Annotated in this window: 54 protein-coding genes and 2 riboswitches (2 of these 56 running past the window's edge); of the genes, 26 read left to right on the top strand and 28 right to left on the bottom strand. The window is 74.7% G+C overall.

What is annotated here, in order from left to right; all coding sequences use genetic code 11:
* From NP075_RS15655 to NP075_RS15645, 3 genes are all read right to left on the bottom strand, one after another.
* Positions 1-600 carry the 5' portion of a sugar kinase gene (locus tag NP075_RS15655; RefSeq protein ID WP_227566124.1) on the bottom strand. It extends 504 nt beyond the left edge of the window, so the window shows 600 of its 1,104 coding nt (coding positions 1-600); the start codon lies at positions 598-600; its stop codon lies off the left edge, out of view.
* A 26-nt stretch (positions 601-626) separates the two neighbouring features.
* Complete coding sequence (eda, locus tag NP075_RS15650) at positions 627-1,247, bottom strand: bifunctional 4-hydroxy-2-oxoglutarate aldolase/2-dehydro-3-deoxy-phosphogluconate aldolase (protein WP_227566125.1); 621 nt, start codon at positions 1,245-1,247, stop codon at positions 627-629.
* Between the two features lie 85 nt (positions 1,248-1,332).
* A complete protein-coding gene (locus NP075_RS15645; RefSeq protein ID WP_227566126.1) occupies positions 1,333-2,355 on the bottom strand; it encodes a 2-hydroxyacid dehydrogenase in 1,023 nt (340 codons plus the stop codon).
* Positions 2,356-2,498: 143 nt separating this feature from the next.
* Here NP075_RS15645 and NP075_RS15640 point away from each other — a divergent pair, with 143 nt between their 5' ends.
* A complete protein-coding gene (locus tag NP075_RS15640) occupies positions 2,499-3,821 on the top strand; it encodes an L-fuconate dehydratase (RefSeq protein ID WP_227566128.1) in 1,323 nt (440 codons plus the stop codon).
* Between the two features lie 65 nt (positions 3,822-3,886).
* A complete protein-coding gene (locus tag NP075_RS15635) occupies positions 3,887-4,591 on the top strand; it encodes a FadR/GntR family transcriptional regulator (protein ID WP_227566130.1) in 705 nt (234 codons plus the stop codon).
* Positions 4,592-4,610: 19 nt separating this feature from the next.
* Here NP075_RS15635 and NP075_RS15630 read toward each other — a convergent pair whose 3' ends face one another.
* The 9 genes from NP075_RS15630 to NP075_RS15590 form a co-directional block, all read right to left on the bottom strand.
* Positions 4,611-5,366: a glucose 1-dehydrogenase gene (locus NP075_RS15630; protein ID WP_227566132.1), complete on the bottom strand. Its 756-nt coding sequence runs from the start codon at positions 5,364-5,366 to the stop codon at positions 4,611-4,613.
* On the bottom strand, positions 5,363-6,397 hold the full coding sequence (locus NP075_RS15625) for a zinc-dependent alcohol dehydrogenase (RefSeq protein ID WP_227566134.1): 1,035 nt from the start codon (positions 6,395-6,397) through the stop codon (positions 5,363-5,365). Before NP075_RS15625 ends, NP075_RS15630 begins: the two co-directional genes overlap by 4 nt.
* A 3-nt stretch (positions 6,398-6,400) precedes the next feature.
* On the bottom strand, positions 6,401-7,420 hold the full coding sequence (locus NP075_RS15620; RefSeq protein ID WP_227566136.1) for a C-terminal binding protein: 1,020 nt from the start codon (positions 7,418-7,420) through the stop codon (positions 6,401-6,403).
* Complete coding sequence (locus tag NP075_RS15615) at positions 7,417-8,199, bottom strand: SDR family oxidoreductase (RefSeq protein WP_227566138.1); 783 nt, start codon at positions 8,197-8,199, stop codon at positions 7,417-7,419. Before NP075_RS15615 ends, NP075_RS15620 begins: the two co-directional genes overlap by 4 nt.
* A gap of 27 nt (positions 8,200-8,226) precedes the next feature.
* Positions 8,227-9,015 carry an IclR family transcriptional regulator gene (locus NP075_RS15610; protein WP_227566139.1) on the bottom strand — a complete coding sequence of 263 codons (789 nt, stop codon included), beginning with the start codon at positions 9,013-9,015 and terminating at the stop codon, positions 8,227-8,229.
* A gap of 31 nt (positions 9,016-9,046) precedes the next feature.
* Positions 9,047-9,877, bottom strand: coding sequence for a 5-dehydro-4-deoxy-D-glucuronate isomerase (kduI, locus tag NP075_RS15605; RefSeq protein WP_227566140.1), 831 nt, complete (start codon positions 9,875-9,877; stop codon positions 9,047-9,049).
* A gap of 85 nt (positions 9,878-9,962) precedes the next feature.
* Complete coding sequence (locus tag NP075_RS15600) at positions 9,963-11,273, bottom strand: TRAP transporter large permease (RefSeq protein ID WP_227566143.1); 1,311 nt, start codon at positions 11,271-11,273, stop codon at positions 9,963-9,965.
* A gap of 14 nt (positions 11,274-11,287) precedes the next feature.
* Complete coding sequence (locus NP075_RS15595; protein ID WP_227566145.1) at positions 11,288-11,791, bottom strand: TRAP transporter small permease; 504 nt, start codon at positions 11,789-11,791, stop codon at positions 11,288-11,290.
* 29 nt (positions 11,792-11,820) lie between these two features.
* A complete protein-coding gene (locus tag NP075_RS15590) occupies positions 11,821-12,879 on the bottom strand; it encodes a TRAP transporter substrate-binding protein (RefSeq protein WP_227566146.1) in 1,059 nt (352 codons plus the stop codon).
* 249 nt (positions 12,880-13,128) lie between these two features.
* On the opposite strand from NP075_RS15590, the gene NP075_RS15585 reads away from it, so the two are divergent.
* The 3 genes from NP075_RS15585 (at position 13,129) to nhaA (ending at position 16,424) form a co-directional block, all read left to right on the top strand.
* Positions 13,129-14,082: a DUF4862 family protein gene (locus NP075_RS15585; RefSeq protein ID WP_227566148.1), complete on the top strand. Its 954-nt coding sequence runs from the start codon at positions 13,129-13,131 to the stop codon at positions 14,080-14,082.
* Complete coding sequence (locus NP075_RS15580) at positions 14,079-14,969, top strand: NAD(P)-dependent oxidoreductase (protein ID WP_227566150.1); 891 nt, start codon at positions 14,079-14,081, stop codon at positions 14,967-14,969. Before NP075_RS15585 ends, NP075_RS15580 begins: the two co-directional genes overlap by 4 nt.
* A gap of 192 nt (positions 14,970-15,161) precedes the next feature.
* Positions 15,162-16,424, top strand: coding sequence for a Na+/H+ antiporter NhaA (nhaA, locus tag NP075_RS15575; protein ID WP_227566152.1), 1,263 nt, complete (start codon positions 15,162-15,164; stop codon positions 16,422-16,424).
* A gap of 21 nt (positions 16,425-16,445) precedes the next feature.
* Here the strand turns inward: nhaA and NP075_RS15570 are convergent, their stop codons facing one another.
* The gene (locus NP075_RS15570) at positions 16,446-17,237 is read right to left on the bottom strand and encodes an IclR family transcriptional regulator (protein WP_227566154.1); all 792 of its coding nucleotides are present in this window, start codon (positions 17,235-17,237) and stop codon (positions 16,446-16,448) included.
* Positions 17,238-17,348: 111 nt separating this feature from the next.
* Here NP075_RS15570 and NP075_RS15565 point away from each other — a divergent pair, with 111 nt between their 5' ends.
* Positions 17,349-18,041 carry a TrmH family RNA methyltransferase gene (locus tag NP075_RS15565; protein WP_227566156.1) on the top strand — a complete coding sequence of 231 codons (693 nt, stop codon included), beginning with the start codon at positions 17,349-17,351 and terminating at the stop codon, positions 18,039-18,041.
* Positions 18,042-18,126: 85 nt separating this feature from the next.
* Positions 18,127-19,149 carry a class II fructose-bisphosphate aldolase gene (fbaA, locus tag NP075_RS15560; RefSeq protein ID WP_227566157.1) on the top strand — a complete coding sequence of 341 codons (1,023 nt, stop codon included), beginning with the start codon at positions 18,127-18,129 and terminating at the stop codon, positions 19,147-19,149.
* Positions 19,150-19,254: 105 nt separating this feature from the next.
* On the opposite strand, the gene NP075_RS15555 is transcribed toward fbaA, so the two are convergent.
* Positions 19,255-19,668, bottom strand: coding sequence for an STAS domain-containing protein (locus tag NP075_RS15555; RefSeq protein WP_227566163.1), 414 nt, complete (start codon positions 19,666-19,668; stop codon positions 19,255-19,257).
* Between the two features lie 138 nt (positions 19,669-19,806).
* Between NP075_RS15555 and NP075_RS15550 the strand changes: the two genes are divergently transcribed.
* Positions 19,807-21,900: a SpoIIE family protein phosphatase gene (locus NP075_RS15550; RefSeq protein ID WP_227566165.1), complete on the top strand. Its 2,094-nt coding sequence runs from the start codon at positions 19,807-19,809 to the stop codon at positions 21,898-21,900.
* Between the two features lie 18 nt (positions 21,901-21,918).
* On the opposite strand, the gene NP075_RS15545 is transcribed toward NP075_RS15550, so the two are convergent.
* On the bottom strand, positions 21,919-22,284 hold the full coding sequence (locus NP075_RS15545; RefSeq protein WP_227566167.1) for an STAS domain-containing protein: 366 nt from the start codon (positions 22,282-22,284) through the stop codon (positions 21,919-21,921).
* 131 nt (positions 22,285-22,415) lie between these two features.
* Between NP075_RS15545 and NP075_RS15540 the strand changes: the two genes are divergently transcribed.
* Complete coding sequence (locus NP075_RS15540; RefSeq protein WP_227566169.1) at positions 22,416-22,832, top strand: DUF3151 domain-containing protein; 417 nt, start codon at positions 22,416-22,418, stop codon at positions 22,830-22,832.
* Positions 22,833-23,003: 171 nt separating this feature from the next.
* Entirely contained in the window at positions 23,004-24,290 is a 1,287-nt protein-coding gene (locus tag NP075_RS15535; RefSeq protein WP_227566222.1) for an adenylosuccinate synthase, read from the top strand.
* A 52-nt stretch (positions 24,291-24,342) separates the two neighbouring features.
* Here the strand turns inward: NP075_RS15535 and NP075_RS15530 are convergent, their stop codons facing one another.
* Complete coding sequence (locus NP075_RS15530) at positions 24,343-25,701, bottom strand: MFS transporter (RefSeq protein ID WP_227566171.1); 1,359 nt, start codon at positions 25,699-25,701, stop codon at positions 24,343-24,345.
* A gap of 77 nt (positions 25,702-25,778) precedes the next feature.
* Between NP075_RS15530 and NP075_RS15525 the strand changes: the two genes are divergently transcribed.
* On the top strand, positions 25,779-26,357 hold the full coding sequence (locus NP075_RS15525) for a winged helix-turn-helix domain-containing protein (protein WP_227566172.1): 579 nt from the start codon (positions 25,779-25,781) through the stop codon (positions 26,355-26,357).
* Between the two features lie 97 nt (positions 26,358-26,454).
* On the top strand, positions 26,455-27,756 hold the full coding sequence (gene purD / locus NP075_RS15520) for a phosphoribosylamine--glycine ligase (protein WP_227566180.1): 1,302 nt from the start codon (positions 26,455-26,457) through the stop codon (positions 27,754-27,756).
* A 32-nt stretch (positions 27,757-27,788) separates the two neighbouring features.
* Here purD and NP075_RS15515 read toward each other — a convergent pair whose 3' ends face one another.
* A complete protein-coding gene (locus tag NP075_RS15515; protein WP_227566182.1) occupies positions 27,789-29,192 on the bottom strand; it encodes an AAA family ATPase in 1,404 nt (467 codons plus the stop codon).
* Positions 29,193-29,248: 56 nt separating this feature from the next.
* Between NP075_RS15515 and NP075_RS15510 the strand changes: the two genes are divergently transcribed.
* The gene (locus NP075_RS15510; RefSeq protein ID WP_227566184.1) at positions 29,249-30,184 is read left to right on the top strand and encodes a phosphoribosylaminoimidazolesuccinocarboxamide synthase; all 936 of its coding nucleotides are present in this window, start codon (positions 29,249-29,251) and stop codon (positions 30,182-30,184) included.
* Positions 30,185-30,199: 15 nt separating this feature from the next.
* Here the strand turns inward: NP075_RS15510 and NP075_RS15505 are convergent, their stop codons facing one another.
* Positions 30,200-31,018 carry a DNA/RNA non-specific endonuclease gene (locus NP075_RS15505; protein ID WP_227566185.1) on the bottom strand — a complete coding sequence of 273 codons (819 nt, stop codon included), beginning with the start codon at positions 31,016-31,018 and terminating at the stop codon, positions 30,200-30,202.
* Between the two features lie 245 nt (positions 31,019-31,263).
* Here NP075_RS15505 and NP075_RS15500 point away from each other — a divergent pair, with 245 nt between their 5' ends.
* The 3 genes from NP075_RS15500 to purQ all read left to right on the top strand — a co-directional run bounded on the left by NP075_RS15500 (position 31,264) and on the right by purQ (position 33,996).
* Positions 31,264-32,745 (top strand): amidohydrolase, encoded by a 1,482-nt coding sequence (locus tag NP075_RS15500; RefSeq protein ID WP_227566186.1) that lies wholly within the window; start codon positions 31,264-31,266, stop codon positions 32,743-32,745.
* Between the two features lie 268 nt (positions 32,746-33,013).
* Positions 33,014-33,301, top strand: coding sequence for a phosphoribosylformylglycinamidine synthase subunit PurS (gene purS / locus NP075_RS15495; protein ID WP_227566189.1), 288 nt, complete (start codon positions 33,014-33,016; stop codon positions 33,299-33,301).
* Entirely contained in the window at positions 33,301-33,996 is a 696-nt protein-coding gene (gene purQ / locus NP075_RS15490) for a phosphoribosylformylglycinamidine synthase subunit PurQ (RefSeq protein ID WP_227566191.1), read from the top strand. Before purS ends, purQ begins: the two co-directional genes overlap by 1 nt.
* 78 nt (positions 33,997-34,074) lie before the next feature.
* On the opposite strand, the gene NP075_RS15485 is transcribed toward purQ, so the two are convergent.
* Entirely contained in the window at positions 34,075-34,629 is a 555-nt protein-coding gene (locus tag NP075_RS15485; RefSeq protein WP_227566193.1) for an META domain-containing protein, read from the bottom strand.
* A 111-nt stretch (positions 34,630-34,740) separates the two neighbouring features.
* Here NP075_RS15485 and NP075_RS15480 point away from each other — a divergent pair, with 111 nt between their 5' ends.
* A complete protein-coding gene (locus NP075_RS15480) occupies positions 34,741-35,469 on the top strand; it encodes a DUF72 domain-containing protein (RefSeq protein WP_227566195.1) in 729 nt (242 codons plus the stop codon).
* Between the two features lie 2 nt (positions 35,470-35,471).
* On the opposite strand, the gene NP075_RS15475 is transcribed toward NP075_RS15480, so the two are convergent.
* The gene (locus NP075_RS15475; RefSeq protein WP_227566196.1) at positions 35,472-36,116 is read right to left on the bottom strand and encodes a DUF1345 domain-containing protein; all 645 of its coding nucleotides are present in this window, start codon (positions 36,114-36,116) and stop codon (positions 35,472-35,474) included.
* Between the two features lie 221 nt (positions 36,117-36,337).
* On the opposite strand from NP075_RS15475, the gene NP075_RS15470 reads away from it, so the two are divergent.
* Together NP075_RS15470 and NP075_RS15465 are read left to right on the top strand one after the other, a co-directional pair.
* Entirely contained in the window at positions 36,338-36,889 is a 552-nt protein-coding gene (locus NP075_RS15470) for a hypothetical protein (RefSeq protein ID WP_227566198.1), read from the top strand.
* A 90-nt stretch (positions 36,890-36,979) separates the two neighbouring features.
* Entirely contained in the window at positions 36,980-37,492 is a 513-nt protein-coding gene (locus tag NP075_RS15465) for a pyridoxamine 5'-phosphate oxidase family protein (RefSeq protein ID WP_227566200.1), read from the top strand.
* 92 nt (positions 37,493-37,584) lie between these two features.
* Here the strand turns inward: NP075_RS15465 and NP075_RS15460 are convergent, their stop codons facing one another.
* Positions 37,585-38,595 carry an aldo/keto reductase family protein gene (locus tag NP075_RS15460; protein ID WP_227566202.1) on the bottom strand — a complete coding sequence of 337 codons (1,011 nt, stop codon included), beginning with the start codon at positions 38,593-38,595 and terminating at the stop codon, positions 37,585-37,587.
* A gap of 128 nt (positions 38,596-38,723) precedes the next feature.
* On the opposite strand from NP075_RS15460, the gene NP075_RS15455 reads away from it, so the two are divergent.
* Positions 38,724-39,221, top strand: coding sequence for a hypothetical protein (locus tag NP075_RS15455; RefSeq protein WP_227566204.1), 498 nt, complete (start codon positions 38,724-38,726; stop codon positions 39,219-39,221).
* 6 nt (positions 39,222-39,227) lie between these two features.
* On the opposite strand, the gene NP075_RS15450 is transcribed toward NP075_RS15455, so the two are convergent.
* Complete coding sequence (locus tag NP075_RS15450; RefSeq protein ID WP_227566206.1) at positions 39,228-40,490, bottom strand: O-succinylhomoserine sulfhydrylase; 1,263 nt, start codon at positions 40,488-40,490, stop codon at positions 39,228-39,230.
* Positions 40,487-40,930 (bottom strand): rhodanese-like domain-containing protein, encoded by a 444-nt coding sequence (locus NP075_RS15445; protein WP_227566208.1) that lies wholly within the window; start codon positions 40,928-40,930, stop codon positions 40,487-40,489. Before NP075_RS15445 ends, NP075_RS15450 begins: the two co-directional genes overlap by 4 nt.
* A gap of 4 nt (positions 40,931-40,934) precedes the next feature.
* Positions 40,935-41,032, bottom strand: a riboswitch (SAM riboswitch).
* A gap of 97 nt (positions 41,033-41,129) precedes the next feature.
* Here NP075_RS15445 and NP075_RS15440 point away from each other — a divergent pair.
* Positions 41,130-41,669 carry a GNAT family N-acetyltransferase gene (locus tag NP075_RS15440; protein ID WP_227566209.1) on the top strand — a complete coding sequence of 180 codons (540 nt, stop codon included), beginning with the start codon at positions 41,130-41,132 and terminating at the stop codon, positions 41,667-41,669.
* A 27-nt stretch (positions 41,670-41,696) separates the two neighbouring features.
* Here the strand turns inward: NP075_RS15440 and NP075_RS15435 are convergent, their stop codons facing one another.
* Positions 41,697-41,885: a PIN domain-containing protein gene (locus tag NP075_RS15435; RefSeq protein ID WP_227566211.1), complete on the bottom strand. Its 189-nt coding sequence runs from the start codon at positions 41,883-41,885 to the stop codon at positions 41,697-41,699.
* A gap of 248 nt (positions 41,886-42,133) precedes the next feature.
* Positions 42,134-42,247: riboswitch (SAM riboswitch) on the top strand.
* A gap of 33 nt (positions 42,248-42,280) precedes the next feature.
* Between NP075_RS15435 and NP075_RS15430 the strand changes: the two genes are divergently transcribed.
* Entirely contained in the window at positions 42,281-43,717 is a 1,437-nt protein-coding gene (locus tag NP075_RS15430) for an aminotransferase class V-fold PLP-dependent enzyme (RefSeq protein WP_227566214.1), read from the top strand.
* A 133-nt stretch (positions 43,718-43,850) separates the two neighbouring features.
* Positions 43,851-44,933, top strand: a complete 1,083-nt coding sequence (locus NP075_RS19105) for a GNAT family N-acetyltransferase (protein ID WP_308054151.1) — start codon at positions 43,851-43,853, stop codon at positions 44,931-44,933.
* 6 nt (positions 44,934-44,939) lie between these two features.
* Here NP075_RS19105 and NP075_RS15415 read toward each other — a convergent pair whose 3' ends face one another.
* The 4 genes from NP075_RS15415 to NP075_RS15400 form a co-directional block, all read right to left on the bottom strand.
* Complete coding sequence (locus tag NP075_RS15415; protein ID WP_227566216.1) at positions 44,940-45,545, bottom strand: pentapeptide repeat-containing protein; 606 nt, start codon at positions 45,543-45,545, stop codon at positions 44,940-44,942.
* Positions 45,546-45,731: 186 nt separating this feature from the next.
* The gene (locus tag NP075_RS15410; RefSeq protein WP_227566218.1) at positions 45,732-46,631 is read right to left on the bottom strand and encodes a MaoC/PaaZ C-terminal domain-containing protein; all 900 of its coding nucleotides are present in this window, start codon (positions 46,629-46,631) and stop codon (positions 45,732-45,734) included.
* Complete coding sequence (locus tag NP075_RS15405; RefSeq protein WP_227566220.1) at positions 46,628-48,019, bottom strand: 3-oxoacyl-ACP reductase; 1,392 nt, start codon at positions 48,017-48,019, stop codon at positions 46,628-46,630. Before NP075_RS15405 ends, NP075_RS15410 begins: the two co-directional genes overlap by 4 nt.
* Before the next feature lie 150 nt (positions 48,020-48,169).
* A complete protein-coding gene (locus tag NP075_RS15400) occupies positions 48,170-49,528 on the bottom strand; it encodes an acetyl-CoA C-acetyltransferase (protein WP_227566552.1) in 1,359 nt (452 codons plus the stop codon).
* Positions 49,529-49,733: 205 nt separating this feature from the next.
* Here NP075_RS15400 and NP075_RS15395 point away from each other — a divergent pair, with 205 nt between their 5' ends.
* The 3 genes from NP075_RS15395 to NP075_RS15385 form a co-directional block, all read left to right on the top strand.
* Positions 49,734-50,531 (top strand): TetR/AcrR family transcriptional regulator, encoded by a 798-nt coding sequence (locus tag NP075_RS15395; protein WP_255630776.1) that lies wholly within the window; start codon positions 49,734-49,736, stop codon positions 50,529-50,531.
* Entirely contained in the window at positions 50,528-52,597 is a 2,070-nt protein-coding gene (locus NP075_RS15390) for an acyl-CoA dehydrogenase family protein (protein ID WP_227566554.1), read from the top strand. The genes NP075_RS15395 and NP075_RS15390 overlap by 4 nt, the downstream gene beginning before the upstream one ends.
* 457 nt (positions 52,598-53,054) lie before the next feature.
* A protein-coding gene (locus tag NP075_RS15385) for a toxin C-terminal domain-containing protein (protein WP_227566555.1) crosses the window boundary here: on the top strand, positions 53,055-56,055 show its 5' portion. It continues 3,140 nt past the right edge of the window; only the first 3,001 of its 6,141 coding nucleotides appear in the window; its start codon is at positions 53,055-53,057; its stop codon lies beyond the right edge, outside the window.

Here is a 56,055-nt window from a genome sequence, read left to right as displayed (position 1 = left end):
CTGCCCGCCGATCGACTTCCACAGCGACGGCCGGTAGTTGAGGTCGTAGGACACGACGGTGCCGTGGCGCTTGGCGGCGGTCACGGCCTCGACGACGAGCTCCGCGGTGGTCTCGCTGAGCGCGGCGTAGATGCCGCCGGTGTGCAGCCAGCGCACCCCGAGGTCGCCGAACAGGTGGTCCCAGTCGACGTCGCCGGGCTTCATCTGCGACGCCGCCGTCAGGCCCCGGTCGGAGACCCCGACGGCACCGCGCACGCCGAAGCCGCGCTCGGTGAAGTTCAGCCCGTTGCGCACGCCGCGGCCGATGCCGTCGTACGGCACCCACCGGATCAGGGAGGTGTCGACGCCGCCGGTGAGGATGAAGTCCTCGACGAGCCGGCCGACCTCGTTGTCCGCCAGCGCGGTCACGACCCCCGCGCGCAGGCCGAACGCGCGGCGCAGGCCCCGGGCGACGTTGTACTCGCCGCCGCCCTCCCACGCGCGGAAGGAGCGGGCGGTGCGGATGCGGCCCTCGCCCGGGTCGAGGCGCAGCATGACCTCGCCGAGGGAGACGACGTCGTAGGCGCACTCGTCGGCGGGGCGGATGGTCAGGGCGGTCATGGTCGTCCTTCGTCTCGTGGGGGTGGTCAGCGGGTGAGGGCGACGGCCTCGGCGGTGAGGCGGGTGACCTCGGCGAAGTCCCCTGCCCGGACGAGCTCCTTGCTCACCATCCACGAGCCGCCGACGGCGACGACGGCCGGCACGGCGAGGTACTCGTGGAGGTTGGCGGCGCTGACGCCACCGGTGGGGACGAACCGCAGGCCGCCGAAGGGCGCGGCGAGCGCGGCGATGGCCTTCGGGCCGCCCGACGTGCCGGCGGGGAAGAACTTCACGGTGGTCAGTCCGAGCTCGAGGGCCGCCTGGATCTCGGTGGCGGTCACGGCGCCCGGCAGCGCGAGGACGCCGTGCTCCTGGCACCGCTCGACGACGGCCCGGCTGAGGCCGGGGGACACGACGTACGACGCACCCGCCGCGACGGCCTGGTCGACCTGGGCGGGCGTGAGGACGGTGCCGGCGCCGACGAGCATGTCGCCGCGCTCGCTCATCGCGCGGATCGATTCGGCCGCCGCGGCGGTCCGGAACGTCACCTCGGCGACGGGGAGCCCGCCCGCCACGAGCGCGGCGGCCAGCGGGGCGGCGTCGGCGGCGTCGTCGAGCACGACGACGGGGACGAGCCGTGCGTCGGCGAGCCGGTCCAGGGTGTCCATCGTGGGGTCTCCTCGGTGTGCGTTGCGCTGGGCGGAACGGGTGTCCCGGTGTGAGGAACACACTCTCACGACGGGACCCCGGGCGTCACGGGACCAGGCGGGCGTGGCGCGCGTGCCGCAGCGCGGACGCGTCGAGCGCGTGCACGGGCCGGCGGCCCTGCGCGACGTCGACGATCGCCTCGACCGCGCTCGTCGCGACCGCCTGCGTGAAGTCCTCGGTCCAGCACAGCGCGTGCGGCGTGACGACGACGTCCTCGCGCGTGAGCAGCGGGTCGTCGGGAGCCGGGGGCTCGGGGTCGAGCACGTCGAGCCCCGCGCCGGCGATCCGCCCCGCGGCCAGGGCGGCGCGCAGGGCGTCGTGGTCCACGAGCCCGCCGCGGCCGACGTTGACCAGGTGCGCGGTGGGTCGCATGGCGGCCAGGAAGCCGGCGTCGACGAGGTGGTGGGAGGACGGCGTCAGGGCGGCGGTCAGGACGACGTAGTCCGACTCGGCGGCCAGCCGGTCGAGCGTCACGAGCTCGGCGCCCACGCGCTCGGCGCGGGCGACGTCGCCGCGGCGGTCGGTCGCCAGCACGCGCATCCCCAGCGGGCGGACGAGGTCGGCGACCTCGCAGCCGACGCTGCCCAGGCCGACGATCCCGACCGTGCGGCCGACGACGCCGGGCCCGCGGTAGCGGCCGCGGTCGGCCCAGCGACCCTCGGCGGCCGCCCGGTGGTTCTCGGGGAGCCGGTGGGCCAGCGCGAGCAGCAGCGTGAGCGCCGCGAGCGCGAGCGGGCGGCGGACGGCGTCGGGCGTGTTCGTCACGACGACGCCCTCGGCCGCGAGCCCGGGGACGTCGATGCCGTCGTACCCCGCGCCGTACCGCGCGAGGTGGCGCAGCCGGGGGGCCGCGGCCGCGGCGTCGCGCGTGAGCCCGAGGTGGCCGAGCGACAGGATGGCGTCGTAGGGCGCGAGGGCGTCGGCGGTGAGCTCGTGCGCGAGCGGCGGCAGGTACTCCCACTCGAGCCCGGCGACCGTGAGGCGCTCGAGGCCGAGGTCGCCGAAGCGGGACGTGCCGTCGGGCAGGAAGCCGTCGGCGGTGACGCCGACGCGGTACGTGGGGTTCATCGTGCGCTCCAAGTCATCTGATGTTTCGTGCGACCAACGTACGCCTGGCCGCGAGCCCGTGGCGACAGTCGCGTCCGGCCGAGGTGCAAAGGTCTGATGAATTGCGGCTAGGGTGGGGTGACCCCCACCGAGAGGACTGGTCCGTGAAGATCACCGCCGTCGACGTCGAGGACGTCCGGTTCCCCACCTCGCTCACCGCTGACGGCTCGGACGCCATGAACAAGGACGGCGACTACTCCGCCGCCTACGTCGTCCTGCGCACCGACGGCACCGACGCCGCCGGCGCGCCGCTCGCGGGCTACGGCCTGACGTTCACGACCGGTCGCGGCAACGACATCGTCGCGATGGCCGCGCGCCAGCAGGCCGCCCTGCTCGTCGGGCGCGACGTCGAGGAGATGGCGGCCGACATGGGCGGCGTCTACCGCGACCTCACCGCCGACGCGCAGATGCGCTGGCTCGGGCCCGAGAAGGGCGTCGTCCACCTGTCGCTGTCGGCCGTCATGAACGCCGCGTGGGACATGGCCGGCCGGTTGGCCGGCAAGCCCGTGTGGCGGCTGCTGGCCGACATGACCCCCGAGCAGCTCGTCGACGTCGCCGACCTGCGCTACCTGTCCGACGCCCTGACGCGCGACGAGGCGATCGCGATCCTGCGCGCGCAGGAGGCCGGCAAGGCCGGGCGCATCGCCGAGCTCGAGGCCACCGGCTACCCCTGCTACACGACGTCCGCCGGCTGGCTCGGCTACAGCGACGACAAGCTGCGCCGGCTGTGCCAGGAGGCCGTCGACGAGGGCTACCAGCACGTCAAGCTCAAGGTCGGTGCCGACCTCGCCGAGGACGTGCGCCGCTGCGCCATCGCGCGCGAGGTCATCGGCCCGGACCGCACGCTCATGATCGACGCCAACCAGGTGTGGGACGTCGACCAGGCGATCGAGTGGACCAACGCCCTCGCGCAGTTCGACCTGCTGTGGATCGAGGAGCCCACGAGCCCCGACGACGTGCTGGGCCACGCCGCGATCCGCGCGGGTGTGGGAGCGGTCGGCGTCGCGACGGGCGAGCACTGCCACAACCGCGTGATGTTCAAGCAGTTCATGCAGGCCGGGGCCATGGACTTCTGCCAGCTCGACGCCGGGCGCCTGGCGAGCCTCAACGAGATCGTCGCGGTGCTGCTGCTCGCGGCGAAGTTCGACGTCAAGGTCTGCCCGCACGGCGGCGGCGTCGGGCTGTGCGAGATGGTCCAGCACATCTCGATGCTCGACTTCGTCGCGGTCTCGGGGTCGCGCGAGGGCCGTGTCACCGAGTACGTCGACCACCTGCACGAGCACTTCACCGACCCCTGCGTCGTGCGTGACGCGGCGTACGTGCTGCCGAGCCTGCCGGGCTACTCGACGCAGATGCACGACGCGTCGGTCGCCGAGTTCCGCTTCCCCGACGGGGCGTACTGGGCCGGGCGGCTCGCGTCCGCGTGACGGACCCGACCGCCGGGACGGCGGGGGCGGCCGGTGCCGCCCCCGCCGTTCGGCATACTCCTGGCATGTCACGCACGGACCGGGTCGTCGACGGCGTCACCGCGATGATCCTCGACGGCCGCCTCGGCCCGGGGCAGCGCCTGCCGGTGGAGAAGGACCTCGCGGACGCGCTCGGCGTCTCGCGCGGGTCGCTGCGCGAGGGGATGCGCGCGCTCGCGGTGCTCGGCGTCGTCGAGACGCGCCAGGGCGACGGCACGTACGTCACGGCGCTCGACCCGGGCAGCCTCGTCAGCCCGCTCGGGCTGGTCGTCGAGCTGCAGGCCGCCGGGCACGCGCTGCACGTGCACACCGTGCGCCGCCTGCTCGAGACCGAGGTCGCGGGCCTCGCCGCGGCCGGCGCCCGGGCACCGGACGCCGACCTGACGGCCGCCCGCGACGCGCTCGCGCAGGGCGCGGACGTGCTGGCCCGTGCGGGGACGGACGACGAGGTCGACCACGAGGCGCTGCTGGCGGCCGACCTCGCGTTCCACCGCGCGCTCGCGGCGCTCGCCGGCAACCCCGTGCTCGCGGCGCTCACCGACGCCATGGGCGGGCGCACCGCCCGGCACCGGCTGTCCCGCGGCCTCGCCGAGCAGGGCGCCGAGGCCCGCACGCAGCGGGAGCACGAGGCCATCCTCGACGCGGTCGTGGCGGGCGACGTCGACCGCGCGCGCGTCCGTATGGCGGCCCACCTGCTCGCGGTCGAGGACTTCCTGCGCACCGAGGACTGAGGCGGGCCGCCGGCGGGGCTCAGCGGGCGAGCCACCCGCCGTCCACCGCGAGGACCTGGCCGTGCACGTACGCGGCCGCGGGGGAGGCGAGGAACACGACGACGTTGCCGATGTCCTCCGGGCGGCCCCAGCGGCCGGCCGGGATGCGGACCGAGAGCTGCTCGAGGCGCACCGGGTCCGCCAGCAGCGCGGCGTTCATGTCGGTGGCCATGTAGCCCGGTGCGACCGCGTTGACGTTGACGCCCCGCGGCGACCACTCGTTGCACAGCGCCTTGGTGAGCTGGGCGACGGCGCCCTTGCTCGCGGCGTACGCCGGGACCGTCAGGCCGCCCTGGAACGACAGCAGCGAGGCGAGGTTGACGATCTTGCCGTCACCGCGCTCGAGCATCGGGCGCCCGAAGAGCTGGCAGAGCTGGAACACCGAGCGCAGGTTGACGTCGATCACGCGGTCCCACGCCTCGAGCGGGAACTCCGCGGCGGGGTGGCGGTCCTGCGTGCCGGCGTTGTTGACGAGGATGTCGACGCGGTGCTCCGCGAGCACGCGCTCGGCGGTCGCGGCGATCGCGTCGCCGTCGCCGAGGTCCAGCGGCTCGAAGGTCACGCTGCGGCCCAGCGCCGCCGCGTGCTCCTCGAGGTCGGCCGGCAGCGGGCTGCGGGCGAGCACGACGACGTCCGCGCCGGCCGCGAGCAGGGCGTCGGTGATGCCGCGGCCCAGGCCGCGGCCGCCGCCGGTGACGACGGCCGTGCGGCCCGTGAGGTCGAACGGGGTGCTCATGCGTCTGCCTTCCCGTGCAGGGGGGTGAGGAGGACCTTGAGGCAGTCCTGCCCCGACGCGGCGGCCGCGAACGCGGCGTCGACGTCGGCCAGGTCGAAGGCCCGGGTCGGGAACGCCGCGAGACCGAGGACGTCGGACGCGAGCAGCTCGATCGCGCGCCGCACGTCGGCGGACGTGTACACCCGCACCCCGACCAGCGACTGCTCCTTGAAGCACACGGCCTGCAGGTCCAACGGCGTGGGCTGCTTGTAGACGCCCACGACGACGATCCGGCCGAGCACGCGGGTGGCCGCGGTGACGTCGGCCGCGACCGCGGGGTGCGCGGCGGAGTCGAACGTCGTGTCGGCGCCCTCGCCGTCGGTCAGCGGCGCGAGCACCTCGGCCATCGTCGCGCCCTCGGGCACCACGGTCAGGCCCAGGTCGGCCGCCACCTGGCGACGCCACGGGCTGGGCTCGGTGACGACGACCGCGCCGGCCCCGGCGTGCCGCGCGACCAGCGCGGTGAGCACGCCGATCGGCCCGGCGCCGTACACCGCGACCGTGTCGCCGGCCTGCATGCCCGACAGGTCGACCGCGTGCACCGCGACGGCCAGCGGCTCGACGAGCGCGGCGAGGCGCGGGTCGACGCCCGCGGGCACCTCGTGCAGCACGTGCGGCGGCAGCGCGACGTACTCGGCCATGCCGCCGGGCGCGTCGATGCCGTACAGCCCGAGGCGGCGGCACACGTGCCCGTGCCCGTCACGGCAGGCCTTGCACTCCCCGCACGAGATGAGGGGCTCGGCGATGACGAGCGCGCCCTCGCGCGGACCCGTCGCACCGGCACGCTCGACCCAGCCGGACAGCTCGTGGCCGGGCACGAGCGGCGCGGTCGCCCGCGGGTGCTTCCCGTGGTGGATCGACAGGTCGGTGCCGCAGATCCCGTTGTACGCGACGCGCACGAGGGCCCAGCCCTCGGGCACGTCGGGCAGGGGGACCTGCTCGACCGCGATCTCGTCCGCGCCGGTCCACACCGCCGCGCGCATGGTGCTCATCGCTCAGGCTCCTGTCCGGGCCGTCGCGCCCGCGGGCGCGCAGTCCTCGTTGCGGCCGGGGGCGCCCAGCACCTCGGGGTTGACGATGTTGCGCGGTGCGCGGCCGGCGCAGACCTCGACGACGTTGGCCGCCGTGCGGTGCTTGAGCTCGTCGTACGACTCCTCGGTGTACCAGGCGAGGTGCGGGGTGAGGACGACGTTGTCGAGGTCCATGAGCGGGTGGTCCACCGGCAGCGGCTCCGCGTCGTGCACGTCGATCGCGGCGGCGCGGATGCTGCCGGTGCGCAGCGCCTCGACCAGCGCGGCGGTGTCGACGACGCCGCCCCGGCTGGTGTTGACGAGGATCGCGTCGGTGCGCATGCGGCTCAGCTCGGCCGCACCGATGAGGCCCCGCGTCGTCGCGTCGAGCGGCGTGTGCAGCGAGACGACCTGCGCGCGCTCGAGCAGCTCGTCCAGGCTCACCGAGGCGACGCCGTGGTACGTCGACGCGCCCGGGTCGGCGGCGATGTCGTACCCGATCACCTCGTAGCCCAGACCGGCGGCCTTGCGCGCGGTCGCGGTGCCGATGAGGCCCATGCCGACGACGCCGAACACCCGGCCCCGCGTCTGGTACGCGGGGCGGATCGCGGCGAGGTCGAACGACCCGGCGCGCATCCCGCGGTCCAGGCGCGGGATGCCGCGGGCCGCGGCGAGGGCCATGGCGATCGCGTGGTCGGAGACGGCCTCGGTGCCGTAGTCCGGCACGTTGCACACCGCGATGCCGCGCGCCGTGGCGGCGGCGACGTCGACCGAGTCGATGCCGACGCCGTACCGGCCGATCGCGCGCAGGCTCGGCAGGGCGTCCATGACCTCGGCCGTGATGGCCGCGTACTGCACGAGGACCGCGTCGGCGCCGGCGGCGTTGGCGACCAGGTCCTCGGGCGTGAAGGACTGCGTGACGACGAGCTCGGCGCCCGCGGCACGCGTGACCTCGAGCTCGGCGTCGAACGAGTCGTGGTCGCACTCGGTGACGACGATCCTCATCGCGCGAGCCACCCGCCGTCGACGGGGAGCACGGCACCGTGGACGTAGTCCGCGGCGGACGAGCAGAGGAACAGGACGGCGCCGGCGATGTCCTCCGGCGTGGCCCAGCGCCCGGCCGGGATGCGGTCGAGGATCGCCTGGCTGCGCGCGGCGTCCTGGCGCAGGTCGTGTGTGTTGGCGGTGGCGACGTACCCGGGGGCGACGGCGTTGACGTTGACGCCCGAGCCGGCCCACTCGTTGGCGAGCGCCTTCGTCAGCCCCGCGACGGCCGACTTGGACGACGTGTAGCCGGGCACGTTGATGCCGCCCTGGAAGCTCAGCATCGACGCGGTGTTGACGATCTTGCCGTGGCCGCGCTCGAGCATGCGGCGGCCGACCTCGCGCGAGAGCACGAACGTCGTGCGCAGGTTGACGTCGAGCACGTGGTCGAAGTCCTCGTCGGGGTGCTGCGCGGCGGGGACGCGGCGGATCGTCCCGCCGTTGTTGACGAGGATGTCGACGTCGCGTGCGCCGAGGTCGGCGGCCAGCGCCGTGACCTGGTCGCGGTCCGAGAAGTCCGCGCGCAGCGGCGTGAACGTGCGCCCGGTGGCCTCGATCGCGCGCCGCGCGTCGCTGTCCCCCTCGGGCATGTCGTAGCTGACACCGATGACGTCGGCTCCGGCCGACGCGAGGGCGACGGCGATCGCCAGGCCGATGCCCTGGCTGGCGCCGGTGACCACCGCCTGGCGGCCCTCGAGGGTGAACAGGCCCGCCGCGTACTCGGTCGGGGTCGTCGTCATCGCGTGCTCTCTTCCGTAGGTGGTGCCTCAGGGCGTGTAGCCCAGGGCCGCCGATATCTGGCCGGCGGTCTCGACGACCGCCGGGGCGTGGGCCTCGAGCTGCTCGGGGGAGCACTCGACGGCCAGGGTGGAGATGCTGACGCCGTACTTGACGGTGCCGGTGTGGTCGCGCACGGGGGCGGCGACGCAGACGATCCCGGGGACGTTCTCCTCGAGGTCGAAGGCGTACCCGCGCTCGCGGACCCGCGCCAGCTCCTCACGCAGCGCGCTGAGCTGCGTGATCGTGCGCTCGGTCCGCTGCGGCAGGCCGGAGCGGGCGACGAAGCGCTCGATCTCGTCGTCGCCGCGCGCGGCGAGCACGACCTTGCCGATCCCCGAGGAGTGCATGGGGATCGCGTGACCGACCCGCGACGGCATCTGGTACGGCTTGTCGGAGTCCGTGCGGACGAGGTAGACGATCTCGTCGCCGTTCGCGACCCCGACGTGGGCCGTGCAGTGGACCCGGTCGACCAGCTCGCTGACGAGGGGCTCGGCGATCGCCGAGATGTCGAGCCGCTGCAGCGCCTGCCCCGCGAGGGACAGGATCTGCGGGCCGGGCTGGTACAGCCCGTCCGGCGTCACGACGACGAAGCTCCGCTCGACCAGCGTGCTCAGGATCCGGTGCGTCGTGGCCTTCGCCAGGCCCGTCGCCTCGACGACGTCCGTGAACCGGGGATGGCGCAGCGCCGCCTCGAGCACGAGCAGCGTCTTCTCGCTCGCGTTCGTCTTCGCGCCCGCCGCGTCCTGCTCCGGGGGCGTGGGCTGGGTCCGTGCCATGGGGCTCACCTCTCGTCGCGGGTCGGAACCGTCAACGCATGTCGGTGATGGGGAAGCCGTCCATGTCGTCGAACGACTGATTCTCGCCCGCCATGGCCCACACGAAGCTGTAGCTCGCGGTACCGACACCCGAGTGGACGGACCAGCTCGGGGAGATGACCGCCTCCTCGTTCCCGACGACCAGGTGCCGGGTCTCGTCGGGGCGTCCGAGCAGGTGCACGATCCGCGCGTCCTCGGGGACGTCGAAGTAGAGGTAGGCCTCCGTGCGGCGGTCGTGCGTGTGCGCCGGCATGGTGTTCCACATGCTGCCCGGGTGCAGCGTCGTCACGCCCATGACGACCTGGCAGGAGCGCACGCCGTTCTCGTGGATGTACTGGTTGAGCGTGCGGCGGTTCGACGTCAGCGGGTCGCCCAGCTCGCGGACGTTGCCCTGGCCGGCCGCGACGAGCGTCGTCGGGTAGGCGGTGTGGGCGGGCGCGGACACGAGGTAGAAGCGCGCGGGGCTCGCGGCGTCGGCCGACGTGAACGTCACGTCACGGGCACCGCGCCCGACGTACAGGCACGAGCCGTGGGTGAGCTCGTAGGAGGTGCCGTCGACCGCGACGGTGCCGGTGCCGCCGACGTTGACGATGCCGCCCTCGCGGTGCTCGAAGAAGTACTCGGAGCGGATCTCGGGGAACGTCGGCAGCGCGACCGGTCCCGTGACGGGCTTGGCGCCGAGCAGGACGACACGGTCGTGGTGCGTGTAGACCGCGTTCGCCTCGTCGTCGACGAACAGTCCGGGCACGAGGTAGCGGTGGCGGAGCTCGGCGGTGTCCATGCCCGGGATCTGCTCGGGGCTGGTCGCGTAGCGCTGTTCCATGGGGAACCTTCCGTGGGGGCGTCCGGGCGGCGCGGGGCCGCCCGCCCGGGACGCCGCGCAGGTGCGCGGCGTCCCGGCGGGTCGGTCAGGGGGTGATGAGGCCGAGCTGCGTGGGCAGCCACAGGGACAGCGCCGGGGTGAAGATCACCATGATCAGGACGAGCACCAGCGCGCCGAAGAAGGGCAGCAGGCGCCGGATCACCGCCTCGATCGAGATGTCCGCGACCTTGGCTCCCACGAAGAGGATCGGCCCGACCGGTGGCGTGATGGTCCCGATGGAGAGGTTGAAGACCATCATGATGCCGAAGTGGACGGGGTCGATCCCCATGGCCGTGACGATCGGCAGGAAGATCGGCGCGAAGATCAGCACCGCCGGCGTCGGGTCCATGAAGCACCCGAGGATCAGCAGGATGACCGCGATGAGCAGCAGGATGACCACCGGGTTGGTGCTGACGGAGAAGATCGCCTCCGACGCCATCTGCGGGATCCGGGCGAACGCCATGACGAAGCCCATGATCGAGCTGACCCCGACGAGGAACATGACCACGGCGGTCGTGCGAGCCGCGTCCATGAGCATGGTCGGCAGCTGCCCGACCCTGATCGTCTTGTAGATGAACGACAGCACGAGCGAGTAGACGACCGCGATGACCGAGCCCTCGGTCGGCGTGAAGTACCCGGCGAGGATGCCGCCGATCACCACGACGATGAGCAGCAGGGCCGGCACGGCGGCGAGGATCGTCCTGGCGCCGTCGCGGAAGCTGATCCGCTCGGTCACCTTGAGCTCGGGCCGCTTGCGGGCGTACAGGTACACGATGATCATGCAGGCCGCGGCCCACATGGCACCGGGGATGTAGCCCGCGACGAACAGCGCGGCGACCGAGGCGCTCGAGACGAGCGAGTACACGATCATGAGGTTGCTCGGCGGGATGATCATGCCCGAGGGCGCCGAGGCGATGTTGACCGCCGCCGCGAAGGACTTGTCGTAGCCCTCGCGCTTCTGGATCGGGCCGATGGTCGAGCCGATCGCGGCGGCTGCCGCGACACCCGAGCCGGACACCGCGCCGAACAGCGCGTTGGCGGCGACGTTCGTCTGGGCCAGCGAGCCGGGCATGCGCCCGACCATCACCTTGGCGGCGTTGACGAGCCGGAGCGCGATCCCGCCTTGGTTCATGATCACGCCGGCCAGCACGAAGAACGGGATCGCGAGCAGGGGGAAGGAGTTGATCCCCCGGAAGACCTGCTGGGCGGCCGTGAGCACACCGTTCTCGAGACCGAGCGCGGTGACGATCGCGGCGAGCGACGACAGGCCGACCGCGATGCTGATGGGTGCTCCGAGGAGCAGGAAGACGACGATGCCGGCGAGCAGGATGACTGCTGCGAGCGCTGCGGGGTCCATGGGTCAGGCCTCCTTCACAGGACGTCAGGCTCGGCGTCCTCGACGGCGCGCTCGGCGCCGGTGAGGATCCTGACCAGGTGGTAGACGGTGTACAGGGCGATGAGCACCCCGGAGATCGGCAGCGCCAGGTACAGCGGGCCGACGTTCACCGGCAGGCCGGTGAGGTTCTGGTCCCACGCCAGGTCGACGACCCGCAGCCCGCCCCAGATCAGGACGAGGGCGGTGAAGACGAGGATCGAGAGCTGGACGAGCACCGCCACGGCGACCTGGGCCTTGCCGGGGAGCTTCTTCACGGCGAAGTCGACCGCGATGTGGCCGCGCTCGCCGAAGACGAGCGCCGACGCGAAGAGGCCCAGCCAGATGAACAGGTACTTGGCGAGCTCCTCGGACCACGTGCTGGGCTGGTCGAGGACCTGTCGGGCGAAGACCTGCCACGTGACGTCGAGGACGAGCACGGCGAACAGCACCACGCACACCCACGTCAGCAGCCGGTCGAGCAGGGACTTTGCTCTGGTCATTGGTCGGGCCTCTCCGCGTCGCCTCGTCGTCACTCGGCCGCGGCGCGGACCTGGTCGAAGATCGTCCTGGTGACGTCGTTCGTCAGCTTCTTCTGCGTCAGCGGGGCGATGGCCTCGGTGAACGCGTCCGTGTCGACCTCGTTGAACGTCGCACCGGCGGCCTCGGCGGCCTTGATGCCCTCGGCGACCTGCTCCTTCCAGAGCTTCGCCTCCTCGACGCGGGCCTCGGCGAGCAGGTCGGTGAAGATCTCCTGGTGCTCGGGCGTCATGGCGTCGTAGACGGCCGGGCTGATGATCAGGTAGTCGGGGAACATGAGGTGGCGCGTGTAGCTGTAGAACGGCGCGACCTCGGCGTGCTTGAGGTTCGAGTAGATGAGCTCGTTGTTCTCGCCGCCCTCGAGGACGCCGGACTGGATGGCGGTGTAGACCTCGCCCTGGCCCATCGGGGTGCCCGTGCCGCCCATCAGCGCCATCATCTCGATGTTCGTGTCGGACTCGATGACGCGGATCTTCATGCCCGCGAGGTCGGCCGGCGTGTTGATCGGCTTGTCGGCGTTGTAGACGGACCGGACGCCGCCGTGGAACGCGCTGACGACCTTGATGCCCTCGTCCTCGAGGGACGAGTACAGGTCGCCGACGATCTCGGGGTCGTTCGTCGTCGCGGACTGGTGCTCGGGCGAGTCGAAGACGAACGGCAGGTTGAAGACCACGAAGTCGGGGTTGAAGTTCTCGAGCAGCGGGCCGCCGACGTAGGCCATCTCGATCGTGCCGGCCTGGACGAGCTCGATGGTCTCGCGCTGCGCGCCGAGGGTCTCGTTGGGGAAGACCTCGATGTCGTACGCGCCGTCGGTGGCCTCGAACAGCTTGTCGCCCAGCTCGTCGAGCACGATGTACTGCGGGTGGGTCTCGGGCTGGTTGAACGCGGCCTTCATGACGAGCGTGTCCGCGTTCGGCTTCGCCGCGGTGTCGTCGGACGACGCGCTGGGGGAGTCCTGCGTGACCGGGCTGGTGCCCGCGCTGCACGCCGTCAGCGCGAGCACGGAAGCGCCGATGAGGGCCGTGATCGTGGCGGCCTTGGATCGCCTCATGGGGACTACTCCTCTGTCGGCTCACCCGGGGGAGGTGAGCGGGTGGTGTCGGTGAGCACCGCCCGGGGGGGGCTGTGCCGGACATCGCTGTCCGGCGTTGCTGACCTCGCTGTCAGTGCCACGAGTATGGAACCATGTTCCGAGGCACGGAACAAACCCTGCCGGATGTCCGGGGCCGCGCAGCACAACCTTGGTCCCGGGTGGGCCGCCGTCCGGCGTGTACCACCCACCCTGTGAGACGGAGCAACGATGCACCTCACCCCCTCGTCGGACCTGCCCCTGCTCGGGGCGTACGCGATGGCCCCGGCCGACGGCGCCGCACGCGCGCAGTTCTGGGCCGCCGTCGCCGACCTCCCGATCGGCGGCCTCGAGCTGCCGCTGCCCGCGCCCGGCACCCCCGCCGAACCGGCCCTGCTCGCCGCGCGTGACGACCTGAACCTGCTCGTGACCTGCATCCCGACCGTCATGGGCCGCCTCGCGGACGACCCGGTGTACGGCCTGGCCTCGGGGGATCCCGACGGCCGTCGGCGGGCGCTCGACGACGTCCGGCGCGCCGCCGACCTCGCCGCGACGCAGGCCGCCGCCGGGGCCGCGCGGGTCGCCGCGATCCAGGTCCACAGCGCACCCGGCCCCCGCGGCGGGAGCCGCGACGCGCTCCTGCGGTCGCTCGAGGAGATCGCCACGTGGGACCTGGCCGGTGCCCGGCTGCTCGTCGAGCACTGCGACGCCCTCGTCACCGGGCAGGTGCCGGCCAAGGGGTTCCTCACGCTCGACGACGAGCTCACGGTGCTCGCCGACCTCGCCCGCACCGACGGCTCCGGGCCCGCCCTGGCGGTCAACTGGGGCCGCTCGGCCATCGAGGGTCGCAGCCTGCACACCCCGCTCGAGCACCTGCGGGCCGCACGCGACGCCGGCCTGCTCGGGGCGCTCGTGCTCTCGGGCGCCACCGACGTGACGACGGAGTGGGGCGCGCCGTGGGCCGACGCGCACATCCCGCCGCGCGGCGACGCGCCGGCGCTCGCGGCCTCGGCCGACTCGCTGCTCGGGCCCGACGAGATCGCGGCCGCGCTCGCGCTCACCGACCCCGGCTGCCTCGTGGCGGTCAAGGTCGCCGTCCGCCCGGCCGACGCGGACGTCGCCACCCGGATCGAGGTCGCCCGCGCCGCACTCGCGCAGGTGACGGCGGCCGGCGCCGCCCGATGAGCGCGACCCGCGTCGGCGTCGTCGGCCTCGGCACGATGGGCGCACCGATGGCCGGGCACGTTCTGGCCGCCGGGTACCCCCTGCACGTCACGGCCCGGCGGCCCGAGGCGACCACCGGCCTCGTCGCCGCCGGCGCCACCGCGCACGCCACCGCCCGCGCCCTGGCCGCGCACAGCGACGTCGTCCTGTCCGTGCTGCCCGACCTGCCCGAGCTCGTCGACGTGCTCGAGGGCCCCGACGGGCTGCTCGCCGGCGTCACCGGCCCGCTCGTGCTCGTCGTGTGCTCGACGAGCGCCCCGGCCGGGGTGCGGGCGCTCGCCACCACGCTCGACGCCCGCACCGACGGCCGGGTGCGGGTGGTCGACGCGCCCGTCAGCGGCGGGCAGGAGGGCGCCGCGGCGGGGACGCTCGCGGTCATGGTCGGCGGCGCGGACGACGACGTCGCCCGCGTGCTGCCCGTCCTGGGTGCCACCGGGACGCCCGTCCACCTCGGCCCGCTGGGGTCGGGGCAGGTCGCCAAGGCGTGCAACCAGGTCGTCGTCGCCGCGACCGTCACCGCCCTGGCCGAGGCCGCGGTCGTCGCCGAGCGCTCCGGGCTCGACGTCGGCCGGATGCTCGACCTGCTCGGCGGCGGCTACGCGGCCAGCCGCCTGCTCGAGGTCAAGAAGCACCGGTTCGTGGCGCACGACCACAGCCCGTCGGGCCCGGCGCGCTACATGGTCAAGGACCTGCGCGCCGCGCTCGACGAGGCCCGCGCCACCGGCACCGCGACGGTGCTGACGGACGTGCTGCTCGAGGTGTTCACCGACGTCACCGCGGCCGGCCTCGGCGACCTCGACACGTCCGTCGTGCAGGACTGGCTCGCCGCGCGGACCCCCCGTGGCTGAGCCCGGTGCGCCCTGCACGTCGCGCGGCGCACTCATCTCCGTGCGCGACACGGGCAGGCGCGGGTACCACCGCGGGCCCGTGCCCCCGGGGGACGTCCTGCCACGGGGGTGCCACCGACGCTCGACTACGTTTCCACCGCCACGCCCCGGGCACCGGCGCCCGGCGTGCCCTGACCTGACGCGAGGACTGTCATGACCGACCCCACCCCCGAGCGCCGTACCCGCGTGATCGGGCCGCTCACCCCCGGATCGCTGCGCAACCTGGCCGACACGCTGCGTGCCGAGAACGCCGGGGCGATCCTGCTGCTGCTCGGCGCGGTCGTCGCCCTGGTCTGGGCGAACTCCCCGTGGGCGGGCGGCTACGCCGCGCTGAGCGACACGGTCGTCGGGCCGGCGGCGCTGCACCTCGACCTCACGGTCGCGCAGTGGGCCACCGACGGTCTGCTCGCGATCTTCTTCTTCGTGGTCGGCCTCGAGCTCAAGCGCGAGATGGTCGACGGCCAGCTCCGGCGCCCGTCGACCGCGATCGTCCCGATCCTCGCGGCCGTCGGCGGCATGGCCGTGCCCGCGCTGGTGTACACGGTGGTCAACCTGCAGGCCGGCGGCAGCTCCGAGGGCTGGGCCATCCCCGTGGCGACCGACATCGCGTTCGCGGTGGCCGTGCTCACCGTCTTCGGCAAGCGGCTGCCCACGGCGCTGCGCGCGTTCCTGCTGACGCTCGCCGTGGTCGACGACCTGCTCGGCATCGTCGTCATCGCGGTCTTCTACGCCGTCGGCCTGCAGATCGTGTGGCTCGGCGTCTCGCTCCTGACCATCGCCGTGTTCGCGGTGCTCGTGCGGCGCCGCACCACCGCCTGGCTGCTCGTCCCGCTCGCCGTGCTGGCGTGGACCTTCATGCACATGTCCGGCGTGCACGCGACGATCGCGGGCGTCATCCTCGGGTTCACGGTGCCCGCGCTGGCCCGCAGCGGCGAGACGGTCAGCCGCGCCGAGCGCCTCGAGCACGTGTGGCGCCCGGTGTCCGCGGGCCTCGCGGTGCCGGTGTTCGCGCTGTTCGCCGCGGGCGTGAGCATGAGCCCGAGCGCGCTGGCCGACGCGGTGTCGGACCCGGCCGCGCAGGGCGTCGCCCTCGGGCTCGTGCTCGGCAAGCCCGTCGGGATCCTGCTGGCGACGTTCCTGCTGGTGCGGCTGACCAAGGCCACGCTCGACCCGAGCGTGCGGTGGCCCGACCTGGCGGCCGTCAGCGTCGTCGCCGGCGTCGGGTTCACGGTCTCGCTGCTCATCGGCGAGCTGTCGTTCGACGCGGGCTCGCCGCACGGCGAGAACGTCAAGGCCGCCATCCTGCTCGGCTCGCTCGCCGCGGCCGCGCTCGGCGGTGCCCTCCTGACCTGGCGGACCCGGGTCCAGGCCCGCCGGGACGTCACCGGCGGGCAGCCCTCCGCGTCCGTGAGGTGACCCGCCGTCCCCCGGCCCGCCTCAGGGCCGGGGGAGGGTGAGCCCCGCGGGCAGCAGGGGAGGCAGCGTGCGCGCGACGGCCGCGTGCAGCCCGGCGACGCGCGACGGCGTCATGCGCTCGACGGGTGCCGTGACCGAGACCGCCGCGACGGCCGCGCCCGCGCGCAGCAGGGGGACCGCGACGCAGCTGATTCCGGCCTCGTTCTCCTCGACCTCGGTCGCGTACCCGTCACGGCGCGCGCGCTCGAGCGCCTCCCAGACGTGCTCGGCGTCGACGCCGGCGGTGTCGAGGTAGCCGGCGAGCGCCGCCCGGTCGGTCCCGCGGTAGGCCAGCAGCGCCCGCCCGAGCGCGGTGGTCACCGCAGGGCTGCGTCGGCCGATCGCCGACCACACCCGCACGGGACGCTCGGGCTCGACCTTGTCGAGGTAGACGACCTCGCGCCCGCCGAGCACGCCGAGGTGCACGAGCTCGTCGACCTCACGGCTCAGCGCCACGAGCGCCGGGTGCAGCAGCACCGGCAGGTTCTCGTCGCCGAAGTAGTCCTCGGCCAGGCGCGTCGCGGCGGGTCCCAGCGCGTACCGGCCGGACGGCTCCTGCGACGCGAAGCCGCGGTGGCGCAGCGCCGCCAGCGTGCGGTGCACGGTCGTCTTGTTGAGGTCCAGCCCGGCCGCGAGGTCCGCGAGTCCGGCGCCGTGCGGGCCGGCCGCCGCGAGCGCCTCGAGGACACGCAGCGCGCGGTCGACGGCCTCGACGGGGGACGCCGTCCGGTCCGCACCGGGCCGGGGTGCGGCGACGTCGTCCGGGTGTGCCATGGCCCCAGCGTAGGAGGGCCCGCCGGCGCCCGGTGCCGCGCCCGCCCGCGGCTACGCTCGGAGCATGCCGTGCACGGGTGAGGTCGCAGGTCAGCGCGATGGGACGGCGAGGTGACGCCGACCGGCGGGACGTCCGACGACGTGCCCGGCGACCGGCCCGACGAGCCCGTGGGCGTGGGCCCGTGGCCCGGTGGGCCCGCCGCGTGGCCCCGGCTGCCCGGCGGCGGGCTCGACCCCCGGTACGACCCCGAGCTGCTCGCGCACGGCGACCGCCGCAACGTCGTCGACGCCTACCGGTACTGGACCGTCGAGGCGGTGGTCGCCGACCTCGACACCCGCCGCCACCCGTTCCACGTCGCCATCGAGAACTGGCAGCACGACCTCAACATCGGCTCGGTCGTGCGCACCGCCAACGCCTTCAACACCGCCGGCGTGCACGTCGTGGGGCGACGGCGGTGGAACCGGCGGGGCGCGATGGTCACCGACCGGTACCTGCACGTGCACCACCACCCCGACGCGGCCGCGCTCGCGACGTGGGCGGCAGGGGCCGGCCCGGGCGGGGGACGGCTGCCGGTCGTCGGCGTGGACAACGTCCCGGGCTCGGTGCCGATCGAGACGACGCCGCTGCCGCGCGCGTGCGTCCTGCTGCTCGGCCAGGAGTCGACGGGCCTCACCCCGCAGGCGCAGGCGGTGTGCGACGTCGTCGTCCACATCACGCAGCACGGCAGCACGCGGTCCCTCAACGCGGGGGCCGCCGGTGCCATCGCGATGCACACGTGGATGACGACGCACGCACGCTCCTGACGGTCCCGGTGGACGTCCCGGAACGCCGACGGCCGGGTGGTGGCAGACTCGTGTCGTACCGCACCCGAACATCAGGAGAGCCGCGATGCCCATCGCCACCCCCGAGGTCTACGCCGAGATGATCGACCGGGCGAAGGCCGGCAAGTTCGCCTACCCCGCCGTCAACATCACGTCGTCCCAGACCGTCACCGCCGCCATCCAGGGCTTCGCGGAGGCAGAGTCGGACGGCATCATCCAGGTCTCGGTCGGCGGCGCTGAGTACGCCTCCGGCTCGACGATCAAGAACCGCGTCAGCGGCACGCTCGCGCTCGCGGCGTACGCGACCGAGGTCGCCAAGAACTACGGCGTCACCATCGCGCTGCACACCGACCACTGCGTCAAGAAGAACCTCGACTCGTGGGTCCGCCCGCTCCTCGCCCTCGAGGCCGAGCAGGTCAAGCGCGGCGAGAACCCGACGTTCCAGTCGCACATGTTCGACGGCTCGGACATCCCGCTGGACGAGAACCTCGTCATCGCGGCCGAGCTCCTCGAGCTGTCGCAGGCGGCCCGCACGATCCTCGAGATCGAGGTCGGCGTCGTCGGTGGCGAGGAGGACGGCCACGAGGCCGAGATCAACGAGAAGCTGTACACGACGGCCGAGGACGGCCTGAAGACCGTCGAGGCCCTCGGTGCCGGCGAGAAGGGCCGCTACCTGACGGCCCTGACGTTCGGGAACGTGCACGGCGTGTACAAGCCGGGTGCGGTCAAGCTGCGCCCGTCGATCCTCGCGGACATCCAGCGTGAGGTCGGCGCGAAGATCGGCAAGGAGTCGCCGTTCGACCTCGTCTTCCACGGCGGGTCCGGCTCGACGGCCGCGGAGATCGCCGAGGCGGTCGACAACGGCGTCATCAAGATGAACATCGACACCGACACGCAGTACGCGTTCACGCGTCCGGTCGTCGGCCACATGTTCACCAACTACGACGGCGTCCTGAAGATCGACGGCGAGGTCGGCAACAAGAAGGCGTACGACCCGCGCGCCTGGGGCAAGCTCGCCGAGGCGGGCATGGCCGCGCGCATCGTCGAGGCGTGCCAGCAGCTGCGCTCGGCGGGCACCCGGATCGGCTGATCCGCCGGCCTGATGACGCACGACGGCCCCGGCCCCCGCGAGGGGGACCGGGGCCGTCGGCGTTCCGGCGGGCCGTGCGCCCGGGCGTGCCCGGTGCGCCGGCCGTCAGGCCGTCGGCTCGACGGGCTCGAACGGTGCCTCGTCGTCGTCGACGACGTCGAGGAGCTCGCCGATGCGCGTGACCTCGAGGAGGAAGCGCACGGTCGGCGGCACGCGCAGCAGGCGGACGCGGTGCTCGCTGCGGATCGACAGCCGGGCGAGGAAGGCCACGCCCGACGAGTCCATGAACGTCACGTGGTGCGCGTCGACCTCGATGGGCAGCCCGCGCTGCTCCGCCTCGGCCGTCGCCTCCTGCAGCTCCGGGCCGAGGTCCGCGTCGACCTCGCCGGACAGGACGATCCGTGTCCGGTCGGCGCCCACGATCACCTGAACGGCGCCGGGCTCCCCGGCGGTCACCGCCGCCGACGCGTCGGCCGTGGTGGCCTCATCCTCGGCGGAAGGGCTGTTACCGTCTCGCACGATGCTCCTTCCGGGCGCTGGAGGGGCTGACCGGGGTGGTCGAGCCTTCCGTCCGTTCGGCACGCTAGACGATCGGAGGTGGTGGTGGTCAACTCCCCTGCCACCGAACAGCGTGCCGAGCCTACGCCGCACAGCGACGTGCGAGGTCCGTCCGCCGCTCTCGGGCCGGGCTCGTCGGCCCTCGCGGCGGCCCTCGGGGCGACCCAGATCCCCCTCGCGGTGCTGCGTGCGGAGCGGTCGCGGCTGCACGTCACCTGGGTCAACGACGCGCTCGCCCGGGCCGTCGGGTACGCCGCGGACGACGTCGTGGGCGTGGACGTGCTGACCGACCCCCGCGTGCGCCCGTCGGACCCGCAGGCGGCGCTGACGGCCCTCGCGGAGTCGTCCTCGCACCCGGTGGTGCTGCGCCGGGCCGACGGTGCGCACGTGTGCTGCGTCGCCCACCTGTCCGCGGTGCCGGCCGGCCCGGACGTCCCGCCGGGCACGCTGGTGGCCGCGGTGCAGGACCTGACGACCGAGCTGACGGCGTCCGCGGAGCAGGCGGCGCTGGTCGCCGAGGAGCGCCGGGAGCGCCGCAGCCTGTCGCTCATCGCCCGCGTGTCGGACCTGCTGGTGGACGTCGACGAGCCCGACGGGCTGCGCGAGATCGCGGCGCTGCTGGAGTCGCAGGTCGTCGAGCGCGCGCGGTTCTTCCTGTTCGACAACGGGCTGTGGGCGGCCGACGGGCTCGGCCCGTACCGCAGCACGGCACGGCACCACGGACCGTCGGGACGCATGCTGTCGCGCTGCACCGACGACCCGGTGGGCCGGCTCCTGGCGGGTGCGCGCGACGACGTGCTCGAGCTGGACCTGGCCGCGGACCACCCGCAGGGCACCTACGCCCACTGGCTCGCCGAGCGGCTGCGGCCCGACGTCCCCGGCGACGACGCCCGGGTCGTCGTCCAGCCCGTCCCCGGGCGGCGGCGCACGGTCGGACTGCTCGTGGTGCGTCCCCACGGCGGCGGCGGGGTCGAGGCCCTCGGCTCGCACGACCGCACGGTGGTCGAGCTCGTCGCCCGCCGCGTCGGGCTGTCGATCGACAACGTGCGCCTGTACGACCGTGAGCACCGCCTGTGCGAGACGCTGCAGCGCGCGATGCTCCCCGAGCAGGCCGAGGTCGACGGCCTCGACGTCTGGACGTACTACTCCCCGAACGCGGACGACGCGCAGGTCGGCGGCGACTGGTACGACGTCCTGCAGATCGACGCCCGGACGATCGGTGTGGTCATCGGTGACGTCGTGGGCCACGACGTCGAGGCGGCCGCGACCATGGGCCAGCTGCGCTCGGTCGTGCGGTCGTACGCGTTCGACATCACGACGCCCGGTCCGGTCCTCGACCGCGTCGACCAGCTGTTCGGCGGCATGCGCATCGCCCGGGCGGCGAGCCTGGTCTACTCGGCGCTGCACCGGGACGACGCGGGCCGGTGGGTGCTGCGGTACTCGCGCGCGGGGCACCTGCCGCTGCTGCACGTCCGCGACGGGCAGGCGCGGCAGCTGACCGGCAGGGGCGGTCTGCTCATCGGCTTCGGAGCGGGCGGGCGCGCGACCGACGAGGTCGTGCTCGCGCCCGGCGACGTCGTCGTCTACTACACCGACGGCCTGGTCGAGCGGCGCGACCGCAGCCTGCGCGACGGGCTGGCGGTGCTGGAGACCGTCGCGGCGGGCGTCACGGCCCGCGACGCCGCCGGCATCGGGGAGGACCTGCTCTCGCGGCTCGCGGACCAGCCCGAGGACGACGTCGCGGTCGTCGTGCTGCGCGTCCCGGGCCCCGACGACCAGCTCGCCGGGGCCGTCAGCCCGCGCCGGCGCCGCTGGGCGCTGCCGAGCGAACCGGCGTCGATCGGCAGGGCCAGGCACGCGGTCCTGCGCACGTGTGAGACGTGGGAGATCGCCGACGCGGCGAACGCCGAGCTCGTCGTCTCCGAGCTCGTCGCCAACGCCGTGCTGCACGGCTGGGGGCACGTCGCGCTGCAGCTGCACGACACGGGGGACGGGCTGCGCATCGAGGTCGAGGACGCCAACCCGACGCCCCCGATCACGACCGACGGGCACCCGGGCCGGGTCGGCGGGTTCGGCATGCAGATCGTCGAGCGGCTCGCCGACTGGGGCTGGCGGCAGTCGCGCGCCGGCAAGGTGGTGTGGGCGAAGGTCCGCCCGGGGGAGATGCCCGGCGCAGCGCGCCCGGTGACGTGACGCCCGGACGCCCGCCGGTCAGGCAGGCGCGGGCGCGTCCCGGCTCGTCGGGAGCGCCCCGGCGCCCAGCTCGCACCGGTGGTCCGTGTCGATGCGGAACAGCTCGAGCGCGCCGCAGATCTCCAGCACGAACAGCTCCCGGTCGGCTGCGCCGCGCAGCACGGTCGCACCGCCGCGGCGCCGGCCGGCGTCGGCCAGCGAGATGAGGAACGCCGCGCCCGTGGAGTCCATGAACGTGACGCGGCACATGTCGATCACCAGCAGCTGGCGACGCAGGCCGACGATGCGTGCCGTCACCTCGGGGAACTGGTCGCGCTCGGCCAGGTCGAGGTCACCGGTGATGACCAGCGTCGTCGTCGTGGACGACGTCGAGATCTCGATCATGAGAGGTCCTGGGGTCCGTGCCGACCGGCGAGGGGGTCCCGCGGGGGCGGGGTACTGGTCGGATGTTCGACTGTAACCGTGAGCGCAGGACCCCGCGACCCCTCCGTCCGGCGCGGTGCGAGACTGGCGCCATGACCCACGAGAACCTCCTCGACGGCCCTGCGCCGACGCTGCTGCCCGCCGCCGGTCCCGACGCGGTGGCCCGTGACGCCCTCGCGGCCGGCACGGACCCGCGCGACGTGGTGCCGGCGGCCCCGGCGGCCTCCCTGGTGTGGGCGCTGCTCGCGGAGCGGGCCGACGACCCCGTCGCGGCGTACGCGTACGCCAGGACCGGCTACCACCGGGGCCTGGACGCGCTGCGCGGCGCGGGCTGGCGGGGACGCGGCCCGGTGCCGGTGGCGCACGTCCCGAACCAGGGGTTCCTGCGGGCGGTGCTCGCCCTGGCGGTCGCGGCGGACGCGATCGGCGAGGTCGCGGAGGGCGAGAGGTGCCGTCGGCTGCTCGAGGACAGCGGCACGTCGGCCGACGAGGTCGCTGCGCTGCGCTGAGCCGCGACGGGGGTCGTCCGCGGACGTCCCCGGGGCGTCCGGCGGCGCTCCGGTACCCTGCCGGTGGTACGCGTGACTGCCGCGCGTCCTCGGCACCCCCGCGTCGCGAGCCCGCTCGCGCCCGTCTGCGGGCGGAGCCGCACCGCAGGCAGCCTGGGAGTGGTGATCGTCATGCCGGCCGTCGTGGTGCTCGGTGCGCAGTGGGGCGACGAGGGCAAGGGGAAGGCGACCGACCAGCTCGGTGACCGCACCGACGTCGTCGTGAAGTTCAACGGCGGCAACAACGCTGGTCACACGGTCGTGATCGAGGGCGAGAAGTACGCCCTGCACCTGCTGCCGTCGGGCATCCTCACGCCGGGCGTGGTCCCCGTCATCGCCAACGGCGTCGTCGTCGACATCGAGGTGCTGTTCGAGGAGATCGACGCGCTCGAGGCCCGCGGCGTCGACACGTCGCGCCTGCTGGTGTCGTCCGCCGCGCACGTCATCGCCCCGTACAACCGCACGATGGACAAGGTGACCGAGCGGTTCCTCGGCAAGCGCCGCATCGGCACGACGGGCCGCGGCATCGGCCCGACGTACGCGGACAAGATCAACCGCATCGGGATCCGCGTGCAGGACCTGTTCGACGAGGGCATCCTGCGCCAGAAGGTCGAGGGCGCGCTCGACCAGAAGAACCACCTGCTGGTCAAGATCTACAACCGCCGCGCGATCACGGTCGACGAGACGCTCGACGACCTGCTGCGCCACGCCGAGCGGCTGCGCCCCTTCGTCGCCGACACCCCGCAGTTCCTCAACCGCTCGCTCGACGAGGGCAAGACCCTGGTCTTCGAGGCCGGGCAGGCGACCATGCTCGACGTCGACCACGGCACGTACCCGTTCGTCACGTCGTCCGCGTGCACCGCGGGCGGGGCGTGCACGGGCTCGGGCGTCGGCCCGACGCGCATCGACCGGGTCGTCGCGGTCGCCAAGGCCTACACCACGCGCGTGGGCGAGGGGCCGTTCCCCACCGAGCTGCTCGACACCGACGGCGAGTGGCTGCGCCAGACCGGCGGGGAGTTCGGCACCACGACGGGCCGCCCGCGCCGCACCGGCTGGTACGACGCGGTCGTCGTGCGCTACGCGTCGATGGTCAACGGGCTGACGGACCTCGTCGTGACCAAGCTCGACGTCCTGACGGGCCGCGAGCGCATCCCGGTCTGCATCGCGTACGACGTCGACGGCCGGCGCGTCGAGGAGATGCCGATCGACCAGAGCGACTTCCACCACGCGCGCCCGGTGTACGAGTACCTCGACGGCTGGACCGAGGACATCTCGGGCGCCCGCGACTTCGACGACCTGCCCCCGGCCGCGCAGCGGTACCTGCAGTACCTCGAGGACGTGTCCGGGACCCGGATCTCGTCGGTGGGGGTCGGCCCGGGCCGCGAGGCGACGATCGTCCGGCACGAGCTCCTGGGCTGAGGACGGCGAGGCGTCCGACCGGGCGCCTCGCGCTCGCCGGCGGCGGGCGCGGTCACGCGGCGCGACCGTCCGGCGTGGCGACGTCGGCGGGCGTCGTCCCGCGCAGGCTCGCGGCCAGCGCGAGGGCGACGGCCACGGCGAGGGCGGTGGCGCCGAGCATGGTGGCGGCCAGGCCCCACCGCTCGGCCGCCCCACCGGCGAGCAGGGCGCCCACCGGCATCAGGCCCACGGACAGCGTGCGGCCGGCGCCGCCGACGCGCCCCAGCAGGTGAGCGGGCACGATGCGCTGGCGCAGCGTCTCGTTGACGACGTTGCCCGTGGTGCTCAGGGCTCCGACGAGCAGCAGCGTGGCCGCGACCGCCGCGGGGTGCGGCGCCACCACGGGGACGACGAGCAGCGCGAACGCGAGCGTGAACGCGCCGACCATGAGGCGCACCTCGCCGAGCGCCCGCGCGGCGCGCGCGACGAGGACCGAGCCGGCCACGGCGCCGACCGCCAGGGCGACGAGCAGCAGCGGGTAGGTGCCCGCGGTCATGCCGATCCGGGACCCGGGCCCGACCGCCCACAGCACGAACACCGTGAAGTACGCGGTGCTCGCCATGTTGAGCAGCGCGGCGGCCAGGACCACGGGTCGCAGCACGCGGTGGCGCAGCACGAGGCTCAGGCCCTCGCGGACGTCACGGCCCGCGCGCCGCACCGCGGCGGCCGCCCCCGGACGGGGGTCGTGCGGTGCGTCGGGCGCGACCGGGGCGTGGCGGTAGACGCCCGGGACGCCGCGCCACAGCACCGCGGCGGCGAGCACGGCGAGGGCCGCGGGCGCGCCGAGGGCCCACGCGGTGCCGAGCGTCAGCAGCAGGCCGGCGAGCGGACCGCCCAGGAAGGCGTTGGCCACCTGCTGGACGGCCATGATCCGGCCGTTGGCGGCCGGCAGGTCGGCGGGGGCGACGACGTCCGGGACGAGGGCGCCGGCGGCGAGGTCGGCGAGCACCTCGGTGACGCCGTAGGCCAGGGCGAGCGCGATCAGCCAGGCGATCGTCAGGCCGTGCACCGCGAGCCACGCGGCGACGGCGAGCAGCGCCCCGCGCGCGACCAGCGCGCCGATCTGGACGCGGCGCCGGTCCACGCGGTCGACGAGCACGCCCGCGCCGATGCCGAGCAGGAGCCAGGGCAGCCAGGCGACCGCGGTGAGCAGCGCGATCTGGGACGGCGAGCGCGTCAGGCCGAGCGCGACCAGGGGGATCGCGGCCTGGACGACGCCGTCGCCGAGGTTCGCGGCGCCCGTGGCGGCGAGCAGGGCGTGGAAGCGGCTGCCGAGCCGGGGCGCGGTGCCCTGCGGGGTGGTCGCTGCGGCGGCGTCGGGCGTCGGTTCGTCCTGGTGCGCCGCGGGTCCCGGGCTGACGACACTCTCCATGGTGGCCTCGCTAGGGTGGAGGGACGGCTCTGCAGAGAAACCTTTGCAGAGATAACTCTGCAAAGGTAGCTCTGCACATGGCTGAGGACAAGACCCGGGAGCCGCACGGGATCGGCGCCGACGCGCTCAAGGCGTTCGCGCACCCGCTGCGCATGGCGATGTACTCCGTGCTGACCAACGACGGCCCGGCGACCGCGACCATGCTCGGGCGGGCGCTGGGGGAGTCGAGCGGCCAGACCAGCTACCACCTGCGGCAGCTCGAGCGGCACGGCTTCGTCGAGGACGACCCGGCGCACACCGGCGGTCGGGAGCGGTGGTGGCGCGCGGTCGGCTTCTCCCTCGACGACGCCGACCTGCTCCAGGACCCCGACACCGCGTCGTCCGCACGTGCCGTGCTGCGGTCGGTCGTCGCCGACCGCGCGCAGACCATGTCGGCCTGGGTCGACCACCTCGACGACGACTGGCAGGCCCAGGTCGCGACGAGCTCCAGCATCCTGCTCACGCAGGACGAGACCGCGGACCTCATCACCCGGACGCGTGCCGTCATCGAGGAGTTCGAGACCCTCGCTCGCGAGCGGGAGCCCGGCGACGGTCGGTACCGGCGCATCCGCGTCCACCTCGACGCCTTCCCGCTCGCGCCGACGCCGCCCGCGTGACCGCACGCGTCCACACGGCACCCGGTGTGCCCGCACCCGCCGCGCCGCGCGGACGTCGGCACCGCGTGCGGGCACGCGGCCGGTAGGGTCGGACGCCGTGGAGATCCTCGTCGTCGGCACCGGTGCCCGTGAGCACGCCCTCGCCCGCACGCTGTCCCTGGACCCGGCGGTGACGCAGGTGCACGCCGCGCCCGGCAACCCCGGGATCGCGCAGCACGCGACGCTGCACGCGGTCGACCCGCTCGACGGGCCGGCGGTCGCGCGGCTCGCGACCGACCTCGGCGTCGGGCTCGTGGTCGTCGGCCCGGAGGCGCCGCTCGTCGCCGGGGTCGCCGACGCGGTGCGTGAGGCGGGCGTCCCCGTCTTCGGCCCGTCCGCGCAGGCCGCGCGCCTCGAGGGCTCCAAGTCGTTCGCCAAGGACGTCATGGCCGCGGCCGGCGTGCCGACCGCCGCCGCCCGCGTCGCCACGACGCTCGACGAGGTCGCCGCCGCGCTGGACGAGTTCGGCGCGCCGTACGTCGTGAAGGAGGACGGCCTCGCCGCCGGCAAGGGCGTCGTCGTCACGGACGACCGGGACGCGGCGCTCGCGCACGCCGGCGCGTGCCTCGCCAAGGACGGCGGGAGCGTCGTCGTCGAGGAGTTCCTCGACGGCCCCGAGGTGTCGCTGTTCGTGCTGTGCGACGGCACCGACGTCGTCCCGCTCGTGCCGGCGCAGGACTTCAAGCGCGCGCTCGACGGCGACCAGGGCCCCAACACCGGCGGGATGGGCGCCTACTCGCCGCTGCCGTGGGCACCCGCCGGCCTCGTGGACGAGGTCGTCGAGACCGTCGCGCGCCCCACGGTCGCGGAGATGGCGCGTCGGGGCACGCCGTTCGTCGGCGTCCTGTACTGCGGCCTGGCGCTGACGAGCCGCGGCGTGCGGGTCGTGGAGTTCAACGCGCGGTTCGGCGACCCCGAGACGCAGGTCGTCCTCGCGCGGCTCGCGACGCCGCTGGCGGGCGTCCTGCTGGCCGCGGCGCAGGGCGGGCTCGGTGCGCTCGAGCCGCTGCACTGGCGCGCCGACGCGGCGGTCACGGTCGTGATCGCGTCGGCCGGGTACCCCGGCGAGGTGCGCACGGGCGACCCCATCACGGGCCTCGACGGCGCGGACACGGTCCCCGGCGTCCACGTCCTGCACGCGGGCACCGCGGTCCGGACCGCCGTCGACGACCCCGACAACCCGGACAACCCCCTGAACGACCCGCTGCTCGTCTCCGACGGCGGCCGGGTGCTCTCGGTCGTCGGCGTGGGGGAGACCCTGGGCGAGGCGCGCCGCGCCGCGTACGTCGCGGTCGACCAGGTGGCGCTCGCCGGCTCCCAGCACCGCACCGACATCGCGCTGGCCGTGAGCCAGGACTGACGGGGCCGGCGGCAGCCGCCGGCACCGCGCGGTCAGACGTCGGCGCCGGCACCCACCCCGAGCAGCGACCGCGTGATGCGCTCGGAGTCGCCGGTCATCTCCTGCACGGCGCTCGCCAGGTCGTCGTCGCCGACGTGCCGCCCGTCCTCGGCCGCGAGGAGCACCGCCCGGCGGATCGCCTCCTTGACGAAGGACGCGGTCATGCCGGCGGTCGCCTCGGCCGCCGCGTCGAGCGCGTCCGGGGTGAACGGCAGGTCCGCGGCGTAGAGCCGGAACAGCCGGCGGCGGCCCGGTGCGTCGGGCAGCGGCACCTCGACCGCGAGGTCGACGCGCCCCGGGCGCTGGGCGAGCGCCGGCTCGAGGACGTCGGCACGGTTCGTCGTCAGCAGGAAGGTGACGTCCGCGTCGGCGGCCAGGCCGTCGAGCGCGTCGAGCACCTCGAACAGCACGGGCGTGCCGCCGGTGAGCGAGCGGTCCTCGGCGACGAGGTCGCAGTCCTCGAGCACGACCATCGCCGGCTGCAGCGCGCGGGCCGTCTCCGCCGCGACCGTGACGAGCTGGAGCGCCTGGCCCGACAGCAGGGTGACGGTGACCCCCGGGCTGGCGCCGACCAGGTGCCGCACCGTGTGGGTCTTGCCGGTGCCCGGGGGCCCGTACAGCAGGACGCCGCGCTTGAGGTGCTGACCCGCCGCCCGCAGCGCGTCGCGGTGGCGTGCCACGCCGAGCACCTGGCGCTCGATGCGCTCGAGCGTCCCGGCGGGCAGCACGACGTCCTCGCGCGGCACGGACGGTCGCGGCACGTGGACGACGCCCGCCTCGCCCGGGTCGAACGGCGACCCCGAGAACGTCACGACCTGCCCCCGCAGGGTCGAGCGGGCGTCCATCTCGGCACGCACGCGCGTGAGCAGCGCGCCCGCGACGTCGTCGGACGGGCAGAGCACCTCGAGCACCGGGGCGCCGTTGTGCCGCATCGAGGCCCGGCGCTGCAGCAGCACGACGGGCACGCCGTCCGCGTGCCACAGGTGCAGCCCGAACGCGACGGTCTGCCGGGAGGTGCTCGGCCCGGTCGCGGCGCGGTGGTAGTCGACCGGGCCGACCGGGAACTGGCCCGGCCACGACCCGGCGTGCTGGAGGATCTCCGAGAGCGACATGTGCATGCGCTGCTCGCCGCCGCCCACGCCCACCAGCCGGGCCGCGGGGTCCTCCCCGACGACCGCCGCGACGGCGACGTCCGTGTCCACCCGGCGGAGCACCGGCAGCTCGAGGGTGTGCACGGCGAAGGTGCGGGGGTCCAGCCCGAGGTGCGCGGTGAGCAGGGGCAGGAGCGGCGCGACCCCGGGCTCCTGCTCGGGGTGCGCGCTCTGCGCCGCCTGGGCGAGGACCCGGACGTCCTCGAGGAAGTCCCGGAGGCGGGCGGGGGTGACGGCGTCGTCCATGTTCGCTCCCTGGTCGGTGCGCCCACCCTAGGGCTGCGGTACGGAAGACTGCGGGGGTGAGCGACGCGAACCCCACCCGCGCGGACGACGACGCGCTGCCCGGCTGGCGGCACACCTACTCGGGCAAGGTCCGCGACCTCTACGAGCCCGACGGCTCGGCGGCCGGCGTCGCGCTGCGCGAGCGGCACGGTGACGCCGTCCTCGTCGTCGCGTCCGACCGGGTGTCGGCGTACGACCACGTCCTGAGCCCGGGGATCCCGGACAAGGGCGTCGTGCTCACGCAGCTGAGCCTGTGGTGGTTCGACCAGCTCGCCGACCTCGTGCCGAACCACGTCCTGACGACGGACGTGCCGGACGCCGTCGCCGGGCGGGCGCTGGTCTGCCGTCGTCTCGAGATGTTCCCGGTCGAGTGCGTCGCGCGGGGGTACCTGACGGGGTCGGGCCTCGCGGAGTACCGCGGGACCGGCGAGGTCACCGGCGTCGCGCTGCCCCCGGGGCTCGTCGACGGGTCGCGGCTGCCCGAGCCGATCTTCACGCCCGCGACCAAGGCCGAGCTGGGGGAGCACGACGAGAACGTGCGGTTCTCGGTCGTCGTGGACACGGTCGGTCCGGCCGTCGCCGAGGAGCTGCGCGACCTGACGCTGGCCGTCTACGCGCGGGCCGAGGCCGTGGCGCGCGAGCGCGGCGTGATCCTCGCGGACACCAAGCTGGAGTTCGGCACGGACCCGGTGACGGGGGCGACGACCCTGGGGGACGAGGTCCTCACCCCCGACTCCTCGCGCTTCTGGCCGGCCGACGCCTGGCAGCCGGGGCACCCGCAGCCGAGCTTCGACAAGCAGTACGTGCGCGACTGGCTCACGTCACCGGTGTCGGGCTGGGACCGCGCGTCCGACACCCCGCCGCCGCCGCTGCCCGCCGACGTCGTCGCGCGCACCCGCGACCGGTACCTCGACGCGTACGAGCGGCTGACGGGACGTCCGCTCGGCGTGTGAGGGTCGGCGCCGTGGTCAGGCGCCCAGGTCCACCTCGGGCAGCGCGTGCAGCTCGCGCCAGCCCACCTCCTGCGGCGCGGTCACGGCGAGCACGTCGCCCGCCGGCAGCGGGCCGAGGTCGAGGCCCGTGAGCTCCGCGATGTCGGCGACGGGCACCTGGAACGTGCGGAACGGGCCGAGCGGCGGTGGCTCGTCCGCCGCGGCGGACGCGTGCGTCGCGGCGGCGAGCTCGGTGGCGGGCAGCTGCGGCGTCTGGTCGAGGACGAAGCCCGCCGCGGCCAGGCGCCGGCCGGCGTCGAGCGCCCACGCGACGACCTTCCAGAACCGCCGGGGGACCGCGACGCCGCGGTAGGCCGGGTCGTCGCCCGCGAGCACGGGCCCGGTGAGCACCGACAGGCGCAGGCGCTGCGCCTGCGCGTGCTCCAGCACGTGGTCCTCCAGGCCCAGCCACAGATCGCGGCCCTGGTTGAAGTCGGACGCCTGCGGGGCGGCGTTGGGGTACGCGAACGTCTCGCGGTTCGCCTGCGCCGCGACGCCCGGGTCGCCCCACACCGGGTCGCGTCGGCGCACCAGGTGCCCGCGGTCGAGGTCGTTGCGCGCGTAGAGCGCCGGGCCGGTCTGCTCGTCGGCGGGCACGCGCGGGTCGAGGTGCCAGTCGTCGTCGCGCGGGACGTCGAGCAGCGTGACGCCGTCGATGTTCACGGCCGTGGCGGCCGCGAGCCGGCGCTCCGGGTCGAGCAGCACCGTGAAGTGCGTCGAGGGCAGCTCGCGCACCGGTTGCCCGGCGACGGGCAGCGGGACCACCGGCCCCAGGAACGTCGGGTCGTACCCCATGCGTCACCCCTGCCCACGCGCGGACCGTCGGACGTCGACCACGCTACCCACTCGGCCCGCGGTCCGGTGGGTGGGACGGGCCGCCGGCGAGACCGGGCCCGGTGCGCTCATCGCCGCCCATGAGGGCGCTACGCCCGGGGTCGCGAGGGGTGCGTCCCAGGTGGTGGGACGGTGCCCCCGTTCGGGGGTGCCGGCGGGGGGACGTAGTCTCCTGGCGGCTCGTCGTCCTGCGTCACGGAGGTCTGGTGGACGTCACCCGCACGCTCGTCCTGCGCCGCGCGCGCCTGCACAGGCGGGACGCGCCCGTCGACGTCGTCGTGCGCGCCGGCCGGATCGCGTCGCTCGGCGAGGCGTCCGAGGCGTCCGACGCCGACGTCGTCGACCTCGACGGGCGGTGGCTGCTGCCCGGCCTGTGGGACCAGCACACGCACCTCACCCAGTGGGCGCTCGCGCGCGGCCGGCTCGACGTGTCCGGCGCCGCGTCCGCGGCCCAGGCCGTGGTGCTCGTCGCGGAGCGCCTGCGCACCGACCCGCCGCCGCCGGGACGTCCCCTGGTCGGGCTCGGGTTCCGCGACGGGACGTGGCCCGACGCGCCGTCGGCCGCGCTGCTCGACGCGGTCGCGGGCGACGTCCCCGTCGTGCTCGTCTCCGGTGACCTGCACTGCGCGTGGGTGTCGACCGCGGGCCTGCGGATGTTCGGCGTCGCGACGCACCCCACGGGCGTGCTGCGCGAGACGGAGTGGATGCCGCTCATGGGTGCGCTCGACCACCTGACGGCCGACGCGCAGGACGCGCTCGTCGACGACGCGCTGCGGGCCGCCGCCGCACGGGGCGTCGTGGGCGTCGTCGACCTGGAGATCGCCGACAACGTCGCCGCGTGGCGTCGCCGCGCGGAGGCCGGGGACCCGCCGCTGCGGGTGCGCGCGGGCGTGTGGCAGCCGTACCTGGACCGGGTCGTCGCCGAGGATCTGCACACCGGCGACCGGCTCGCGGGTGCGCGCGTCACGCAGGGACCGCTGAAGGTCATCGTCGACGGCTCGCTCAACACGCGCACCGCCTGGTGCCACGACCCCTACCCGGGTGTCGACGGCCCGCCGGCCCGCGGCGTGCTGAACGTGCCGGGCGACGAGCTGGTCCCGCTGCTGCGGTACGCGCACGCCCACGGTCTGCGCTGCGCCGTGCACGCCATCGGCGACGCCGCCAACACCCTCGTCCTCGACGCGTTCGCCGCGAGCGGCGCCCGCGGGTCGGTCGAGCACGCCCAGCTCCTCGACCCCGCGGACGTCCCACGGTTCGCGGCCCTCGGGGTCACGGCGAGCGTGCAGCCCGCGCACATCCCCGACGACCGGGACGTGGCCGACCGGCACTGGGCGGGCCGCACGCACCGGGCCTTCCCGCTCGCGGACCTGCACGCCGCCGGCGTCCCGCTCGCGCTGGGCTCCGACGCGCCCGTCGCACCGCTCGACCCGTGGCTCGCGGTCGACGCCGCGGTCTGGCGCACCGGGGACGCGCGCGCACCGTGGCACCCCGAGCAGGCGATCGACGTCGTCACCGCGCTCGCGTCGTCGGTCGACGGACGGCCCCTCGGCCTGCGCGCCGGTGACCCCGCGGACCTCGTCGTGCTGGACGACGACCCCGTGGCGCTGGCGGGAGCGCCGGGCGGCCTCCGCACCGTCCGCGTCGCCGGCACCCTCGTCGCCGGCACCTGGACCCACGACACCCTCTGACCCCACCCCGCCCGCGACAGCACAATCCAGCACACCCCACACCCCACCCCCACCCGTGACAGCGCAATCCAGCGCACCCCCACCCCCACCCCCCGCCCGTGACAGAACAATCCGGCACGCCCCGTCCTCGACTGGATTGCTCTCTCACGCGCGGGAGAGAGTGAGTGGGGCGGCGGAGCGCCGACCGGTGGGTGGGACGTGGGACGGTCGCCGTGCCGGTCGCCGTAGGATCGGCACCGACCCCACCGTCGCGAGCCAGGGAGCACCCGTGGGACGAGTCGTCGTCGACGTCATGCCGAAGCCCGAGATCCTCGACCCGCAGGGCAAGGCCGTCGCCAACGCGCTGCCGCGCCTCGGATTCGGCCAGTTCCGCAGCGTGCGGCAGGGCAAGCGGTTCGAGCTCGAGGTCGACGGGCCGGTGACGCCCGAGGTCCTCGAGGCCGCCGCGGCCGCGGCCGAGCAGGTGCTGTCGAACCCCGTCATCGAGGACGTCGTGCGCGTCGCGGACATCGAGGCCGACGCGGCCGCGACCGTCACGTCGCAGGGCCTGGCCTGATGGGTCGCATCGGGGTCGTCACGTTCCCCGGGACGCTCGACGACCGCGACGCCGCGCGTGCGGTGCGCCTGGCCGGCGGCGAGCCCGTCGCGCTGTGGCACGCCGACGCCGATCTCAAGGGCGTCGACGCGGTCGTGCTCCCCGGCGGGTTCTCCTACGGCGACTACCTGCGCGCGGGCGCGATCAGCCGGTTCGCGCCCGTGATGGGCGAGATCGTCGACGCGGCCGGGCGCGGCCTGCCCGTGCTGGGCATCTGCAACGGCTTCCAGGTGCTCACCGAGGCGCACCTGCTGCCCGGGTCGATGATCAAGAACGACCACCTGCACTTCGTCTGCCGCGAGCAGGTGCTGACGGTGGAGAACGCCGACACCGCGTGGACGCGCGCGTACGCGACCGGTGAGCGCCTCACGATCCCGCTGAAGAACCAGGACGGCCAGTACGTCGCCGACGAGCGCACGCTCGACGAGCTCGAGGGCGAGGGCCGGGTCGTCTTCCGCTACGAGGGCGTGAACCCCAACGGGTCGCGTCGGGACATCGCCGGCATCAGCAACGCCGCCGGCAACGTCGTGGGGCTCATGCCGCACCCCGAGCACGCCGTCGAGGCCGGCTTCGGACCCGACGGTGCCGCCGGCCCGCGCAGCGGCACCGACGGACTGCGGTTCTTCACGTCGGTCCTGCAGGCGCTCGTCTCCTGACGCCCCTGGCGGCGACGTGCGGGGGGATGGTCGACGAGCCGGTGTCCCGGTGGTCCGCGCGCGACGTCCGACGCGCCGTCACCCCGCGTCGGCCTCGCCGTCGGCGGCGAACACCAGCCGCACGTCAGGGCCCGTGAGCTCCAGCGTCCCGTCCGTGACCTCGGCCGCGTCGACCCGCGCGAGGGCGTCGAGGTACGTCGACTCGAGGGTCATCAGGTCCTGCGCGCAGGCCATGCGCGTCACGCCGGCCGGCTCGATCCGCCACCCGTCCGAGGTGTCCACGCTCGTCGTGTAGGTGTTGCACGCGGCGCTCCCCGACGCCCGCCCCTCCTCGAGGAGCAGGGTCACGGGGGCGGACTCCACGAGCGTCAGGGCGGTGCCGTCGACGTCGCCGGACTGCAGCGTCCACGCGCCGTCGGCGGTCGGTGCGGCCGACGTCGCCGACGCGCCGGGCGAGGACGACGACGAGGCGGTGAACGTCTCCTGGTCGCCCGGCTCGGTGCCCGTCGCGCACCCGGCGGCGACCAGCACCCCGGCGAGCGCCAGCCCCGTGACGGACGCCCGCCGGGACCTCCTGCCGGTCCCCGTCGTGGCCCGCCACCTGGTCCTGCGTCGTACCGTCGTCCGTGCCATGACCGCCCCCTCGAGGTCCACGACGCACGCCGTCGCTGCCCCGACCGTAACGACGCGCACCCGGTGCCGCCACGGCGTGCGACGCCGCGCCGCTCGCGCGAGGGTACGGGGGTGACGATCCGCATCGGCACGTCCGGGTGGTCGTACGACCACTGGGACGGCGTGCTCTACCGCCCCGGCCTGCCGGCGCGCGACCGCCTGGCCCGGTACGTCGAGGCGTTCGACACCGTCGAGCTCAACGCGAGCTTCTACCGCTGGCCGCGCGAGGCGGCGTTCGCGTCGTGGAACCGGCGGCTGCCGGACGGCTTCACGATGTCGGTCAAGGCCCCGCGCGGGCTGACCCACGCGAAGCGGCTGTACGCGCCGGAGGTGTGGTCGGAGCGGATCGCGCGCTCCTGGCACGAGCTGCGCGACCGACGCGAGGCGCTGCTCGTGCAGCTGCGCCCGGACGCCGTGCGGGACGACGCGCGGCTCGACTGGTTCCTGGGCTCGCTGCCGGGGTGGGTCCAGGTGGCGGTCGAGCTGCGGCACCCGTCGTGGCAGGACGACGCGGTCCTCGACCTGCTCGCACGCCACGGGGCCGCGTACTGCGTGGTGTCGGGGGCGGGCATCCCGTGCGTCCTGCGCGCCACGTCCCGCCTGGTCTACGTGCGGCTGCACGGCCCCGACCACCAGCACCTGTACGCCGGCTCGTACTCCGACGACGACCTGCGCTGGTGGGCCGACCGCATCGGCGAGTGGTCGGCCGCGGGGCACGACGTGGTCGCCTACTTCAACAACGACGGCGGCGGCAACGCGGTGCGCAACGCGTGGACCCTGCGCGGGTTCCTGGGGCGGTGACGCTAGGGCGTGAGCCCGGCGACCACGTTGACCAGCAGCGCCACGATCACCGTGCCGAAGAGGTACGACAGCAGCGCGTGGCCCAGGATCACGCGGCGCAGGTCCGACGACCGGACGTCCGGGTCGGACATCGCGAAGCTCATGGCGACGGTGAACGCGACGTAGGCGAAGTCCGAGTAGCGGGGCGGCGCCTCCTGGTGGAAGTCGATCTCCCCGTACGGCGGCGTGTACCACAGGCGCGCGTAGTGCAGCGCGTACACCGTGTGCATCGACGTCCACGACGCGACGACGGCGACGAGCGCCGCGACGAGCGCGACCACGCGCCCGCGCTCGTGCGTGGCCAGCACGACCACGACGCCGACGAGGCTCATGGCGCCGGCCCCCAGGACGATCCCGTGGGTCACCAGCCGCGTCGGCTCCTCGCGGGTCGCGTGGGTGCGGGTCTGCTCGGCGTCCAGCGGCCACAGGAAGGACCAGCTCCACCCGGCGAACACGAGGCCCGTCGTGGCCCAGCCGGACAGCACGGCCGCGGCGACCGACCCCCCGTACGTCACGGCCACGCCGAACGCCGTGATGACGCCGCCGCCGACCGCCACCGCCAGGCGGGCCGCAGGCGTGACGTCGCGGTACGCGGGGTTCCGGGCCACGTCCCCATACAACTCGCACGCCCGGGTGCCGGCCAGCGGGCGGCCCGGCCGCACGGGACGCGGGTGGTCCGCTGGATGACAGGGGGCTGGCGGCGCGACGGCCCGGCGGCTACTGTCTGCGGCATGTTCTCGGTCCGGGTGTGTTGTCGCTGAGCTGACGACCCCGCGCGCCTGCGGCTACGGCCCGGCTGCGCACCCGCACCACCCCGAGGACGTCCCCCGTGGCTCAGCCCGCTCTCGCACCCGTCCGCCCGTCCGGCACGCGCCACCCGTCGCCGGCGCGTCCCGACGTCCCGCCCGTCGAGGTCGTCGGCCACGCGCCGCGCTCCGGCACCGAGTTCCTGCTCGACGGTGAGGCCCTCGACGCGACGACGCTCGCGCTGGCGGCCGCCCGCGCCGACGTCGTGCGCATCGTCCACAGCGCGGCGCTGCCGACCGTCGCGGCCGTCCGGGCGCTCGTCGGCGTCGTGGAGGACGAGATCCGGGCGGTCGGCCGCGACCGCCGGGACGTGCGCCTCGTCCTGGAGGTCGAGGCGGTCGCCGCCGCCGACGACGCGGACGCGGTGCGGCGTCGCAGCGCCGTCGCCCACGCCGAGGCGTTCGCGGCGCTCACCTGGTCGCCGTCGTCGACATGGCTCGTTGCGCCCGCCGGCCGGCTGCCCGCCGACGCCGGCGCGCTCGCGGCGCGGACGGGCGTCGACACCGTCGCCCTCGCGCTCGTCGGCGACTCCCGACGGCACGCCGCGGCGCTGACGGGCGCCGGCGCCCGCTGACCGCGCGGTCCGGATGCGGCGCCGCCCGCGGCGGGCCTAGCGTGGCCGTGCGGACGGGCGCCCGCCCGCGGCCGACGGACGGAGCGCGAGATGACCACGACACCGCACGACGACGACGCGCCGACGCGCGAGGAGGCCCTCGCCAAGGTCCGCGAGCTGCTCGGGGAACACCACCTCGCGATGCTGACGACCCTCGACGCGTCGGGCGCGCTGGTGAGCCGTCCGATGGGGGTGCAGGACGTCGAGTTCGACGGTGACCTCTGGTTCTTCACCACGCTCGACTCCCACAAGGTCGCGGAGATCCGTGCGGGGTCGCCCGCCAACGCGGCCTTCGCCGGCTCGTCGTCGTGGTTGTCCGTCTCGGGGACGGCCGAGGTCGTCCAGGACCGCGCGAAGGCCGACGAGCTGTGGAACCCCGTCGCCGCGGCCTGGTTCCCCGACGGCCCGACGACGCCCGGCCTGTGCCTGGTGCGGCTGCGGGCCGAGACGGCCGAGTACTGGGACAGCCCGGGCGGGCGGCTCGCGACCGTGCTCAGCCTGGTGAAGGCCAAGGTGACGGGGAGCGCGTACGACGGCGGCGAGAACGCGACCGTCGACCTCTGACGTCGCACGCGCGCAGCCCTCGCAGCACGCCGACGCCCCGCACCGGACCAGCCGGTGCGGGGCGCCGTGCGGACGGGAGCAGGCGCTCCGGATCAGACCAGGCGCTCGGCCGGGGACGCCTTCGCGGTCTCGGCGGGGTCGGACGTGACGACGTCACCGAGGATCTCGTCGATGCGCGTGAGCACCTCGGCGGGCAGCTCGACGCCCGCGGCCTTCGCGTTGTCGTGGACCTGCTCGGGGCGCGACGCGCCGATGATCGCCGCGGACACGTTGTCGTTGGCCAGCACCCACGCGATCGCGAGCTGCGCCATCGTCAGGCCCAGCTCGTCCGCCACGGGGCGCAGGCCCTGCACGCGCTCCAGCACGTCGTCGCGCAGGAACGACGCGATCATGCGCGCGCCGCCCTTGTCGTCCGTCGCGCGTGAGCCCGCGGGCAGCGGGGCACCCGGCGCGTACTTGCCGGTGAGCACGCCCTGCGCGATGGGCGACCACACGATCTGGGAGACGCCCAGCTCGCGGGACGCCGGGACGACCTCGGGCTCGATGACCCGCCACAGCATCGAGTACTGCGGCTGGTTCGAGACGAGCTGCACGCCCAGGTCCTTCGCGAGCGCGTGGCCCGCGCGGATCTGGTCCGCGGTCCACTCGCTGACGCCGATGTACAGCGCCTTGCCCTGGCGGACGACGTCGGCGAACGCCTGCATCGTCTCCTCGAGCGGCGTCGCGTGGTCGTAGCGGTGCGCCTGGTACAGGTCGACGTAGTCCGTGCGCAGGCGCTTCAGCGACCCGTCGATGGACTCGCGGATGTGCTTGCGCGACAGGCCGGTGTCGTTGGGGCCCTTCGGGCCGGTCGGCCAGTAGACCTTCGTGAGGATCTCGAGCGACTCGCGGCGCTCCCCGGCCAGCGCGTCACCCAGCACGGACTCGGCGACGGTGTTGGCGTAGACGTCGGCGGTGTCGAACGTCGTGATGCCGACGTCGAGCGCGGCGCGCACGCACGCGGTGGCGGTCTCGTTCTCGACCTGGGACCCGTGGGTCAGCCAGTTGCCGTAGGTGAGCTCGGAGATCTTCAGGCCGGAGCGGCCGAGGTGACGGAAGTGCATGCACCCAGCCTCTCACCCCGTCGGGAGCCGCCGTCGCGCCGGACGCGGGGCGGGGGGAATGCCCCCGGTTCGTCCCTGCGGTGGACAGGGGTGCCGCGGGCGACCGTCGCTGCGCTAGCGTCCCGGCCATGCGATCCCGACGACGCCTCGCAGCGGTCCCGGTCCTCCTGCTCGCCCTCGCCGCGTGCTCCTCCGGCGACCCGTCGCCGGAGCCGTCGCCGGACCTCGAGACGATCCCGGCCATCGAGGGCCGCGGGGACCAGGAGCTGCCGACGGCGGACGCCCAGCGCGAGGCGCTCGCGGCGGCGGGCGAGGCGACCGAGGCACTCGTCGCGCCGGTGGCGGCCGGCGCGACGGAGACGGCGCAGGTCGCCGACGCGCCCGCCGGGTCGTACCTGCTGCGCGTCGTGTGCACCTCGTCGGACGGTGCGCCGGTCGTCGTCACCGTCAAGGGCGGCGACAGCGAGCTGACGTCGTACCAGGCGCCGTGCGTCCCGGTGTACCAGGGCGGTGCGACCATGGCCGACAGCGACGTGTTCGACGTGCCGGGCGGCGCGCTCGACGTCACGGTCGCCGCGGCCGCCGAGTCGGTCGTCGCGGTGGGGCTGGTCCCCGCGGCGAGCTGAGCGGCGTCAGACGCTCAGCGTGCCCAGCGCGCGCGCCAGGTCGTCGCGCAGGTCCTCGACGTCCTCGAGCCCGACGGACAGGCGCACCGTCGCCTCACCGATGCCGACGGCCGCGCGCCCGGCGGCCCCGAGCCGCCGGTGCGTCGTCGTCGCCGGGTGGGTGACGATCGACTTGGCGTCGCCCAGGTTGTTGGAGATGTCCACGACCCGCAGCGCGTCGAGCACCCCGAACGTCGCCTTCTTCGCGACGTCGGGGGCGGCGCCGTCGGGGACGGCCAGGTCGAACGTCACGACCGTGCCGCCGCCCGTCTGCTGGGCGCGCGCGAGCTCGTGCTGCGGGTGCGACGCGAGGAACGGGTGGCGCACGCGGGCCACGCCGGGCTGCTCCTCGAGCCACCGGGCGAGGGTCAGGGCGGAGGCGGCCTGGTGCCGCACCCGCAGGCTCAGCGTCTCCAGGCCCTTGAGCAGCACCCACGCGTTGAACGGCGACAGCGACGGGCCGGTGTTGCGCAGCATCGTCTGCACGGGCCCGCGCACGAAGTCCGTCGACCCGAGGATGGCGCCTCCCAGCACGCGTCCCTGCCCGTCGATGTGCTTGGTGGCCGAGTAGACGACCACGTCGGCGCCGTGCTCCAGCGGGCGCGAGAAGACCGGGGTGGCGAACACGTTGTCGACGACGACGGTGGCGCCGGCCGCGTGGGCCAGTCGGCTCACCGCCGCGATGTCGACGAGGTCCTGCATCGGGTTCGACGGGGTCTCGAAGAACACGACGTCCGCGGGCGTCGCCAGCGCCTGCTCCCACTGCTCCGGGACGTGCCCGTCGACGTAGTCCGTGCGCACACCCCACTTGGCGAGGATCTCGTCGAGGATGACGACGGTGGAGCCGAACAGCGCCCGCGCCGCGACGATGCGCGACCCGGAGCGCACGAGGGCGGCGAGCGACGTGAACACCGCGGACATGCCCGTCGCCGTGGCGTAGCAGGCCTCGGCCCCCTCGAGCAGGCGCAGGCGCTCCTCGAAGGTCGTGACCGTGGGGTTGCCGTAGCGCGAGTAGAGGAACCGGTCGACCTCGCCGGCGAAGCCCGCCTCGGCCTGCGCCGCCGACGCGTACGCGTACCCCTGGGTGAGGAAGACGGCCTCGGACGTCTCACCGAACTCGCTGCGCACGAGACCGCCGCGCACCGCCAGGGTGTCGGGGCGCAGCGTGCCGCGGTCGAGGCGGTGGTCGTCCCAGTCGCCCGGGCCGGGCGGCAGGTGGCCGGCGTTCACGGCTGGACCCACGGCAGGCCTGCGGCGCGCCAGCCCTCGTGCCCGCGGTGCCCGTCGGGACCCGTGGCGCCCTCGAACCCCTCGAGGACGTTGTAGGCGGGGCCGTACCCCGCGGCGGTCGCGGCCTGCGCGGCGCCGATCGAGCGCTGCCCGGAGCGGCAGAGGAACACCACCGGGCGGTCGTCGCCCGGCGTCACGCCGGTGGCGGCGAGCTGCTCGAGGAAGCGCGGGTTCGGCCGGCCGGAGGGGTAGGAGACCCACTCGACGAGGGCGGCCTGGCGGCCCAGGCCCCGCAGGTCCGGCACCCCGACGTAGCGCCACTCGGCGTCGGTGCGGACGTCGACCAGGACGGCGTCCTCCCGGTCCGTCAGCAGGTCCCACGCCTCGGTGGGGGTGATGTCCCCGGCGTAGCCGGGGGCGGGACGCGGTGGCACGCTCATGGTCCTCCCATCGTCTCTGGCGGTAGCACCCTCGACCACGGTCTCCCGTGCGGGTTGCTGCGGCGTCGTCGAGCCAGATCTCTCGGCCGCTCTGGATGGTCGCCGCGATGCTACGCCACCGTGCGGGGCGCCGGCAGGGCGTCTCACGGCGCGTGCCCGTGCCCGCGCGCGCCGCCGGGGCGTGCCAGGGTGGGACGCGATGGACGCCCCCGACGGTCTGGTGCTGCGACCCGTGACCCCCGACGACGTGCCGGCGCTGACGCTCCTGCTCCACGACGCCTACGCCGAGCTGGCCGCGCGCGGGCTCAACTTCACGGGTGCCACGCAGGACGAGGTGACCACGGCGAGCCGCAGCCTGGGCGTGGGTGCGTCGTGGGTGCTGGTCGACCCCGCGGGGGAGCTCGTGGGCACGATCACCGCCACGAGCCCGCCGGGGCGGGGGATCCGCGCGCTCACCGCGCTCGCGCTCGAGCCGGACCGGGTGTGGGTCAACCAGCTCGCGGTGCGGCCCGACCTGCGCGGGCGAGGGCTGGCGACGTTCCTGTGGGGGACCGTGCGTGCGTGGTCGCTGGAGCGTGGCATGCGGTCCGTGGGGCTGGACACGGCCGAGCCCGCGACGCCGCTGCGAGCGATGTACCGGCGGTGGGGGTTCGTCGACGCGGACACCGTCCAGTGGCCGGGCAAGACGTACCGCAGCGTGGTGATGCTGCACCGGCTCACGCAGCCCCGCCCGGCCTGACGGCCCTCCTGGGAGAGGGCGGGAGGCTCACGCGTCGACCGCGACCTGCCAGCGCAGCCCGGGGAAGCGCGCGAAGTCCCGGTCCTGCGAGACCCAGGTCGCGCCGTGCTCGATCGCGACCGCGGCGTGCTGGGCGTCCGCGACGAGGTTGCCGCGTGCGTCGGCGGCGCGGCACAGCTCCACGACGACCTCCCAGTGGCGTGGTCCGGGTGCCACCCGGACGACGCCGGGGTGCGACCGTGCGACCGCAGGTGCTCGACCAGGTCCAGGGCCGTGGGCAGGGGGGTGGGCCGGGCGAACACGCGGGGGTGGGTCAGGACGCGGACGGTGCCACCGAGCACCGCGTCGGTGAGCCCCAGAGGGGGCGACGTCGGGACAGATGGCGAGACGCGTCGTCTCGCATCCTGAGCACCAGGGCGTGTCGGCGTTGACACGCGAGCGGCGCCGCCGGGATCCTCGACGCAGGTCATGAGCGCCAGCGACAAGCCCCGGCTCGCTGGCCGGCAACCCTCCTCCGCGGTGGGGTGCCCCGGGTGACGACCTGGCCGTGCACCGTTCGGTGCCGGCAAGCGCGGGGGCTGCCGGTCCCCGGATCCGTCCGGAGGAGCACCATGACCACGATCACCGAGCTGTTCGCCTGTGTCGACGAGGTGTCGGGCACCCGGACGGCGGCCGCCCGCGCCGGCGACGCGCCCCTGCTGCCCGTCGTCGGCGCGTCCACGACCGTGCCGCTCGTCGACGGGACCAGCCGCGCCTACGCGAACCTCGACTGCGCGGCGAGCGCGCCGGCCCTGGAGTCGGTGAACGCCCGCGTCGCCGAGGTGCTGCCCCTGTACGCGTCGGTGCACCGCGGTGCGGGGTACCTGTCCCAGGTGTCGACCGCCCTGTACGAGGCGTCCCGGCAGGCGATCGCCGCGTTCGTCGGCGCCCGTGAGGACGACGTCGCCGTCATCACCCGCAACACCACCGACTCGCTCAACCTGCTCGCCGGCGTCGTCCCGCCGGGCGGGGCCGTGCTCGTCCTCGACGTCGAGCACCACGCGAACCTGCTGCCGTGGGTCCAGCACAGCGGTGGCGCGCACACCGGGACGGGACGGACCGCGACGATCCTGCCGCTCGAGCCGACGGTCGCCGCCACGCTCGACGCGCTGCGTGGCGAGCTCGCCCGGCGCCCCTACGCGCTGCTGACCCTGACGGGGGCGTCCAACGTCACCGGCGAGGCGCTGCCGCTGGACCGCGTCGTCGAGCTCGCCCACGCGGCGGGGGCGCGCGTCGCCGTCGACGGTGCCCAGCTCGTGCCCCACCGCGGGTTCTCGCTGGCGGACACGGACGTGGACTACGTCGCGTTCTCCGGGCACAAGACGTACGCGCCGTTCGGTGCGGGCGCACTGGTCGGCCGGCGGGACTGGCTCGACACGGGCACCCCGTACCTCGCCGGCGGAGGCGCGGTGCGCGACGTGCGCACGGACCGCACCGTGTGGCAGCCGGCGCCCGCGCGGCACGAGGCCGGATCGCCCAACGTGCTCGGCGCCATCGCGCTCGCACAGGCGTGCGACACGCTCGCCGCCCTGCCCGCCGGCGCCCTCGAGGCGCACGAGCAGGCGCTGCGTGCACGGCTCGTCGCGGGCCTGGAGGGACTCGACGGCGTCCACGTCGCACGGATCTGGCCGGACTCGCCGGACCCCGTCGGCGTGGTCACGTTCACGGTCGGGGACCTCAACCCCGGGCTGGTCGCCGCGTACCTGTCGGCCGAGCACGGCATCGGCGTGCGCGACGGCCGGTTCTGCGCGCACCCGCTGCTCGCGCACCTGGGGGCGTCCCACGGGGCCGTCCGGGCGTCGGTGGGGGTCGGGACGACGCGCGAGCACGTCGACCGGCTCGTCGACGCGCTCGCCGCGCTGCTGCGCCGCGGCGCGCAGGCCGAGTACGAGGTGGTCGACGGGTGCTGGTCCGTCGTCGACGACACCCGCCCGCTCGTGCAGGTCCAGGGCCTCGACCACCTCGCGGCGACGGCGGCCGCCGCCTGCGGCCCGGCCCTCGACGACTGACCCGGGCCCTGCCCACGCCGAGCGCGGTACTCGACCGCCGAGCGCGGGGGAAACGAGTACCGCGCTCGATGGTCGAGTACCGCGCTCGGGAAAGGAGCGGCGCGCGCGCCGCTCGGTCGGGGAGCATGGGCGCGTGCAGCACGATCTGACGCTCGAGGGTCACGGTGTCCGCCTCGTCCCGCTGGCGGCCGCGCACGCGGACGCGCTCGCGCGGTGCGTCGACGACCGGGTGTGGGCAGGGATGACCTCACCCACGCCGCGCGGCGTCGACGACATGGTCGGCGTCGTCGAGGCGGCCCTGGCCACGCCCGCCCGGTACGCGTTCGCGGTGGTGGTCGGCGGGGACGTCGTCGGGTCGACGTCCTTCTACGACGTGGACCTGCGGATGGGGCGCCTCGAGGTCGGCCACACCTTCTACGCCCCCCGCGTGTGGGGCACGCACGTCAACCCCGCGTGCAAGCTGCTGCTCATGGCGCACGCGTTCGGGACGTGGGGGGTCGCCCGCGTCGCGTACCGCGTGGAGGCACGCAACGCGCGGTCGATCGCGGCGGTCACCAGGCTCGGCGCGCGGCCCGAGGGCCGCCTGCGCGGGCACCGCGTCGCCGCCGACGGCACGCGGCAGGACTCCCTGTACTTCTCGGTCCTCGCCGACGAGTGGCCGGACGTGCGCGCCGGCCTGGAGGTGCGGCTCGCGCGGGAGGTCGTCGACGAGCGCACGTCGGTGCTGCTGCTCGGCGGCCGGTCCGGGGTCGGCAAGACGTCCGTCGCGTCCGCCGTCCACGACCTGCTCGTCGCCCGGGACGTGGCCCACGCCGTCGTGGAGGGCGACGCCCTGGACCTCGCGCACCCCGCACCGTGGGAGCACGGCGTCGCCGAGGCGAACCTCGCCGACGTGTGGCGGCGCTACCGGGCCCTGGGCCACCGGCGGCTGGTCTACACCAACACCGTGAGCGTGCTGCAGGCGCACGCGCTCGCGGCCGCTCTGGGGGACCGCCCGCACGTGACGTCCGTCCTGCTCACCGCCTCGGACGCCACCGCGCGCGAGCGGCTGGGCCGGCGCGAGCACGGCGCGTCGTACGACGCGCACGTCGCGCGCTCGGACGCGGCCGCGGGGCGACTGGCGGAGCAGGTGGGCCCGGACGTGCACCGGATCCCCACGGACGGCCGAACGCCGGCCGAGGTCGCCGCGGAGGTCGTCGCGCTCACCGGCTGGTGAGGACCGTCAGTCGTCGACGACGAGCCCCACGTGCCGGGCCAGCAGCGGCGCGAGGTCCAGGAGCTGGTCCCGCGTGACCTTCGCCCCGCCGAGGCCGCCGACGCCCTCGAGGACGCGCAGCCGCGCGCCTCGCAGGTCGCAGTCGGCCAGGCGCGCCTGCGTCGTGTCGAGCCGACGCACGTCGCAGTCCACGACGACGAGCCGGCGGACCTTCGCGTGGCTGAGGTCGAGGTCACCCAGCGTGACGCCCTCGAGCCGCAGCTCCTCGACGGTCGACTCGCGCAGGTCGAGGTAGTCGATCTTGCCTCCGACGATGCGCGCCCGCGTCCACGTGGAGGCGAACGCCGTCAGCGCGCCGATGCGCACGTCCGTGAGCGTCGCGTCGCGCCACGTCGACGACGGCGCCCGCAGCGCACCCGCGCGCACGGAGGTCCACGTGGTGTCGAGGACGCGCGCCCCGTCGAGCACGACGCCCTCGAGGTCGCAGTCCTCGACCTCGCAGTCGAGGAACCGCGCCCGCGACGCGTCCCGCCCCGTCAGGTCGAGACCGCGGAACGCCATGCCGTCGAGGTCGGCGTCGGGCTCGAGGTCGTAGGCGTCAGCGCTCAGCACGCCCCGAGCCTCCCACGCCCTGCCGACACCGCCGTGACGCCCACCGCGACGCCCACCGCGACGCCCACCGCGGTGGGGGTGGCGAGGTGGGCACCAGTGGGGGCGAAGCGGCGCCCCCATGTGGGAGTGACAGTGCAATCCAGTCGGCGGGGGCGTGCTGGATCGCACTCTCACGGCGGGGTGGGGTCAGGGGAGGGGGGTGACCTGGCCGGAGAGGTGGAGGCGGGCCTTGCGCGGGTGCCAGACGGTGAACGTGTGCCCGTCGGCGTCGGGCGCGACCCGGACGTCGGGCGTCGCGGGCAGCAGGACGGGGGCGGCGAACTCCACCGACCACGTGAAGGCGTCCCCGCGCGCGGCGCCGACGTCCGCGAGCGCGCGCGACGCGGTGTACATGCCGTGCGCGATCGCGCGCTTGAACCCCAGCGCCCGGGCGGTCACCGGCGAGAGGTGGATGGGGTTGCGGTCGCCCGACACGGCGGCGTAGCGCCGGCCCACGTCGGCGGGCAGCTCCCAGCGGCCGGTGCGCACGGGCGGCTCGAAGGACGGGCGCTCCGAGTCGTCGCGCGGGGCGTCGGGCAGGCGGACGCCCTTGGCGAGGTACGTCGAGACGCCCTGCCAGGCGACGTCGCCGTCCGACGCGACCTCGGTGACAAGGTCGACCTGCGTGCCGGACCGGTGCGGGCGCAGGTCGCGTGCCCACGCGCGGACGGCGAACGTGTCGCCCAGCGTCAGCGGCCGACGCTGCTCGACGCGGTTCGCCAGGTGCACCATGCCCAGGAGCGGCAGCGGGAAGTCGGGCCGCACCATGAGTGCCATCGCCACGGGGAACGCCAGGACGTGCACGTACCCGGCCGGCAGCGCGTCCGTCGCGGGCTCGTGCAGCAGGTGCTGGTAGGCCGTCAGGTGGTCGGCGTCCGCGCGGACGTCGTCCACCGCGTACGTGACGTCCGGCAGCGCGCCGGACGCGGGCCGCGCGCCCCCGCGGACGGCGAACCGCGCGGAGGCCAGCGCCCCGCGCCCGTACAGCCCGCCGAGCGCCGGGACGCGCGGGAGCGCGACGCGGGTCACCGGCGCGGGCGACGTCACCGGCCCACCATGTTCTGCCCGCACACCCGCAGGGTGCGCCCGACGATCCCCCCGGCGGCCGGGGACGCCAGGAACGCGATCGCCTCCGCGACGTCGACGGGCTGGCCGCCCTGCTGCAGCGAGTTGAGCCGGCGTGCCACCTGCCGCGTGACGGCCGGGATGCGCGCGGTCATCTCGGTCTCGATGAATCCCGGGGCCACCGCGTTCGCGGTACCGCCGAAGGGCACGAGCAGCGGCGCCGTGGCGCGGACCATGCCGATGACGCCGCCCTTGGACGCCGCGTAGTTGGTCTGCCCGCGGTTGCCGGCGATGCCGGACGTCGAGGCGAGCGACACGATGCGCGGTGCGTCGACGAAGTCCCCGGACGTCAGGAGCGCCTCGTTGATGCGCAGCTGGGACGCGATGTTGACGGCCAGCACGGACGACCACTTGTCGTCGCTCATGTTGGCGAGCAGCTTGTCCCGGGTGATCCCCGCGTTGTGGACGACGATGTCGAGACGGCCGTGGCGGGTCCTGGCGTGCTCGAGGATGCGGTCGCCCGCGTCGGGCGCGGTGACGTCGAGCTGCAGCGCGGTGCCGCGGACCCGGTTGGCGACCTGCGCGAGCTGCTCGCCGGCGGCGGGCACGTCGACGGCGACGACGGTCGCACCGTCACGCGCGAGGACGTCGGCGATGGCGGCGCCGATCCCGCGGGCGGCGCCGGTGACGACGGCGACCTTCCCGGCCAGCGGCTCGTCCCAGTCCGTCGGCAGCTCACCGGCGTCGGAGTCGACCTCGAGGAGCTGCCCGTCGACGAACGCCGAGCGCGTGGAGAGGAAGAAGCGCAGCGCCGCGACGACGCTCGGTGCCGTGACGGGCACGGGCTCGGCGACGACGACGCCGTTGCCCGTCCCGCCGGCCCGCAGCTCCTTGGCCAGCGACCGCAGGAACCCGTCGACGCCCTGCCGCGCCGCGGCGACGGCGGGCGCGTCCGAGTCGAGGGCGGGGCGCGAGATCGTGACGACCCGCGCACCGGTCCGCAGGCTCTTCAGCGTCGAGGCGGCCGCGAGGACGGGCGCGGTCAGGTCGTCGGGGTGCTCGACGCCCGTCAGGACGAGGACGACGGCGGCGTACCGCGCGTCGGGGGCGGGGTGCCGGTGGACCTCGAGGTCCCAGCCGTCGAGGACGGCGGGGGAGTCGCCCGTCGGCGCCGCGCCGCCCGGGGGCGACGACAGCAGCGAGGCGACAGCGTCGCTGTCGGCGCCGGTGCCGAGGACGAGCACCGGACCGTCGAGCAGCGGCTGCCCGGGGCGGTGGCGGCGCAGCACGGCGGGGCGGGGCAGGCCGAGCTGCTTGGCCAGCTTCTGGGTGAGCCCGCTGTTGACGAGCTCGAGGTAGCGGTCGGTCATCACGACTCCTGCGTCGTCGTCGGATCGGGGCTGGATCGCCCTCTCGCGGGAGGGGTGGACTGGATTGCACTCTCGCGGGGAAGGGAAGGGGAGGGGAGGGGGTGGGTCGCCCTCTCGCGCGGGGGGGTGGCGAGAGGGCGACCCGGATCGTCAGGCGGCTTCGAGGAGGGCCGTGAGGCCGAGGCCGCCGGCGGCGCAGATCGAGACCAGCGCACGCACGGGGGAGTCGTCGCCCGCGGCCACCTGCGTGGCGCGGCGGGCGTGCAGCTCCTTGGCGATGGTCGCGATGATGCGGCCGCCCGTGGCGGCGAACGGGTGGCCGGCGGCCAGCGACGACCCGTGCACGTTGAGGCGGTCGGGGTCGACGGACCCGAACGCGCCGGGCAGGCCCAGGCGCTCACGGCCGAACTCCTCGGACTCCCAGGCCGCGAGCGTCGTGAGCACCGTCGAGGCGAACGCCTCGTGGATCTCGACGTACTGGAGGTCCTCGAGGCGCAGGCCGTGGCGTGCCAGCAGACGCGGGACCGCGAAGACCGGCGCCATGAGCAGCCCGTCGACGCCGTGCACGAAGTCGACGGCGCCGGCCTCGGCGTCGACGACCGCGGCGAGCGGCGTCAGGTCGTGCTCCGCGGCCCACTGCGCGGACCCGAGCAGCACGGTGGACGCGCCGTCGGTCAGGGGCGTGGAGTTGCCGGCCGTCATCGTCGCCGGGGCGTCCAGGCCGAGGCCGAACGTCGGCTTGAGCTTCGCGAGCTTCTCGAGCGAGGTGTCGGCGCGCAGGTTGGCGTCGCGCGTCAGGCCGCGGTACGGCGTGACGAGGTCGTCGAAGAAGCCGGCGTCGTACGCGGCGGCCAGACGCTGGTGGCTGCGCAGCGCGACCTCGTCCTGCGCCTCGCGGGTGATGCCCCACTGCGCGGTGGTCAGGGCCTGGTGCTCACCCATGGACAGGTGCGTCCGCGGCTCGGACGTGCGGGGCGTGGCGGGCGCCAGGTCCTTGGGGCGCAGCCGCGCGACGGCCTTGAGCCGCTGCTGCGGCGTCTTCGCGTGCGAGAGGTCCAGCAGGACGCGGCGCAGGCGGTCGCTGACGGCGATGGGTGCGTCGGACGTCGTGTCGACCCCGCCGGCGATCGCCGACTCGAGCTGACCGAGCCGGATCTTGTTGGACAGGGAGACCACGGTCTCCAGACCGGTCGCGCACGCCTGCTGGACGTCGTACGCCGGTGTCGTGGCCGCGAGCGCCGAGCCGAGCACGGCCTCACGGGTGAGGTTGAAGTCGCGGCTGTGCTTGAGGACCGCACCGGCGGCCACCTCGCCGATCGTCTCGCCCTGCAGGCCGTAGCGGGCGACGAGCCCGTCGAGGGCGGCGGTGAGCATGTCCTGGTTGCTCGCCTGGGCGTACTTGCCGCCCGCGCGGGCGAAGGGGATCCGGTTGCCGCCGAGCACGTACGCGGCGCGCGGCTGGGTGGGCTGCGGGTCGGACGGGGAGGTGCTCGCCTTGCTGGTGGCCATGTGGGCTCCCTCTCGCATCGACGTCGATGACGGGCGTAGCGGACCTCGTGTCCTCCGTGGAGGGACGATGGTCCCGGAATGATGTCCGCAACCCACAGTACCTGATACCTTCGGTTGCGTGAGCCCCGTCACTCCGGGGGTGTCGACGACGACCTCCCCCACGCCACCCCGCGACGACGCGCCGGACCGGCTCGTCACCGGCGGCCTGCCGCCCGCCGGTCGGCCGGACGACGACGACGCCCACGCCGACGGCCGCTCGACGCGCTGGGCGGACCATCGCGAGGCCCGTCGCGCCGAGCTCGTGCGCGTGGCCCGCCGCACCGTCCACCACCACGGCCCGGACGTCTCCATGGAGGAGATCGCCGCCGCGGCCGGCACGTCGAAGTCGATCGTCTACCGGTACTTCACCGACAAGACGGGCCTGCAGCTCGCCGTCGCGGAGGCGGTCGTCCTGCAGATCCGCGACGCGCTCGAGGACGTGCTGCGCGTCGCCCCCACCCCGCGCGACGGAGTGCGCGCGATGGTCGCGGTGTACCTCGAGATGATCGAGTCGTCGCCGCACGTGTACGCGTTCGTCACGCGCGACGGGTCGGTGGAGTCGGGCGGGCCGGTCGGCCACTTCCTGGACTCCGTGACGGCCCTCGTCGCGGCCCCGTTCGCACGCGGCCTCACGGAGGACCGCGAGCACGTCGTGCCGCCGGCAGAGCCCGACCCGGCGTCCGCCGCGATGGCCGAGACCTGGGCCGCCGGCGCCGTCGGCTTCGTGCGCGGCGCGGGGGAGTGGTGGCTCGCCCACCGCGGCGAGCCGGGCAGCCCTGACCGCGAGGCGCTCACGGCACAGGTGGCCGCGTGGCTGTGGGCCGGGCCGGTCGGTCTGCTCGCGCGCACGCACCCCCGCACCGCCACCCCCGCCCCGACCCCGCCCCGGACCCCCGCCGACCCGGCGGACCAGCAGCCCACGGCCGGCGACGACGCCGCGCACACCACCAGGGAGCAGCGATGACCACCACCACCGACCGCCCGGCCGCCCGCCCGGCCGCCGCACCGCCGCGCGTCGACGTGGCCGCGCTGGAGAACCTGCTGCTGGGGCAGTACGCACAGCTGCGCCGCGAGGCCCGCGCCATCGCCACCGACCCCGACTTCCAGAAGATCGAGGGCCTGCCGCTCGCCGAGCACCGCGAGCGCGTCCTCACGCAGCTGCGGCGCCTGGAGGCCGAGCACGACGTGCTGCGGTCCTTCCCGACGCACCTCGGGGGCGCGGACGACCACGGCGGGTCGCTCGCGCGGTTCGAGGAGCTCGTCGCCGCCGACCCGTCGCTGCAGATCAAGGCTGGCGTGCAGTGGGGCCTGTTCGCGTCGGCGATCCTGCACCTGGGCACGCAGCACCACCACGACACGTTCCTGTCCGACGCGATGCACCTGCAGGTGCCCGGCGCCTTCGCGATGACCGAGGCGGGCCACGGGTCGGACGTCGCGTCGATCGGCACGACCGCGCAGTACGACCCGGACACCGAGGAGTTCGTGATCCACACGCCGTTCCGTGCGGCGTGGAAGGACTACCTGGGCAACGCGGCCGTGCACGGCACCGCCGCGGTGGTGTTCGCGCAACTGATCACGGCCGCCCCCGGCGGGCCGCGCGTCAACCACGGCGTGCACGCGTTCTACGTCCCGATCCGCGACCCGCAGTCGCGCGAGTTCCTGCCCGGCATCGGCGGCGAGGACGACGGCGTCAAGGGCGGTCTCAACGGCATCGACAACGGGCGCCTGCACTTCACGCACGTCCGCGTGCCCCGGACCAACCTGCTCAACCGGTACGGGGACGTCGCCCCGGACGGCACCTACTCCTCGCCGATCGCCAGCCCCGGGCGGCGGTTCTTCACGATGCTCGGGACGCTCGTCCAGGGCCGTGTCTCGCTCGACGGCGCGGCGGCGAACGCCAGCAAGATGGCGCTCGCGATCGCCGTGACGTACGGCAACCAGCGCCGGCAGTTCGCCGGTGGCACCGGCGACGAGGTCGTGCTGCTCGACTACGGGCAGCACCAGCGCCGCCTGCTGCCGCTGGTCGCCGACGCCTACGCGACGTCGTTCGCGCACGACGAGCTCCTCGCCGCGTTCGACGAGGTGTTCTCCGGGCGCGGCGACACCCCGGGCAACCGCGAGGACCTCGAGACGCTCGCGGCTGCGCTCAAGCCGACGTCGTCGTGGAACGCGCTGCGCACCCTGCAGACGTGCCGCGAGGCGTGCGGCGGCGCCGGGTACATGGCCGAGAACCGGCTGACGGGGCTGCACGCCGACCTCGACGTCTACGCGACGTTCGAGGGCGACAACACCGTGCTGTACCAGCTGGTCGCCAAGCGGCTGCTCGGTGACTACGCGAAGGCCCTGAAGGTGACGCAGGCGGACCGTGGCGACCTCGCGCGGTTCGTCGTCGACCGCGTCACGGACGCGGCCCTGCACCGCACGCCCCTGGTCCGCGCGGTCCAGACCCTCGGTGACCTGGGCGACGCGCGCCGGTCGGTCGGGCAGCTGCGGGACACCCAGACGCAGCGCGACCTGCTCACGGACCGCGTGGAGACGATGGTCGCGCAGGTCGCGCAGGCCCTCGCCCCGGCCCGCAAGCTGAGCCCCGAGAAGGCCGCGGACCTGTTCAACGCCCACCAGCACGAGCTCATCGAGGCGGCCCGCGCCCACGCCGAGCGCGTGCAGTGGGAGGCGTTCACGCGGGCGGTCGAGCGCGTCGAGGACCCGGGGACGAAGCAGGTCCTGACGTGGGTGCGCGACCTGTTCGGCCTCACGCTCGTCGAGCGCAACCTCGCGTGGTACCTGGTCAACGGCCGGCTGTCGGCGGGGCGGGCGCGGACCGTGACGTCGTACATCGAGCGACTCCTGGTGCGGCTGCGGCCGCACGCGCAGGACCTGGTCGACGCGTTCGGGTACGGGCCGGAGCACCTGCGCGCGCCGATCGCCTCGGGCCAGGAGCGGGAGCGGCAGGACGAGGCGCGGGCGTACTACCGCGCGCAGCGGGCCAGCGGCGACGCGCCGATCCCGGAGAAGCACGTCACGCGGTGACCGCACGGCGGCGGTGGTCCGGTGACCCCGCCGCCGGTAGGTCGACACCGGGCCGCGCGAGGTCCCGGACGTCGCCTCAGGTACGTGGTGCGAGAGAGGTCCGGGTGAGTCCGCGGGCGCGGCTGGACGGCCGCTGAACGACGGCTGTGGGCCGGGCAGATGCGGGCTCACTGCCTCCGCCCGGGATGAGAATCGTCTCATCCAAGGTGCGGATGTGGACGAACCCGACAGTGCCGCGCGGGGCGTCCGGCGGCGGGGTCACCTCGTGGGACGTCCTCCCACACCCCGTCGGCCCGCCCGATCTGCGACGACGCCGTCGACCTGTGGTCGTCTCGCGATGCGGGCAGCACCTGGCGGCTGCTCGCGCCCGACCCCTTGGGTGTGGACCGGCTCGGCCGCCGCAGGGGGTGGTCGCGAGGCGCGGTGACGGAGATGTCGGCGTGCGCAGGGGGTTGGCATGTCCGCACGTCCACGCAGGTCCGTCCTGCGCTCGTTCACCGCGATCGTCCTCGCTCCGGCGGTGCTCGTCACCGGTGTGGTGCTCGCGCCGCCGCTCGCCGCGGCCGCCCCGGCTCCCGAGGCGCCCGTCGCGCAGGACGGCGCCGCGCCCGTCCAGCGGCCGCTGCCGCGCAACGCGGTCCGCGAGGGCGACCCCGCCGACGTGCCGGTCGAGCCGCCGCCCGTGCCCGTGGCCGAGCAGGCGCCCGTCCACCCGCCCCTGCTGCCCGGCGTCGCGCGCCCGGTGGTCTCGCCGTTCAGCGGCCAGACGCCGACGTTCGCGGCCACCGCGGCCGAGGTCCTGGCGGACGGCGGCGCGCGGGACCTCGTCGTGCGCCCCGGGTACCTGCTGGGTGACACGTCGCTCGTCGTGTACTTCGACGCCGACGTCGCCGACGGCGACCCGACGTCGTGGGCGCTGTGGCGCGCCACGGTCACGGACGTCGAGGCCGGGACGCAGCAGGTCTCCTCCGACCTGGGCCGCGGGGACCTGTCCCGCTGCGGCGCGCCGCGCGAGTTCTGCCGCAGCTTCGGTGCCGCCGACGGCTGGACCCTCGACCCCGCCCGCCAGTACACGGTCACCGTCTCCCTGGTGGCCGACGACGGCACGACGCTCGACTCGCCGCCGTCGGAGCCCGCCAACCCGCGGACCACCGTCACGCCGCCGGAGCTCCCGGCCGCGCAGGCCGCGGGGTGCGCGTGCGCCAACGTGCTGGGACGCACCGTCGACGGCCAGGAGCTGCGCGGGGCGCTCGTCAACACGGGCACGGGCGCGTTCAACCGCACCGAGCGCGACCTGACGATGACGTCCTACGGGATCCCGTTCGAGGCCGTGCGCTTCTACTCGTCGGCCAACACCGGGACCGGCATGTTCGGCGCCGGGTGGACGTGGACGTACGACGCCCGCGTGATCGCGCCGGACGCCGGCGCGGACGCCGTGCGGGTGCGCGCCGAGGACGGTTCCGAGGCCGTGTACCAGCGCACCGCCGACGGCTACCAGCGGCCGGCCGGCGTGCGCGCCGTGCTGACCGACCGGGCCGGTGGCGGCTGGGTGCTGACCCCGCCGGACCAGCGACGCCTGACCTTCGACGCCGAGGGTCGGCTGCTGTCCGTCACCGACGCCCGCGGCCACGGCATCACGCTCGCGTACGGGTCGAACGGTCTGCTGTCGTCGATCACGGACGCCGCGGGCCGCGCCGTGCGGGTCGAGATGCGCCAGGACGTCCGCGCCATCAGCAAGCTCACGCTGCCCGACGGGCGCAGCGTCCAGTACGACTACCAGGACGGCCGCCTGCTCAAGGTGCAGGACGCCCGCAACTACACCTGGCAGTACCACTACGACTCCGCCGGACGCCTCGACCACGTGCAGGACGCGCGCGGCAAGCGGGACGTGGCCAACGAGTACGCCGACGGGCGGGTCGTCCGCCAGACCGACGCCGCGGGGGCGGTGACGACGTTCGCGTGGGACGCGGCGTCCGAGGTCGCGACGACGACCGACCCCGACGGCGTCGTCTCGCGTGACGGGTACCGCAAGAACGTCCTGCTGTGGTCGCGCAACGGCAACGGCGACACCGTCACGTACCGGTACGACGAGAAGCTCAACGAGTCGCTCGTCGTCGACCCGGAGGGCAACCAGTCCGGGGCGTTGCACGACGCGAACGGCAACCCGGTCGAGCGTCAGGCGCCGGCGCCGTTCGACTGGAAGGAGCGCAACGCGTTCGACGCGGGCAACAACCTGCGCACGCACACGGACGGCCGCGGCAACACGTGGACCTACACCTACGACGAGCAGAACGGGATCACCGGCCAGAAGGACCCCGAGCAGGAGGAGGGGTACAAGTACACCTACGAGGCCCGTGGCCTGCTCGAGACGCGCACCGACCCGCGCGGCAAGGTGACGCGGTACGAGTACGACGCGGCAGGCAACCGCACCGCGGAGGTCACGCCCACGGGGCGGCGGACCGAGTTCACGTACGACCAGACGGGCCGGCTGGTGTCGGTCGTCGACCCGCGCGGCACGGTCGCGGGCGCGAACAAGGACCAGTTCCGCACCCGCTACGCGTACGACGCGCAGGACCGGCTCACCGAGCGTCGCGACCCGGGCAAGGACGCGCCGGTGAAGACGACGTACGACGAGATCGGCAACGTCGTCGTGGTCACCGACCAGCTCGCCAACTCCTCCCGCTACACGTACGACGACGCGTCGCGGCTGGTGACGCTGAAGGACCCGATCGGCAACGTCACCGAGTACACGTACACCGCGGCCGGTCGCACGGCGTCCGTCACGGATGGCGAGGGCAACCGCACCACGTGGACGTACGACGGGCAGGGGCGTGTCGCCACCGAGCGGCTGCCGCTGGGCAACGCGGCGAAGCGGTCGGGCGAGTCGGACGCCGACGTCGAGAAGCGCCGCAGCGCGTACACGACGACCTTCCGCTACGACTTCCGCGGCAACCTCGTGCGCGCCGAGCGTCCTGATGCGCAGGGCCGCCTGGTGCAGGTCGACTCCCGCTTCGACGAGCTGGGCCGTCCGGTCGAGCAGATCGACGAGCTCGGCGCGACGACGCAGATGTCGTACGACGCCGCCGGGAACGTCACCGGAATGAAGGACGAGGACGGCGGCACGCTCGGCATGACGTACGACGACGCCAACCGCCGCACCGGCGGCACAGGTGTCGCGTCCCCGGCGCGGATCGAGTACGACCAGGTCGGCAACCCGACGCGTCAGGTCACCGCCTCGGGCGGCGTCATCACCTGGGAGTACGACGACGACGGCCGACCCGTGGCCATCACCGAGCCGCGCGGGCACCTCGAGGGTGCGGACCCGGCCGCGTTCACCACGCGGTACACCTACGACCAGGCGGGCAACCCCGTCGAGGTCCGGGACCCGCTGGGCAACACCACGCGCTCGTCCTACGACGAGGTCGGGTGCCTGACCAGCGCGACCGACGGCGCCGGCT

Origin of the sequence: Cellulomonas wangsupingiae, assembly GCF_024508275.1 — a bacterium.
Lineage (GTDB): Bacteria > Actinomycetota > Actinomycetes > Actinomycetales > Cellulomonadaceae > Cellulomonas > Cellulomonas wangsupingiae.
Note: the sequence above shows the minus strand (reverse complement) of the source record. Positions and strands in the feature narration are given on the sequence as shown.

Bases quoted from the DNA above. Each gene is read 5' to 3' on its own strand.
- NP075_RS15615 (WP_227566138.1), bottom strand. From the start codon at position 8,199: ATGACGACGACCCCGACCGAGTACGCGGCGGGCCTGTTCACCCTCGAG.
- NP075_RS15645 (WP_227566126.1), bottom strand. From the start codon at position 2,355: ATGAACCCCACGTACCGCGTCGGCGTCACCGCCGACGGCTTCCTGCCC.
- NP075_RS15630 (WP_227566132.1), bottom strand. From the start codon at position 5,366: ATGAGCACCCCGTTCGACCTCACGGGCCGCACGGCCGTCGTCACCGGC.
- purQ (WP_227566191.1), top strand. From the start codon at position 33,301: ATGGGTCGCATCGGGGTCGTCACGTTCCCCGGGACGCTCGACGACCGC.
- NP075_RS15525 (WP_227566172.1), top strand. From the start codon at position 25,779: ATGGCTGAGGACAAGACCCGGGAGCCGCACGGGATCGGCGCCGACGCG.
- NP075_RS15595 (WP_227566145.1), bottom strand. From the start codon at position 11,791: ATGACCAGAGCAAAGTCCCTGCTCGACCGGCTGCTGACGTGGGTGTGC.
- NP075_RS15570 (WP_227566154.1), bottom strand. From the start codon at position 17,237: ATGGCACACCCGGACGACGTCGCCGCACCCCGGCCCGGTGCGGACCGG.
- NP075_RS15440 (WP_227566209.1), top strand. From the start codon at position 41,130: ATGGACGCCCCCGACGGTCTGGTGCTGCGACCCGTGACCCCCGACGAC.
- fbaA (WP_227566157.1), top strand. From the start codon at position 18,127: ATGCCCATCGCCACCCCCGAGGTCTACGCCGAGATGATCGACCGGGCG.
- NP075_RS15610 (WP_227566139.1), bottom strand. From the start codon at position 9,015: ATGGCACGGACCCAGCCCACGCCCCCGGAGCAGGACGCGGCGGGCGCG.
- NP075_RS15400 (WP_227566552.1), bottom strand. From the start codon at position 49,528: ATGGCCACCAGCAAGGCGAGCACCTCCCCGTCCGACCCGCAGCCCACC.
- NP075_RS15430 (WP_227566214.1), top strand. From the start codon at position 42,281: ATGACCACGATCACCGAGCTGTTCGCCTGTGTCGACGAGGTGTCGGGC.
- NP075_RS15445 (WP_227566208.1), bottom strand. From the start codon at position 40,930: ATGAGCGTGCCACCGCGTCCCGCCCCCGGCTACGCCGGGGACATCACC.
- NP075_RS15635 (WP_227566130.1), top strand. From the start codon at position 3,887: ATGTCACGCACGGACCGGGTCGTCGACGGCGTCACCGCGATGATCCTC.
- NP075_RS15535 (WP_227566222.1), top strand. From the start codon at position 23,004: ATGCCGGCCGTCGTGGTGCTCGGTGCGCAGTGGGGCGACGAGGGCAAG.
- NP075_RS15600 (WP_227566143.1), bottom strand. From the start codon at position 11,273: ATGGACCCCGCAGCGCTCGCAGCAGTCATCCTGCTCGCCGGCATCGTC.
- nhaA (WP_227566152.1), top strand. From the start codon at position 15,162: ATGACCGACCCCACCCCCGAGCGCCGTACCCGCGTGATCGGGCCGCTC.
- NP075_RS15505 (WP_227566185.1), bottom strand. From the start codon at position 31,018: ATGGGGTACGACCCGACGTTCCTGGGGCCGGTGGTCCCGCTGCCCGTC.
- NP075_RS15625 (WP_227566134.1), bottom strand. From the start codon at position 6,397: ATGAGCACCATGCGCGCGGCGGTGTGGACCGGCGCGGACGAGATCGCG.
- NP075_RS15545 (WP_227566167.1), bottom strand. From the start codon at position 22,284: ATGATCGAGATCTCGACGTCGTCCACGACGACGACGCTGGTCATCACC.
- NP075_RS15515 (WP_227566182.1), bottom strand. From the start codon at position 29,192: ATGGACGACGCCGTCACCCCCGCCCGCCTCCGGGACTTCCTCGAGGAC.
- NP075_RS15590 (WP_227566146.1), bottom strand. From the start codon at position 12,879: ATGAGGCGATCCAAGGCCGCCACGATCACGGCCCTCATCGGCGCTTCC.
- NP075_RS15585 (WP_227566148.1), top strand. From the start codon at position 13,129: ATGCACCTCACCCCCTCGTCGGACCTGCCCCTGCTCGGGGCGTACGCG.
- NP075_RS15580 (WP_227566150.1), top strand. From the start codon at position 14,079: ATGAGCGCGACCCGCGTCGGCGTCGTCGGCCTCGGCACGATGGGCGCA.
- NP075_RS15465 (WP_227566200.1), top strand. From the start codon at position 36,980: ATGACCACGACACCGCACGACGACGACGCGCCGACGCGCGAGGAGGCC.
- NP075_RS15460 (WP_227566202.1), bottom strand. From the start codon at position 38,595: ATGCACTTCCGTCACCTCGGCCGCTCCGGCCTGAAGATCTCCGAGCTC.
- kduI (WP_227566140.1), bottom strand. From the start codon at position 9,877: ATGGAACAGCGCTACGCGACCAGCCCCGAGCAGATCCCGGGCATGGAC.
- eda (WP_227566125.1), bottom strand. From the start codon at position 1,247: ATGGACACCCTGGACCGGCTCGCCGACGCACGGCTCGTCCCCGTCGTC.
- NP075_RS15485 (WP_227566193.1), bottom strand. From the start codon at position 34,629: ATGGCACGGACGACGGTACGACGCAGGACCAGGTGGCGGGCCACGACG.
- NP075_RS15540 (WP_227566169.1), top strand. From the start codon at position 22,416: ATGACCCACGAGAACCTCCTCGACGGCCCTGCGCCGACGCTGCTGCCC.
- NP075_RS15390 (WP_227566554.1), top strand. From the start codon at position 50,528: ATGACCACCACCACCGACCGCCCGGCCGCCCGCCCGGCCGCCGCACCG.
- NP075_RS15455 (WP_227566204.1), top strand. From the start codon at position 38,724: ATGCGATCCCGACGACGCCTCGCAGCGGTCCCGGTCCTCCTGCTCGCC.
- NP075_RS15405 (WP_227566220.1), bottom strand. From the start codon at position 48,019: ATGACCGACCGCTACCTCGAGCTCGTCAACAGCGGGCTCACCCAGAAG.
- NP075_RS15620 (WP_227566136.1), bottom strand. From the start codon at position 7,420: ATGAGGATCGTCGTCACCGAGTGCGACCACGACTCGTTCGACGCCGAG.
- NP075_RS15530 (WP_227566171.1), bottom strand. From the start codon at position 25,701: ATGGAGAGTGTCGTCAGCCCGGGACCCGCGGCGCACCAGGACGAACCG.